The following is a 57,671-nucleotide window of genomic DNA, read 5'->3' as shown; positions in this document are numbered from 1 at the left end:
GTTTCGTACTGGATTTCCCGACGGTAAAAGTCCAGCCGTTCCTTGGGCGAGCCGAACAGCTTGGCGTTGTGCTCGGTGAGTTCTTCTTCCGGGGTCTGGCGGGTAAGGATTCTGGGCATTGCGCAAGTTGTCCCTCGGCGTGGTAGAGGGCCATTAGAAGGGAGCGCCGCGAGGCAAGTTCAAGCGGATGGACCAAAGGTCCAAGGAAACGCTACGGCGCCGTTGGGGTCTTTAAAGGCAACGAGGGCAAGAGGAAAAACCGCGTGGATTATCTGGGATGGGTCCAATGGCCCGCGATGGGGGTAACGGTGCTGGCCGCATGGCTGATCGGCTCACGCCAGCCGCGCCGGCGGGTGGCGGGATTCAGCTGTTTTATCGTCAGCAATATTTTGTGGGTGGTGTGGGGCCTGCATACCAGCGCTTACGCGCTGGTCGTCTTGCAGTTCTGCCTGTGTGCGATGAATTTGCGGGGGTTCAAGAAAAATACACAATAGTTCAAGTGCGTGGCGCCCATGGATTCATGGGGTCGCTACGCAACCCAGCGGGAGCAAGCTCCCTCGCCACATTGGAGCTACGCAGAGTGTTCATTTCATCGTCTGTCCAATGATCTGCACCAGGTCGATCTGCTTGAATGGCTTGGTCAGCCGTGGCAGCTCGGTGGCGAAGCCTTCCAGGCGTTCGGCATAACCGGTCGCGAGGATGATCGGCAGGTTCGGCTGGCGCATACGCAGCAACCTTGCCAGCTGCGCGCCATCCATTTGTGGCATGGCCATGTCGGTGATTACCAGGTCGATATCCTGGTTGCGCTCATACACCTCCAGCGCCTGGGCGCCCGACGGTGCGCAGAGAACCCGATGGCCCAGGTCTTCGATCATCAGGCGAGTGCTGGTCAGCACCAGGCTGTCATCGTCCACCACCAGCACGCGCAACTCCTGGACCGGGGGCGCCGGCGCCTGCGTCGCAGGCGGCGTCTGCGCTACCGAATCATCAGCCACCGGCAGCCAAAGCTCGGCGGTGGTGCCGACACCTTTTTCGCTCCTGAGTATCAGCCTGCCGCCCAACTGCCCGGCGAGACCATGCACCATGGACAAGCCCAGGCCGGTGCCCTTGCCCACGCCCTTGGTGGTGAAAAACGGATCCACCGCAGAGGCCAGCGTCACCTCATCCATGCCCTCGCCCTCGTCCGTGATCGCCAGGCAAATGTATCGCCCGGGGGCCAAGGGCTTGTCCAGTCCCGTGACCTCGGTCGCCAACCGCTCCTGCGCCTGGATGAGTATCCTGCCGCCGTGTGGCATGGCGTCCCGGGCGTTGGTCGCCAGGTTGAGGATCGCCAGTTCGAGTTGATTGACATCGGCCATCACCGGCGCCAACGCCTCGGCGAACTGGGCCTGGATATGAATCGAAGGGCCCATGGAGCTTTGCAGCAGACCGCTGATGCCCTGCACCAACGCCGACAGCTCCACCGATTCGGAGGTGAGCTTCTGCCGGCGGGCAAACGCAAGCATGCGCTGGGTCAGCGACACGCCGCGAAGTGCGCCTTGGGTCGCGTTATCCAACAGCTGGCTGAGCTTCGGATCGCTGGGCATACGCTTGCGCACGATCTCCAGGTTGCCGAGTATCACCGTCAACAGATTGTTGAAATCATGGGCGATGCCGCCGGTGAGCTGCCCGATGGCTTGCAGTTTCTGGGATTGGAACAGTGCCTCGCGGGCCTGTTCGAGTGCCTGCTGAGCCTGGGTGGCATCGGTGATGTCGCGGGTGATCTTGGCAAAGCCCAGCAGCGTTCCGGTATCGCTGCGAATCGCATCGATGACCACGTGCGCCATGAATCGCGTGCCATCCCTGCACACGCGCCAACCCTTCTTTTCGAACCGGCCCTCACTGGCGGCTATGCTCAGGGCACGCTGTGGCTCACCGGCTTCGCGGTCTTCGGGCGTATAGAACATCGAAAAATGCTGACCGATGGCTTGCGCCGGCAAGTACCCCTTGATCCGCTGCGCGCCCTGGTTCCAGTTAGTCACCTGGCCATCCGGGTCGAGCATGTAGATGGCGTAGTCGGTGACGCTCTGCACCAACAGACGAAACTGTTGCTCGCTTTGCTTGAGGGTTTCTTCGGCCATCTTGCGATCGGTCAGGTCGCGGGTGATCTTGGCGAAGCCGAGCAATGCTCCGCTCTGGCTGTCGATGATCGGATCAATGACCACATGGGACCAGAACAGCGTGCCGTCCTTGCGCACCCGCCAGCCCTCGCCTTCGAAGCGCCCTTCGCTCACGGCCGTGTCCAGCGCCCGCTGCGGCACGCCGGCGGCACGGTCCTGGTCGGTATAGAAACGGGAAAAATGCTCGCCGAGGATTTCGGATTCTTCATAGCCCTTGAAACGTCGGGCGCCGGAGTTCCAACTGGTGATGATGCCCGACGGGTCAGTCATGTAGATCGCATAGTCGACCACCGCGTCGATGAGCAGTCGAAAGCGCTGGTCTTCATTGATGACGGGGACGGTCTTTGGGTCGTTCTCAAGCATGGTGGCCGAGGAATCCTTGGGGATTTTCGTGGAGTATGAAACAAGTCCCGCGAGAGGAAAAACCTGATTTATGTGGGGTTATGGTGATGTTTGTCGGGAGATTGGGCTTGTTCCGGCCTGACCGACCACCATTGCGGTAGCAGCCGTTGCACCTTGGCCTCGCCAAACCGGTCGTCGATGAGCATGACGACGCCTTGATCCTGCTGGGTGCGGATGACCCGACCCGCCGCTTGCACGACCTTTTGCAGGCCGGGGTACAAGTAGGTGTAATCGTAGCCATCGCCAAAAATGGCCGCCATGCGCTGCTTGATCTGTTCGTTGACCGGGTTGAACTGCGCCAAGCCCAAGGTGGCAATGAAGGCGCCGATCAGTCGCGAACCCGGCAGGTCGATCCCCTCCCCGAACGCACCGCCCAGCACCGCGAAGCCGACGCCCTGGCTGTGTTCCATGAATCGTTCGAGGAACGCCTGTCGAGGCGCCTCGCCCATGCCGCGCGATTGCGTCCAGGTGCCAATGTGCGGGTGTCGTTCGGCGAACAGTTCGGCCACTTGCTGCAAATAATCGAAACTGCTGAAGAACGCAAGGTAATTGCCAGGACGTTCGTCGAACTGGCGCGCCATCAGCGCGACGATAGGCTCCAGGGATGCCTGGCGATGGGCAAACCGGGTGGAAATCCGGCTGATCACCTGCACATCCAGCTGTTGCGCCTGGAACGGCGACTCGACGTCGATCCATACAGTGTCGGCCGGCGTTCCCAGCAGGTCCGCGTAATACTGGCGCGGGCTCAGGGTCGCGGAAAACAGCACGCTGCTGCGCGATGCCGTGAACCTGGGCCGCAGGAAACCGGCCGGCACGACGTTGCGCAGGCACAACGAGGAGAGGCTGCGCTGGCGACCGGACTCGCGTTTGTGGATGTCGAACAGGAAATGCTCGTCGAACGACTCCGCCACGCGGCCGAATTGCAACGCGTCGAAGTAGAAAGCTTGCAGCGCGCTGTCGAGTCCCTGGGGATGGTCGTTGAGGTAATCACCGATGGCCGTGACGCAGGATCCCAGCGCCTGGAGCAGCTTTTCCGGGGGCTTTCCATAGGCTTGGTAAGCGGCGATTTGTGGCTCATGCAAGGCGTTCCACTGCCGATTGACCTTCTGCAGCGCCTTCTTCACGGGCGCGGGCGCGGTTTTCAGCACCGCCGCGAGTGCGGACTGATCAAGGGTCGCGCTATACATCTGGCGGCCTCGCTCGACCAGATTGTGCGCTTCGTCCACCAAGGTCGCGACCGTCCAGGCATTGGCCTGGGCAAGGCCGAAGAGCAAGGCGCTGAAGTCGAAGTAATAGTTGTAGTCGGCCACCACCACATCCGCCCAGCGGGCCATTTCCTGGCTCAAGTAGTACGGACAGACCTCATGGGCCAGCGCGATGTCACGCAACGCAGCCTGATCGAGCAACGTGATCTGGCTCGCCGCCTCGCGAGCCTGCGGCAGCCGATCGTAAAACCCGCGGGCCAGTGGGCACGACTCGCCATGGCAGGCTTTGTCCGGATGCTCGCAGGCCTTGTCCCGGGCGATCATTTCCAATACCCGCAGCGGCATCGCGGGGTCGCTTTGGGTGATCAGCCGAGCCGCGTCCAGCGCCAGCTTGCGTCCCGGGGTTTTTGCGGTGAGGAAAAACACCTTGTCCAGGCGCTGCGGCGCGAGAGCCTTGAGCATCGGAAACAAGGTGCCAACGGTCTTGCCGATCCCCGTGGGCGCCTGGGCCATCAGGCAACGACCGGTGCTCACGGCCTTGAACACCGACTCGGCCAGGTGCCGTTGCCCGGGCCTGAAACCGGCGTGGGGAAATGCCAGGGCCTGGGCTCCCAGGTTGCGTGCCAGGCGATGGCGCATCTCCTGTTCGGCCCAGGCCAGGAATAGCGCGCACTGCTGCTCGAAAAAAGCCTGGAGTTGCAGCGCGTCGAAGCCTTGCGCCAGGCAGGTCTCCTTTTCACTGACAATGTCGAAGTACACCAAGGCCACGTCGATGCGCGGCAGTTGCAGCTTCTGGCACATCAGCCAGCCGTAGATCTTCGCCTGGGCCCAATGCAACTGGCGATGGTTGTCGGGTTGTTTGCCCAGGTCGCCCCGGTACGTCTTCACCTCTTCAAGGCAGTTGCGAACCGGATCGTAGCCGTCCGCCCTGCCCTTGACCTTCAGCGCGTGATAGACGCCCTCCAGGCTCACTTCGGCCTGATAGCCCTCACTGCGCCGCGATGCCACGGTCCGGTGGCCGACAATGCCTTCCAGCGCCGTGGGCGACGGGGTGAAACGCAGGTCCAGGTCGCCGACCTTGGCAGTGAATTCACATAACGTCCGGACCGCGATGCTGTAGCTCGGCGCCTCGGTCATGCGCCCTGCTCCGCCCATTGCACGTAACAGACTGCAACGGGCATCCGGTGCTCATGGCAGAACTCCAACCAGCGCAATTGGTTGTCTTGCAGGCGGTCACCCGGGCCTTTGACCTCAATCATGCGGTAGGTCTTGTGCTGCGGCCAGAACTGGATCAGGTCGGGCATGCCGGCGCGATTGGCCTTGATATCCAACAGCAGGCGGTTGAACCAGTGCCTGAGGTGTTCAGCCGGCAAGCAATCGAGCGCTTGGTCCAGCAGTTCCTCGGACAGCGCGCCCCAGAAAACGAAAGGCGATTGCACGCCCGACTTTTCCGCGTAGCGGCGGCGGATGGTGTGCCGATAGCGACCGTCCTCCAACTCGGCGAAACACGCCGCGAACAGCTCGGCGCGGCGGTCATGGAAATCTTCATGGAGCAGGTCCACCGGGCCGCGTTGGAACGGGTGGAAAAACGCTCCTGGCAGCGGCGCGAAGATCGCCGGCCAGCACAACAGGCCGAACAGCGAGTTGACCAGACTGTTCTCGACGTAATGTACCGGCGCGGCCTCATCATGCAGATGCGCCTGGACGCAATACTCCACCGACAGCGCCGGGTCGACGCGGGGCAAATGCAGGTCCAGCCGCTCCACCGCCCGAGCCATCGCCCGTGGCACCGGTGGCCCACCCAGTTTGCGCCGCAATCGAGGCACTATCCTCAGCAAGGCCTGATGTTCGGCGGCATTTTGCGGCGACTGGGCTGCTGCTTCGCCCAGCTCGAGGGCCAACGCATATTCGCCGATCCGCTCCAGCACGCGGATCATCCGCAGCCGCGCGCCGGGGTACGTGCAATCGCGATAAATGCGCAGGGCCAGGGCAAAATCGCCGATCCGCTCGCCGTGCTGGCCGATCTGGAACAACAATTTGCCTCGGCGGCGCTCCAGCCAAGGGTTGTCCAGAACCAGGCTGTCGACCTGGGTGACGATCGATTCGAGCGGCTCGCCAGCCTCGAAAGCTTGCTGGCATTGATGCAGGAAAAAACACGCATCGATGTCCTGTCGGCTGCGCAATCCCCGCGATTCGACGCTGAACTCGACCGTTTCATAAGTGAAGATGCCCAGGTCCGCCAGCACGAACTCCGACCAGTCCTGGTAAAGATTGCCAAAAAACATCAGTCGCAAGCGGTCGCATAGCGCCATGACCGTGACGCTGAACAGCCGATCCTCGAGCTGAGGGCACCAATCGCGAAACGGCTTCGGTTGGCTGCAATGATCGCTCAATGCTTGCAGCCATTGGGTCTTATTCGCCTTGGGGTGCTCGATCAAATGACCCAGGCAGAGGAGGACTTCCTGTTTGAGCAACACGTCAAACAGCTCGACCAGAGTAAGACTGGCGTGCTCCTCGACCCAGCCCAACGCCAACAACGGCGCCACGGCCAGGTCGATCTCGCCGATTTCGGCGTAGTGCAGTTTATTGCGGCGAAAGTGCAGGCCCTTGCGCATCACCAACCGTACCAGCAACCCCTGGGACGAGCGCGGCAATGCCGAGAAACCCTCGATGAAGCTCACTTCTTCGCTGCCGAGCACATCGGCGTAACGTTGCGTCAGCCATGCGAGTACTCGCTGGAAGTTGTTCAGATAGTAAAAGGGATCGTCGAGGGGGTTGGCTGTCACGGAAAAGCGCCACGCATGCTGGAAGTACTGGTTATGCGTACAGATATCAGCTACTCGCAGCCCAAGCAACTGCAAAAGATGAGCGGTCTTCTATATTTAAAGGTGAAATCCTTCAAGCGGCGATGAACTTTCCTACGGCAAGCGAGACCAATGGCGGTTAACTCAGTGATGGCCCGGTCGAATCAGCCGGGCTCGCGTCTTTTTGACTAGAGGTTATGGACTATGAACATCAGGTTTCTCGGGCTGCCCTTGGTCGCCGTGACATTCCTGGCGCTGGCCGGCTGTTCGACACCGACCGTAGTGACCTTGCAGAACGGTACGCAGTATTTGACCGAGGACACCCCCAATACCCGTACCGCCGATGGCTTCTACGAGTTTGAAGACATTTCGGGCAAGAAAGTCCGGGTGCGCGCCGATGAGGTGGCGACGATACGCAAGGAAGATTGATTGTAATCGAGCCCTCTCCGTGAGGGCTGGCCTCTTCTGGTCCGGCAAATCGGCCCTAGCCTGTCGGCATCACGAACATACCTCCCGCAAACAGCCCCTTAGCCAACGGTGCACAGGATCGGCATCCATCCGCGGGTGCCAAAGCATGGCAATGGTGAATTCGGGCACCGCCACTGGCAGCACGAAACTGTGCATGCCAATCCGCAAACGGGCGGTGTAGCGCTCCGGCACGCTGGCGATCAGGTCGCTGGACCGGGCGAGGCCCAGCGCGGTGGAAAAGCCCGGTACGGTGGTAATGATTTCGCGAGTCAAATCCATCGAGCCCAGGGCCTTGTCGATCAGGCCATGCTCAAGGCCACGCATGGAAACTCCGATGTGCTGGCCCGCCGCATAGTCGGCAACGTTCACCTCGCCCCGACTCAGCGGATGCCCCGCCCGCACCACACCCATCAGGCGGTCGGTGAACAGCGCTTGCGTGCGCAATTCCGGGCGGGTGTCCTCGCCCACCACGGCGGTCTCCAGATCCACGCTGCCTTCGCGTAGCGCCGTGCTGTCGCGGTCCGCCTTGTCGACAAAACGCAGCCTTATTCCAGGTGCTTGCCCGCCAATGTGGGCAAGCAGCTCGACGGCGAAGTTTTCCACGAACCCTTGGCGGGTGCGCAGCGTGAAGGTGCGGTTGATTCGTCGCAGATCCGCGGCCTGCACCGGGCGCAGCGCCGCCTGGACGTCCTGTAGCAGTTGACCGACCTGCTCGCGCAACTCCTGCGCCCGTGGCGTCGGAACCAGCCCACGCCCCGCCCGTACCAATAATGGATCGCCGGTGGCCTGCCGCAGACGCGCCAGCGCTCGGCTCATGGCCGAGGGGCTCAATCGCAGCCGTCGGGCCGCACCGGCCACGCTGCCTTCGGACAGCAAGGCGTCAAGGGTAACGAGCAGGTTGAGGTCAGGTGTGGACATCGTCGGCCCCGGTTCTGATAGATGGCGTTTTACGCAGCTATAACATGCAACTCGTGCGTCTTCCGCCATGTTATGCCTCGGCGTACTGTTCCGACAGCTCCAATGCGAGAGCAGCAGACAGAGGAAACATGATGAAGCCAGCCGATACAGAGCAACGCTTGCCATCGGGCGCATTTCGACATGAGCGTGTTTCTACGCGCTGGGCCCTGGCCAGCCTGGCGCTTTCCACGCTGCTCGCCTCCTTTGGCGCCAGCGTAGCCACCGTGGCCTTGCCGGTACTGGCCCAGGCATTCGATGCATCTTTCGCGCAGGTGCAATGGGTGGTGCTGGCTTACCTGCTGGCGATCACCACGCTGATCGTCAGCATGGGACGCCTGGGAGACCTGATGGGCCGCCGCACGCTTCTACTGATGGGCATTGCGTTGTTTACGCTAGCGTCAGCCCTGTGTGGCTTGGCGCCCTCGTTGTGGATGCTGATTGCCGCCCGGGCGCTGCAAGGCCTGGGGGCGGCCATCATGATGACCCTGACGATGGCGCTGGTTGGCGAAACGGTCGAAAAAGCCAAGACCGGTGTCGCGATGGGACTGCTGGCCACGCTGTCGGCGGTGGGCACCGCCCTGGGCCCGTCGGTAGGTGGCCTGTTGATCAGCGGGTTCGGTTGGCATGCGGTGTTCCTGATCAACGTGCCACTCGGGCTGCTGACGCTGTTGCTGGCTTGGCGATCCCTTCCGGCCGGAGCCACGGCAACAGCCGGGCGGGTGCGCTTCGATGGCCTCGGCACATTGCTCCTGGCAACGACGCTGGGCGCTTATGCCTTGGCGATGACCCTTGGGCGCGGGAGCTTCGGTGCGTTGAATGCCGGATTGCTGCTGGCAGCAATCCTCAGCGGTGGGTTATTCGTCCGGGTGCAGCGTCGGCTGGCGTCGCCACTGATCCCCTTGGCGATGCTTGGCGACCGTTTGCTGGTGTCAGGCCTGGCGACGAATGCGCTGGTCGCAACGGTGATGATGGCGACCTTGCTCGTCGGGCCGTTTTATCTGTCCATCACGCTCGGCCTGCCTTCGGCCCTCGTCGGGCTGGTATTGGCAGCGGGACCGTGCGTCGCCGCCCTTTCCGGGGTTCCCGCCGGGCGCCTGGCTGACCGATTCGGCGCGCGCCCCATGCGGCTGGCCGGGTTGGCGACAATGGTCCTTGGCACCTCACTGTTGTCATTGCTCTCCCCGGCGCTTGGCATCGGTGGCTATGTCGCTGCGATCGTAGTGACGACCCTTGGCTACGCGATGTTCCAGACGGCCAACAACACGGCGGTGATGGCACCCGTCGTCGATAACCAGCGCGGCGTCGTCTCGGGCCTGCTGAACCTGTCCCGCAACCTGGGCTTTTTTACCGGTGCCTCGGTGCTCGGCGCGGTTTTCGCGGCCACGCTTCCGACCAACGGTATCTCTACAGCCAGCCCCGACGACGTTGCAAACGGCTTGCACGTGACCTTCGGCGTAGCGCTGGCGTTGACGACCCTGGGATGGCTTATCGCCTTTAAACACCGCGTCCCAGAGCCATCGGAGGCCTATCAGGAAAGCGCAGGTGAACGATGATGGCACTCTGGACATTTGCCGTTAGGTCATGACGCAGATCAAAAAAACTGAACCAATCGCCAAACGGACTGAAAAAATCCACGTGACGTTCATTTTCAGGTGCTATTTTTAGTTCTCATTGGTAGAGCCATGATGGCTCTTCCTTCCTGACATGAGCAAAAGGAAGCGCTTGATGAAGAAGGCGGGCCGCAAATGAATAAAGGATCTTTCAGCAAGGTAACGTTCCCCAATGCCTGCCAATTGATGCGCTGGCATTTTCATCCCATGGGCTTCGAAGCCAGCATGGACGCGCCAGGCAGCATGGTCGCCAGGTTGTTCGACCGCGCCAGCGGCGAAACCATGATCGCGATTGCAGGCATTCCCTGTGCAACCGTGATGAACGCCCCCGACGTCGAGCGAATCATCGAAGCGGTGGAAGCCGAGCTTGAAGCCTTCGTACCGCCAGTTGGCTTGCAACGATTCGCCTCCTGACGCGTCCTGGCAATACAAAGCCCACAATTGATGTGGGCTTTTTTATAGGCTTCAATTCAGCCTGATCTCAACCTTGGGCACGGCGACGGTCGAGGAAGAACGGCTTGCCTGCGCCGATCCGGTCCGAAGCCTTCGGGGCATTGACCGCCTGGCCTTCCTGGGAGTCGACATACCAGTAGCAATGCTGGACCGCCCGGGTGATGCCCACGTAGGCCAGGCGCAGGATCTCATCTTTCTGCGCCGTGTCGTACGGTTCGAGGTCACCTTCGTGGCCCAACCCGGCCATCCGGTAAACCTGATTCTTATAGGGCGAACGGGTGAGGTGCTGGCAATCCCCTAGCAGGAACACCGCATCGGCTTGAAGGCCTTTGGCACTGTGATAGGTCATCTGCCTGAGCCGCCGCTGCGGATAAGGCAAACTAGAATCCACATTAACTGTTCGACTAATATTCTTTTCTATCAATGCCTTATCGCTGCTTTTTCGATACAACATCAAGATCGAATCACCGTTGCGGTAATGTTCTTCGAGTCGCCGCGCCAACCCTTCGTCGTCCCGGTCAAGCACCGTGACCGGACTTGGCGCACGGGCCCTGCCGCTTGCCTTGGCTTTTTTACCGGGAATGGATTGCGCCGAGCGAACGATGTGCTCGGCCGCATCAATGATGTATTGGTGGCTACGGTAGTTTTCAGTGAGCATCACCCGAGTTGTCGCCGGTGACGGGAACTGCTGGTCGAAGCCCATGAAGAAACTCGGCGAACTGCCGCGCCAACCGTAGATTGACTGCCAATCATCGCCCACGCACAGCAAGGACGAACGCTGCGCACCGCGCCCGACGTGCATGGCGGGCCCGCGACTGCGCACCTCGCCCAGACTCGCCCGTATCCAGGAGACGATTTGTGGAGAAACGTCCTGGAACTCGTCGATCATCAGATGCGAAAGCGGCCTCAGTAACGTGTCGTCGAGCAGCTTGAGATTTTCTGGCGAATGCTCGCTGAACAGCGCAAACATTCGGTTGTAGGTCATCACTGGTGGCGATTGGTCGAGCAAATGGTCTTCAAATGCCCGCCAGAATCGACTCAAGGCTTCAAAAAAATACCGATCCGGATCGTCTTGGGCAAAACACATTTTGCCAACCGCATCCGGAACGTCCAGGCCAAGGTTTTCGATAAAGCCTGCCGCCGAGACGAAACAATCCAGCAACGGCGCTGAACTCAGTTCGCCCTTGACCCGGTAATCGAACCCGGGCCCCGAGCTGGTGTTCCCCGCCAGCGAAGTCATGACGCGCCTGGAATCTTCATAACTATCTAGCCAAATCAAAGGCTTACGCGAGAAAGCTTGAAACAAGGTTCGCTTTACAGCCCATTCGGCGCGCAGGCTCAGCTTGGCACCGGGTCGGCTCAGTTGGGAATTTTCACGGGGATCGAATCCCAACATCACCCAAGCATCGAGCGACTGGCTATAGCCATGGCAATAGAACCGCGACCCGTTGATCTCGAACACCTGGCGCTTGGGCTCAATGCCTTTGATCGGCCAGGCACCCGCGCGAAACCATAAGTCTTCAATCGCATCGCACAACGCTTCATCGCGCTGAGCCGCCAGCTCAGTCACTGCCACACGCTTTTGCACATCCGGGTGGTCACGCTCCAGCGCCTTGAGTTGCAGCGCGTGGAGGGAAAGCGGCTTGATCAGCTCGCGGAAACGCTCGTCGCGTTGGTAGAGGTTGTGATAACAGGTATTGAGTTGCTGGCGCTGGGCATCGTTGATACGTAAATCGAACGGATTGCCCTGGGTGTCCTCCTCATCCGCCCCGGTGCGGTGGCTCAGCGTCTCGAACGCCTGCAGCCGCTCAAACCCCGGCAGGCTACGGACCATAGGCAGGAGACGGGAATGGAAGGTGCGCACCAGGTCGCGCGCCTCCTTGAGGCTGATGGTGCGCCCCCAAAGCGCAAACACCGCGACCAGCTTTTCGATGAAGTCCTTGCGCGACTCACGGGTGAACGTCACCACGGTCATCGAATCCAGCTCGAAACCCAAGTACTGGGAGAGCAGCACAACCCGCAGCACCAACGTCGTGGACTTGCCCGCACCCGCGCCGGCTATGACCGAAGTCGTGGGCGTGTCGCTGAAAATCATTTTCCATTGCGCATTGCTGGGCTGCTCATCCGCCGGTAAACGTCGCGCAACGTCGGCCTTGACGCGCTTCTTCAGTTCGGCGGTGACGGGCAGGCGCCAATCGTCGAATAACAAATCATCGACCTTGGGGGGTGGGTGCTCGTTACTTCGTGAGTCACGGATCAACAGAACCTGACGACCCTCCTCCAGTCCTTCGGCTTTGCCTTCGCCGAAACCGTAGTCGAATCCGGCGGCATGACCGCTGCGAAAACCATCAGCCTGACCGTGCAGCCAGGATGCGCGATGCTGGGCGCGCAGACGGGTCAGGCCGTGGCCGAAAAATCGCGCGGCCAGGCGTTTTAACCAAGGCATCTGAGCCAGGGGTAAAAGTTCGGGGGGAAGATCGGGGCTGTGTTGCGACACGCTGGAAACTCCGGTGTTCAGAACCATGGCGACTATGGTGTCTGGATTTGCCAGCGGATTCCAGCCAAAAGCTTTTAATTCAGGGATTTAGGCGATGAAATGAAAGTGTCGTATCAGGATGTCGACTGCTCGATTACAAACAGCCTCGCCCCCATGAAAGGATCTGCATCGTTGCAAATCGATCATGAGGGCGAGGCTGTTTGTCGTTGGAGAGCTGTTTATTACCGTCCGCAAATGGCCCCGTCTACCAGTGCCTGGGCCTCGACCACCAGTTGTTTCAGGTGCTCGTCGCCGATGAAGCTTTCGGCGTAGATCTTGTAGATGTCTTCGGTACCGGATGGTCGCGCCGCGAACCAGCCGTTTTCGGTCATCACCTTCAAGCCGCCGATGGCCTGGTCGTTGCCTGGCGCATGGCTGAGGATGCTCTGGATCGCCTCCCCGGCCAGCTCGGTGGACTGGACCTGGTCCGGCGACAGCTTACTCAGCAGTGCTTTCTGTTGCGGGCTGGCCTTGGCGTCGACACGCACCGAGAACGGTTCGCCCAGCTCATCCGTCAGGGCACGGTAGGCCTGGCTTGGGTCACGACCGGTGCGAGCGGTCATTTCAGCAGCCAACAGCGCCGGGATCAGGCCGTCCTTGTCGGTACTCCAGACGCCGCCGTCCTTGCGCAGGAACGAAGCACCAGCACTTTCCTCGCCACCAAAACCCAGGGAGCCATCGAACAGACCGTCGGCAAACCACTTGAAGCCCACCGGCACCTCATAGAGGCGTCGCCCCAGGCTCTTGGCCACGCGATCGATCAGGCCGCTGCTGACCACGGTCTTGCCGATGGCGGCATCGGCCCGCCATTGCGGACGATTCTGGAACAGGTAATCGATGGACACCGCCAGGTAGTTGTTCGGAGCGAGCAGGCCGCCACTCGGTGTCACGATACCGTGGCGATCGTGATCCGGATCGCAGGCAAAAGCCACGTCGAAGCGTTCTTTAAGGCCAATCAGGCCTTGCATGGCGTGACTCGAAGAAGGGTCCATGCGGATTTGCCCATCCCAGTCGACCGTCATGAAGCGGAAGGTCGAATCCACGTTGGTATTGACCACTTCAAGATCCAGCCGGTAGTGCTCGGCAATGGCAGGCCAGTAGCGTACGCCCGCGCCGCCCAGCGGGTCGACGCCCAGGCGCAACCCGGCACCACGGATGGCATCGAAATCGATGACATTGACCAGGTCAGCCACGTAGGTATTGAGGAAATCGTGGCGGTGGGTGGTCTCGGCCTTGAGCGCCTGCTCATAGCTGATGCGCTTGACGCCAGCCAACTGATTGGCCAGCAGCTCATTGGCCTTGGCTTCGATCCATTTGGTGATGTGGGTATCTGCCGGACCGCCATTGGTGGGGTTGTATTTATAGCCACCACTCTGCGGCGGATTATGGGACGGCGTGATGACGATGCCGTCAGCCAGGCCGGTGGTACGGCCACGGTTGTAGCAAAGGATAGCGTGGGAAATCGCCGGCGTGGGCGTGTACTCGTCTCCTTCGGCGATCATGACGGTTACGCCGTTGGCGGCCAGCACTTCCAACGCGCTGGCGCCCGCCGGGGTCGACAACGCATGGGTGTCGATACCGACGAACAACGGCCCATTGATGCCCTGCGCTTCACGGTACAGGCAAATCGCCTGGCTGATGGCCAATACGTGCCATTCATTGAAGCCCAGGTCGAACGAGCTTCCCCGGTGGCCCGAAGTGCCAAAAGCCACGCGCTGGGTCGAAACCGAAGCATCGGGCCGGCCAGTGTAGTAGGCCGTCACCAGTCGCGGGATATCGATCAACAACTCTGCCGGTGCCGGCTTGCCCGCAAATGGACTGACTGTCATGCAAAACCTCGGAATGGAGTGGCTCGAAAAATGAAAGCAGTTTACTGACAGTTCGACCATCAAGCGATGGGTTCGATCCATCGCCCTGCCATCATGATTGTTCGGCCCTCAACGCATCGGCCAACGCATGGAAGGCTGCGTCTGAGTCCTCGGTCCCGCTGACGACGTGGGCCAAACGCAAATGTTGGTCGTATAGTCCCTGGATGCTGAACAACTCCCCCGGCGCGATAACGATTCGCTGGGCAAGCAGGCGCTGGAAAACTCGCCGCAGATCAGCTTGGCGCGATGAGCGCACCCAGATCGTCGCGCCACCTTCAGGCTCCACCCATTGCAGGCAATCCCCTAGCCGCTCGCCTATCCAATGCGTCGTCGAAACGGCACTTTCACGCAGCAAGCGCCGCAGCACCTGCAAGTGCTGGTCGATCCGACCGTTGCTGTACAGGCGAGCAATCGCCTTCTGGCGAATTGGCGACAGACGAAACGCGCGCAACAGGAAATGCCGCTGCAGCGACAGCGTCAATTGCCGCGACAGCAGATAACCGTAGGGCGCTTCGGCACCGATGGTTTTTTCGAAAGTGGAGTAGACAATCAGCCGGTCCGGGTCAAGCAAATCTCGATAAGGCGTCCCTCCCGGCTCGAATATCAGGTCGGTATAGCTGTCGTTTTCCAGTACCCATGTGCCGTACAAATCCAGCAGCCGCGCCACCGCGTAGCGATTGCCTTCACTTGCCTGGGTACCCATGGGCATGCTCAGGACCGAGGACAGCACCACCAGCCTTACCGTTTCGCTCGCCAGCAATCGGGCCAGTTGATCGACATCGATTTCGCCCCCCTCCAGCAACGACAGTTCGATGACCTGGACGTCGGCCGCTTGCAACAAGCGCAGGATCGTCCAGTCGCAGGGCGATTCGATCAACACCGTTGCGCCCTTGAGGGCCAGCACGGCAATCAGGATTTCCAGGACACCTCTCAGGTCGGCCCCGATATACACGTCGTCGGCATTCCAGCATCTTGCCGGCGACGAGGTGTAACGCGCCGCCAGCGCCATGCGCAATTCCTGCTCGCCCCAAGGCTGCGAAGGCAGCTGCGAAGCGCGCGGATACTGGCGTAGCAACTCGCGCTCAAGCAACAGCAGCGGACTGTCCAGCGACTGCAAGGACGCCGGTTCATCGTCGCTCAGCGCTAGCATGCCTGGCCGGCGTGCGTTGACATACAAGGTTTCAAGCAAATCGTCGCCACCGCCCAGGGTAGCAACACAGGGCACCGGCAACGCGTAATAACCGGACTTGGCGATCGAATACACGCGCCCTTCTTTCTCCAGCAAGGAATAAGCGTACTGGATGGTCGAAATGGATACGTTCAAGCGCTCGGATAATTGCCGCAACGACGGCAGGCGCACCCGGGCGTCGGTGCCCAACTCATTGATCAGGCTCGTCAGGTATCGATAGACCGCCTGGTAAGCAAAATCGGTTTCACGGCCACCCTTCATGAAGAAGGGCCAACAAAATGAGTCATGACCGGACAGGATCGGATGATGGAGCAGAAATCGTTCAAGCGGTGCTCCTCAACGCCAAGCCGATCGTCCACACAGGCCGTCGCCCTCCTGCTCGTCGTCCTCCGTAGCAGCGCTTTCGACAGCCGATCGCAGGTCGCTCGTCAAGACGCTTTCCGTTTCCGCTGGGCTAATACGCGTCCGGTACAACTTGCCCAGCATGGGAATGGGCAGGCCGCTGACATCGACCATCCATTGCGCAACCTGATCGGGTACGGCCCCGCCCCGCATGGCCTTGTGCAAATCTGGCATCGCCACCAGCATGCCGGGATGGCAACAACGCAGGAAATGCTCCAGGCCGGCGCCGTTTTCCACGAAGGGCGCGAACAGCATGCAAACCAGTTGCGTTTCGTTAAGGCCCAGCGAGTTTTGCGCTTCGACAGCCGCCTGGGCGCGGCGCTCAGGAATGGCCGCCGGTGTGCCGAACAATTCCTGTACCTGTTGGCAGACGTGCATGGGCAGTTGCTTGCGATGCATGATCATGATGGTTCGCTGTACATAGTCGCTGTAGCCCGTTTCATAACCGCGCCCTTGCAGGTAGCAAGCCTGCAAGCCATACAAGTGGGCGGATAAATACGGACTGAGGTACTCATGTTCAAGCGTTGGCACGATGAATCCGTCGGAGCGCACCCCAAGGAACTCGCTGAACAACGGCCAGTTGTTTTCTTCCGACCGGTCGACAATCAGGTCCTCGATGCTGATATGTCCTATCCGCCGACGGGCCTCGAACTGCCCCTCGGGCTGCCACGGCCCCAGGCATTCCTGTCCGTAGAACCCCCGGAAGAGCTCACCGCCCAAGGTATCGAGCTGAGTGAAAAGGCCGTCATAGCCGCAACCTGCATCAATGGCCCGGCCCATCTTGTGCATCGAGCGTTGGAGGCCCGTCATGAACTGCTTTTGCTGGCGTGGCGTGTCACAGGTGACCCAAGAGTCCACGCCCGACTCCCAGCGCGCCATGTGCCTGTAGAATTCCGCCATCGCCAGGTAGCCGTCGTCGCCCATGCCCAAGAGGCTGTCATTCGACCGCAGGTGCCCCAAGACCAGCGTATCCAAGCGATTGGCCTCGTGCCCCGCAGTCGACAACGCTTTGTTGTGGTTGAACGGCACCACTTCACGATTGTCCGCCATCAGCAGCTCCACACGCGGATCATCGTAGACAAACAGCGCGCTATAGCAGCGATGGATATTTTCCAGGCTGGCCTGCGTGGTCTCGCCCAGGCGAGGCGTGGCGACGCGCAGATCGAACGTCGTCGGATGCCGGCCAGCAATGCTCAACTGCGCGGCGCGCAAGGCCGTGAGAACGTAGAATCCTTCCCGGCTTCCGTCCTGGACGGTCAACACGCGGTATTCGCCTATGCGGTCGATGCCTCCGGCTGCGACGATCAAGCGTTGAATCAAAAGCTGCAATGCAGTCCGTTCCGCACGAGAATAAAAATTCAGCAAGCGCTGCAGTACTTGCTGATATACGTAAGTCATCGCCTGCTCATGAATTGCACTCATAACCATTTACCTGCAAATTCGATTATCGGCGTCGCGCCCGCTTGATTTACACGACGTGTTGGTCTGGAGGATTGTTTTGCTATTGCCCGAAGTATTGGCGATAGGCTTGAATGCTGTCCTGCGTAATTATTTGACACATACGAACAGTGCCACCCCTTCTCTGCCAATGACGCCGGCAGAACCCCCGGAAACATGGGGCATCGCCAAACCCTTAAAGCGTCCTAGGAGATTTCTTACAACTTCCCACAGACAAGGGATACAACAAATAAGGAACATGCCGAGCGGCGACCTACCTGCTGCCCCAGCCACTCTTCCCCTTTGTCGACGCACAGCCATGAAGGAAATAACGCGGAAGTCACTTTGAACATGCGCAGAAGATTCGAAATCAGTGCAAAGTCTGTATCGCGCCACGACTTCTTCCTTGAGTTGGAAACGAGCGCTCAATTATCAGGACTTAAATAATGATTAGAAGATACAGATTAACGGCAAAAACCAGTTCAGTTGCCGTTCTTGCGGCGTGAGCCTTCAACGCACCGTAGTGAAACGGCGGTACGTCGCCCGTGCCAGGCGCAGGTGCGCACCTTCCGGCGGACACGATGGATTACGAACGAGGAAGAAAATGATCGGTACGACCAGGACATGCGCAAGAGTCGTAGCCCGTGACTCTTGCGCAAGGGGGATAATCAGGCGGGATCGACTACCTGAAGGGCAACACGTTCACGGCAAGGGCATTCGCCCATGTAGCGGTGAGCCTCGACAAACTCGGAGAACGGAAACACCCGAGTCTTGAGCGGCAGCAGCACGCGATCGGCAGTCAGCTGATTGATATCGCGCAACGCCCGCTGCAACGCCACCTGGTCCTGGACAATGCCCAGCTCCGGCTTACCGGTGAAATTGCCGATGCAGTGCACAAAGAACTGAATGTTCTTCTGGAACGCTGCGCAGGCTGGAAATGGTGTCTGGTTACCGCCCTGCAAGCCATATAGCACCAGGCTGCCACGGGGGGCCAGCACGTCGCCGAGAAGCGACATCTGCGGCCCGCCAAGACCATCGAACACGACATCGACGCCGCGACCATCAGTGAGCTTGTTGATTTGCATCAGCAAGTCCTGTTCTTCGGTGACGATGACCTTTTCAGCGCCAAGCGACAGGAGATACTCGCGTTCGTCGCAAGTCTTGGTCGCCGCAATCACCCGTACGCCCAAGGCCTTGCCCAGTTGCACAAAGGATGGGCCGGCGCAATGGCTGGCGTCGGTCACCAAGGCAAATTGCCCGGGCTTCACCCGCGCCAGATCCATATAGGCAAAGTAGGCGATCAGCAGCGGCGTGTAATGCACTGCGGCTTCGATTGGGCTGAGCACGTCGGGGTAACGGGTCAACGCCGTACGGGGCAGCACGATGATTTCACCGTACACCGGATAATCGTTCGGGCTTTCGGCGGGGAAGCTGGCGACCTTGTCGCCAACGGCCAGATCATCGACACCCTCGCCGACCGCCGTCACCACCCCGGCCATCTCATGACCCAGCCCGGAAGGCAGGCGGGCCTGGGACGACGCCAGGTTCTGGCGCCAGAGGGTGTCATACCAACTGATGCCGATCGCTTCGACGCGGACCTGCACTTCTCCTGGCGCAGGAAGAGCCGCCGCATGCTCTTCGCATTTGAGCACCTCGGCACCACCAAACTTGTGAAAACGGATCGTGCGGGACATCGCAAACCTCGTCAAAGTTACCTCTAATGCCATGAACTCTATCCGGGCTTTGTAGCCAAGACCATCAGTGGCTATTAATAGTCGACATGCCTGTCATTGATTCCGCGTAGGAAAACCGAACCAGTCCGGTGGGATTTATCCCTAAAAATTGCAATTAGCCGATGCAGAGTACCAGCCTTTCCCCGTAAGATTCACGCCGGCCATTGTTCTCATATGGCCGCCCACGTCAAGCTTGCCGAATCTGCCAGGACCCCAGATGAATCGTAATGACCTGCGTCGTGTCGACCTGAACCTGTTGATCGTGTTTGAAACATTGATGCATGAACGCAGTGTGACCCGCGCCGCCGAGAAGCTGTTTCTCGGCCAGCCGGCCATCAGTGCTGCGCTGTCGCGCCTGCGCAGCCTGTTCGATGATCCGTTGTTCGTGCGCACCGGTCGCAGCATGGAGCCCACGGCCCGGGCGATCGAGATTTTCGCCCTGCTGTCCCCAGCCCTGGATTCGATTTCCACAGCCGTCAGCCGGGCAGCGGAATTCGATCCGGCCACCAGCACGTCGGTGTTTCGCATCGGCCTCTCGGATGACGCCGAGTTCGCCCTGCTGCCGATGCTGCTCAAGCGCCTGCGAGCGGAAGCGCCAGGCATCGTGCTGGTGGTGCGGCGAGTCAACTACATCTTGATGCCAGGTCTGCTCGCCTCAGGTGAAATCTCCATTGGTGTCAGCTACACCGACGACCTCCCGGCGAACGCCAAGCGCAAGGTATTGCGCCGCAGCTTACCCAAAGTGTTGCGCGCCGACACCGCGCCGGGACGATTGACCCTGGACGAGTTCTGCGCCCGCCCCCATGCATTGGTCTCCTTTGCCGGCGACTTGAGCGGCTTCATCGATGAAGAGTTGGAAAAACTCGACCGCAAGCGCCACGTGGTGCTGGCCGTGCCGCAGTTCAATGGTTTGAGCACGTTGCTGGCGGGCACCGATATCGTGGCTACCGTGCCCGACTACACGGCCGACGCGCTGACCGCCGCTGGCGGCGTGCGCGCCGAAGACCCGCCGATTCCGGTGCGCAGCTTCGAGCTGCACATGGCCTGGCGCGGATCCCAGGACAACGACCCGGGCGAACGCTGGCTGCGCTCGCGGATTCAGATGTTTTTTGGCGACCCTGAGAGTCTATAGCTGCGAGCATCTACCGACGACAAATGAACAACTCGTAAAGGAAAATGCGTTGCCCTACTAGACCCTATCTTCAACCTTGCCTAAGTTTTTCATTGAGCACTTGCTCACTTTTCGAAAGTACCGCTTTTTGGCAACAAACTTCAACGGTGACCGCTGCCCGCGTGACCGTGGTGTAACCGAGCTACGTTCTGATCGATGCGGCCTTGGATCGTGCGCAAGGTGTCTCGGGTAATAACCTGTGGGCATAGGTTCTCGGCGATGCTTGCGAACCGGCTCGCTACATCACAAATGCCGTCAATCACTCTGCCTGCAGCGTCCGGGGACACCTCGGCTTCCTCGGCAAGCCGAAGCATTTGCGCGCGGGAAATCGCCAGCGCTTCTCCCATCACATCCATCTGGTGGTATCCACTTGGCCCCTCGCAGAATGTCACGTCGTAAGCCGGCGACAGTCTCCACTGACCGTCTTGAGACATGATGTAGGCGAAGTTCTTGGGATGATCGTCTCTGTTGTTGAACGCAACGTTGAAGACTGCACGTTCGAACGCCCGCGCCATCCCTCGCACGTCGTTGGTACACATCTGTGTTGCCCGCATGAAATTGACGTAGTCCAACACCCCCGGAGACCGGTAATTTGCCCCCGTAAACGCCGCGAGGCTTTGCATGGGTACGCGCAGACCATCCCGGCGGTCAAATCGCTTACTGGCAAACGCTGCCAACCCATTAGGCAGACTGAAGTACTGCGTGTCAGGGGTCTCGATACCGCACATGCGCAGGCATTCGGCATAGACCATTTCGATAGCGCACACCTCCGCATGTTCTTCTTTGGCCGGGAACTTAATCAACCATGCTTCAAAGCCCGGCGTGACGGCAGTGGTAAACCCTCCAGTTTCTGGATCGCGATAGACGAGGGCTTTAGGCCTTGCACCTTGAGGCGAGCCGCCCACCAGCAACAACGTCTGCAGGAACTCGCCACCGTCTCCACGGAGCACTTCCTGCACTTCGGCGGCAAGCTGTTCCAGCGGAATGTGGACTTCAGATTCCTGCCCTTCGGGTGCCACGGGCTCAAACGTCATGGCACCCATCGCATTGCTACCGATGTAGGCCAGCCGTTCCAGTGAGCCAATGCGCGCCGTGGTGAGCCCGCGCCGCCTGAACATGCGGTCCATCAGCAACATGCCCCACCCATCCGGCAACGAGTCGTAAACAGGCCCTGGCAAGTACAGTTGATGGTCTGGAAAATCTCGGCGCAACTGAGCCCCCTCCAACGGCAGCGTGTAGGAGGATAGTTCCAAGCCCCTTTGCCTGGCTTCATTGCTGTACTCGAACGCGATCAGCGGGCGACCGGTCAGGGCGGTTGTGGAGACCAGCGTGCCCCATTGCCATCGCTCACCCCAGCCCTCGTAGAAGACGTTCACCTGCTCAAGCATTGCCGGACTTCCTCTTTGTACGAAGACGATTGGCGCTGTTTTCGTAGCGCCGAATATCCTCGATGCTGTCCAGCTTTGGCAGGAACAGGCCTTCGAGTTCCTTGGTTCGGCCAAGAGCTATCGCCACCCGAACGACGTTCTCGAACCCGACATTGCGCCCGGCTTCAAGATTGGACACGGTGTTGGTGCCGATGCCTGCACGCCCGGCCAAGTCGGCTTGTGTCATGTCCAGCGCCAAGCGCTCTGTGCGCAAGCGATTGCAGAGGCGCTTGACGACCTCGCTCGGCTTGCTGAAGCTTAAATCCAACATAGTGTGTACCTAGCCCATCTTGTGCCAGTTAGTTCCCAAAATTATAGAATTAACGTCCAACCCTATCAAGCGACTTAATTCCCTTAATCTGTGCCTTATCGCTTGATTTATAGCTTTAGCCACAGTTTACTGGATTTATATACCCTAAAGCCAAAGGGCAGGAAGAACTATTGGGTCCGTTCAGAATCGTACTGGGTGAAGGCTTGCCTTCCGCCCGAACCCAGTGAGCGTTGGGGCAAAAATGGGGCAAGCAAAAACTTTTCGACCTGAAACCACCGTCCCAGAGCCTGAGCAAAATGTTTTTTGGGGATCCTGAGAGTCTCTAGCTGCGGGCAGCTTCAACGACGTCCACGCCGTGAGTACGCAAGAGTTGCCGGCGCGTATCGCTGTTGCCGTGGAAGCGGCATGTATGACTCCTCAGTTCGAAATGGCCACGAGAAACGTAGGTCACGCGTTCACATCGACGACCGTGCGCCCCCGGACTTTTCCTTCCAGCACCTGACTGGCGACCGCTGGAACCTGTGCCAAACCCACCACCTGAGTGGTTCGGGCCAGCTTGCTCAAGTCGAGGTCTCGCGCAAGTCGCGACCATGCCTGCAACCGGACGTCTTGAGGTGCATTGACAGAATCGATACCGGCCAGGGTCACGTTACGCAAGATGAAGGGCAATACCGATCCGGGCAGGTCTGCCCCCTGGGCCAGGCCGAAAGCAGCGACAACGCCACGGTATTGAGTCTGCGCCAAGGCGTTGGCCAAGGTATGGCTGCCGACCGAATCGATGACGCCCGCCCAACGCTCCTTGGCAATGGGTGCGCCCGGCTCTGACAAGGTGTGGCGATCGATGACGTGTGTCGCACCCAGGTCACTCAGGTAACCGGCTTCCTCTTGACGCCCGGTCGAGGCCACCACGCGATAGCCAAGGCCCGAGAGCAGCGCGATGGCCACCGAGCCGGCGCCGCCGCTGGCGCCCGTGACCAGGATATCGCCGCGCTCCGGGGTCAATCCGCCATGCTCCAGCGCCAAGACGCTGAGCATCGCGGTATAACCTGCCGTGCCGATCGCCATCGCTTCCCGGGTCGAAAATGCCTTGGGGACTTTGACCAGCCAATCGCCACTCACCCGTGCCTTCTGGGCAAAACCGCCGTGATGGGTCTGGCTCAGCCCCCAACCGTTGGCCAGCACCCGGTCGCCAGCCTGGAAACCGGCGTGGCTGGAGCTTTCGACGATGCCGGCGAAGTCGATGCCTGGAATCAATGGAAACTGGCGGATCACCGGCGTGCGGCCACTGAGGGCCATGGCGTCCTTGTAGTTCACGGTGGAATATTCGATCGCGACAGTGACGTCTCCGGACATCAAGTCCTCGTCTTTGAAGTCGACAAGGTTGGTGGAAATCACATCGCCAGTTTTATTGGAAAGCAGCGCTTTGAAGGTCATTGTTTTTTTCCTGTCCGTTTGAGCGAATTCGGGCCAGCGCGTGTGCTCCAGAGCGCTGGACAGCGTAGGCGATTCAGGCCAATTGCATGGCCTTGCGAATGCCTGAATCCAGCACGCCTGCCGGAGCGAAGCGGCGCATGAATTGCAACTGGGCGGCGGCCTTGCCAGCGGTATAGCGCAATTTCGGCCGATCGGCACGAGCGGCCTTGAGCACCACGTCGGCGACCACATCGGGCCCCTCGGCAGACGCCATTGCCTGATTGACGACTTTGGTTACCTTTTCCCGAATATCCTCATACAGGTCCAGCTTGGCGTCGGCCTGGAAGCTGTTGCTCTCGAATGCCGTTTTCGTATAGCCGGGCTCGATGACCACAACCCGGATGCCATGGGTACGCAGTTCGTGATCCAGCGCCTGGGAATAGCCATCCACCGCATGTTTGCTGGCCACATAGAGCGCCACATAAGGCACGGGGACGACGCCGAGTATCGAACCGATGTTGATGATTCGACCGACACCTTGGCGCCGCATGTGAGGCACGACGGCGCGGGTCATTCGCACGACACCGAGGAAATTGGTATCGAAGAGCGCCTTGGCTTGCTCGATCGAGCTCTCTTCCGCTGCGGCCGGGGCGAGTCCAAAGCCCGCGTTGTTGATCAACAAATCGATGCGCCCTTCCAACCGCAACAGTTCTGCGACGGCGCCTTCGACGCTGGCATCGTCAGTCACATCCAGGGCCAGCATCGCAAACGCCTGGCGTTCCGCCCGAGTTCCTCGTCGACTGGTGCCATACACACGGTAGCCGGCGGCCACGAGTTTGTTGGCAACGGCTTCTCCGATGCCAGACGAAGCGCCAGTCACCAACGCTACGGGTTTAGGGGTTGTCATAGGAAATCCTCGGCTGGGTCGGTCCCGGCATCGGAGCGTGTCGGGCGAGGCTATGATGATGGTCATAATCTTCGCCGTCAACGACTTTGATTTCGATCGACATCTAACTGTCGACTCGAATTTCCGCGCTCCCTGCCGCCGCCCCGTTGTCAGGCAGCTTTTACTGGCTGTTCCGGCCGCTTTGATCCCCTGTGCTGCGCTTACCGCTTGAATAACTCAGTGCACATGAAATCAATGAACACCCGCAACTTGGGCGCCAGATGCTTGCTGGAAGGCCAAAGCATGCGGAACATGTTCTGGTGCTGATTGAAGTCATCCAGAACGGTGACCAATTCCCCAGCGGCGAGCGCATCGCGTACGGTGAAGTCCGGTACGCAGGCAATCCCCAGTGCATCGCGTACAACGTGTAGCAGCGCTTCGGTGGTGTTGCAGATCAGAGCCGCCGGGAGAGTGAGATCCGCCTCCCCTTCCCCGGTGACTGGCCAAACCTGCAATCTGCCGGAGCTCGGAAATCTGTACAGCAGACAGGCATGCTGCAACAAATCCGCCGGGACCTGCGGCCTGCCATGTTCGGCGAAGTACCGGGGTGAACCGACCACCAGCAGTTTAAACGTGCCCAACGGCCTGGACATCAGTCGGGAATCGTTCGGTTCGCCGGTACGAATAACCGCGTCAAAACCTTCCTCGACGATGTCTACCAATCGATCAGAAAAATCCAGGTCCAGCTCAATACTCGGATAACGGCGCATAAAAGCAATCAGCGTCGGCATGACCAGCCCCGCCACCAAAGGCAGGCTCACTCGCAATCGCCCGCGCGGCGCTTTGCGGGTTTCGGACAACTCGAGTTCCGCCGCTTCGATTTCGCACAGGATGCGCCGGCAGCGTTCCAGGAAAAGCGCGCCCTCCGCCGTCAGCGTGATACTTCGCGTGCTGCGATGGAACAGACGCACGCCCAATCTTTCTTCCAGCCGGGCCACGCTTTTGCCCACCGCCGACGAGGAGACCCCGAGTACCCGGCCCGCCTCTGAAAAGCTTCGAGCCTCGGCGGCCCGAACAAAAAAATCTATCCCGCTTAACGATTCCATGGCAGATCCACTAGAGACAATTTGTCCGTTGTGTTCCGAACCTTAGCATTATTGTCTTCACTCTGAAGCGCACCTACCGTAGCCGCCAGATATTCATCCTTGAGGGACGGAATCATCCAGTCCACCAGCGGCTTACAGGAAGGTGAAACATGACGATTGCCAATACCCGGATCGGCGCAGATCGAAACGACGGCGAAGATGCCGCACCACTCCCCCTCGGATCGCTGTTTGCCCTGGCACTGGCAGCGTTCGTCACTATCCTCACCGAAGCACTTCCCGCGGGCTTGTTGCCCCAGATCAGCGAAGGGCTGGCGGTCTCGGAAGCCTTCGCAGGCCAACTCGTTACCGTCTATGCGCTCGGCTCGTTGCTCGCAGCCATCCCGTTGACGGCAGCCACCCAAGGCATGCGCAGAAGGCCCCTGTTGTTATTGGCCATCGCCGGCTTCGCCATCGCCAATACCGTCACGACACTGTCCACCAGCTATGGTTTGACGATCATCGCTCGGTTGCTCGGTGGTGTTTCAGCCGGGCTGCTCTGGGCGTTGCTGGCCGGTTATGCCGCCCGCCTGGTGCCAGAACGCCAAAAAGGCCGGGCGATAGCGATTGCGATGGTTGGAGCGCCGCTGGCGCTGTCCCTGGGCGTGCCGGCAGGCACTCTGCTTGGCAACCTGATTGGCTGGCGGATGAGCTTCGCCATCATGAGCGTGTTTGCGATTGCCTTGATGGTCTGGGTACGTCTCAAGGTGCCTGATTTCGGTGGGCAACCACAGACAAAGCGGCTTGAATTAGGTCGGGTGTTTGCCCTGCCCGGTGTCCGCAGCGTGTTGTTCGTGGTGCTGACCTTCGTATTGGCGCACAACATCCTCTACACCTACATCGCGCCCTTCCTGGCAGCGTCCGGGTTGGCCGAACGAACGGACCTTGTATTGCTGGTGTTTGGCGTCGCCTCGCTACTCGGCATCTGGATCGTCGGCGTATTGATTGATCGACACCTTCGGGCCCTGACGCTCGCCAGCACAGTCCTGTTTGCCATCGCCGCGTTGACGCTAGGGATGATGAGCGACATGCCGGTGGCGATCTATGTCGCGATGGCAGCGTGGGGAATCGCTTTCGGTGGGGCCGGCACGCTGTTCCAGACCGCCATTGTCAAGACGGCGGCACAAGCAGCGGATCTCGCCCAGTCCATGCTGGTCACCGCGTGGAACGTTGCGATTGCCGGCGGTGGAATCATCGGAGGCGCCTTGTTGAATCACCTGGGGGTCGTTGCGTTTGCGCCGGCGCTGACGGTCCTGCTGCTTTTGGCACTGGCGGTAGCGTGGTCGTCGCAACATGGCTTTGCGGCACACGCCAGGCGTGACGCCGCTGCCGCTGCGGGGAGCTGATATCCGCCCTAGGCGAAGCCTTCAAATCGCTCAGCCCCTCCTCATCGAAGGCAGGCTGAGCGATTGATCAAGCAACCAGATCGTTGGCACTGAACGTATTGACACCGAGCAACTGAATCTCGAAATCTGCGTTCAGGTCGCCGTTGACGTTGCCATACAGCACATGGTCAATGAAGCGCAGTTGCCCTGCTCCGGTGAAATCGTTCGCGTCGATAAAGCTGAACTTATTGAACAGCGGTGTCAGGGCATTGGCATCCAATTTCGACAGATCGATCTTGTCGCCCTGCAGGCGGCTGAAATCGAGGATGACGTCACCGGTACCGTCCTTGCCCAGCTCACTCAAGGTGCTGAAGACGAAACAGTCAGCTCCGGCGCCACCGATCAAGGTATCGGTGCCAACACCGCCCATCAGCGTGTCGTTGCCGGCTCCGCCATCGAGGCGATCATTGCCTGCACTGCCGTTGAACACATTGTTGCCGGCATTGCCGATCATGACGTTATCCAGCGCGTTGCCGCTGCCGTTGATGTGAGCCACGCCCGTCAGCGTGAGGTTTTCCAGATTGGCGCCCAGGCTCCAGCTTATAGAGGAGCGCACGGTGTCGATCTCGCCGTCCAACGTACTGGTTTCGCTGACGACGTCCTTGAGGTTGTCGACTACGTAGGTGTCGTTGCCGGTGCCACCGATCAAGGTGTCGATGCCGGCACCGCCGTCCAGGAAGTCCGCGCCATCCAGGCCATTGAGCACGTTGGCCGCGGCGTTGCCGATCAAACTGTTGTTCGAGGCGTTGCCGGTGAGGTTGAGCGCGGCAACGCCGAGCAGTTGGGCGTCCTCGACGTTGGCCGACAAGACATGACTGACCGAAGTGCGGACCACGTCGCGGCCTTCATCGGCGAGTTCGACAACGCTGTCGCCAACGTTATCGAGCATATACGTGTCGTTGCCCGCACCGCCGATCAGCGTATCGCGTCCGGCCAGGCCATTGAGTACGTTGTTGCCGGCATTGCCGGTCAATACGTTGTTCAAGGCGTTGCCGCTGCCGTTGATAGGGGCAATGCCAGTCAGCGTGAGGTTTTCCAGGTTGGCACCAAGGGTCCAGCTCAGGGAAGAACGAACCGTATCGATTTCGCTGGTCAGGACACTGGTTTCGCTGATGACGTCCCGCAGGTTATCGACCACATATGTGTCGTTGCCGGTGCCGCCGACCAGCGTGTCGATACCGATCCCGCCGTCCAGCACGTTCGCCCCGGTGTTGCCGGTGATGCGGTTGTTCAGGGCGTTGCCGGTGCCGTTGAGGCTGGCGGCGCCGAGCAGCGTCAGGTTCTCGAAGTTGGTGCCCAGGTTGTAGCTGATGCTTGAAAAGACGCTGTCAATTTCAATCAGCGACGCGCCCCGTTCAATCACTGTGTCGCCTAGATTGTCGACGTAATACGTGTCGTTGCCCGCACCACCGTCCAGTTGGTCGACGCCTGCGCCACCATTCAACACGTTATTGCCGGCATTGCCGATCATGACGTTATCCAGCGCGTTGCCGCTGCCGTTGATGTGAGCCACGCCCGTCAGCGTCAGGTTTTCCAGATTGGCGCCCAGGCTCCAGCTTATAGAGGAACGCACGGTGTCGATCTCGCCGTCCAACGTACTGGTTTCGCTGACGACATCCTTGAGGTTGTCGACTACATAAGTGTCGTTGCCAGTGCCACCGATCAAGGTGTCGATGCCGGCACCGCCGTCCAGGAAGTCCGCGCCATCCAGGCCATTGAGCACGTTGGCCGCGGCGTTGCCGATCAAACTGTTGTTCGAGGCGTTGCCGGTGAGGTTGAGCGCGGCAACGCCGAGCAGTTGGGCGTCCTCGACGTTGGCCGACAAGACATGACTGACCGAAGTGCGGACCACGTCGCGGCCTTCATCGGCGAGTTCGACAACGCTGTCGCCAACGTTATCGAGCATATATGTGTCGTTGCCCGCACCGCCGATCAACGTATCGCGTCCGGCCAGGCCATTGAGTAGGTTGTTGCCGGCATTGCCGGTCAATACGTTGTTCAAGGCGTTGCCACTGCCGTTGATAGGGGCAATGCCAGTCAGCGTGAGGTTTTCCAGGTTGGCGCCAAGGGTCCAGCTCAGGGAAGAACGAACCGTATCGATTTCGCTGGCCAGGACACTGGTTTCGCTGATGACGTCCCGCAGGTTATCGACCACATATGTGTCGTTGCCGGTGCCGCCGACCAGCGTGTCGATACCGATCCCGCCGTCCAGCACGTTCGCCCCGGTGTTACCGGTGATGCGGTTGTTCAGGGCGTTGCCGGTGCCGTTGAGGCTGGCGGCGCCGAGCAGCGTCAGGTTCTCGAGATTGGTGACCAAGGTGTAGTTGACGGACGAAATAACGCTGTCGATTTCAACCAGCGAAGCGCCTCGCTCGATGACCGTATCGCCGAGATTATCCACGTAGTAGGTATCGTTGCCGGCGCCGCCGTCCAGGGTGTCCGCACCGCCCAGACCATTAAGCACGTTGGCGGCGCCGTTGCCGACCAGGCTGTTGTTCAAGGCGTTACCGACGAGGTTGAGGGCCGCGACGCCGAGCAGCTGGGCGTTTTCGACGTTGGCCGACAGGGTGTGACTGACTGCGGTGCGGACCAGGTCGATGCCGCCATCGGCAAGCTCGACGACGGTATCGCCGATATTGTCGAGCGTATAAGTATCATTTCCCGCGCCGCCAATCAGCGTATCGCGCCCGGTCAGGCCGTTCAGCAGGTTGTCGCCGGCATTGCCCGCCAGCACGTTGTTCAGGGCGTTGCCAGTACCATTGAGGTTGGCCACGCCAGTCAGCGTGAGGTTCTCCAGATTGGCGCCCAGGCTCCAGTTCAAGGACGCACGCACGGTGTCGATTTCGCTGGCCAGGACGCTGGTTTCACTAATGATGTCCAGCAGGTTGTCGACGACGTAAGTATCGTTGCCGGTGCCACCTGTCATGACGTCCTTGCCAGCGCCGCCATTCAGGAGGTTGCCGAGCGCATTGCCAATCAACGTATCGTCATTGACCGAGCCGACTGCGTTCTCGATTTTAGCGCCATAGGCTATTGCCAGCCCTTCGTTGAAGGCTGCGCCGGTTTTTTGGTTCAGGAAGCTCTGGCCGATCTTGCTGAACTGTCCTTCATTCAGGTTGATACGGACTGCTCCGGCTTGACTGCTCGCATCGATGGTATCGACGCCGCCAGCGTCCCAGATCGTCTCGAAAACCGATTGGCCGGTCGCCCAGCTATAAGTGGTGTTACCGGTCTGCCATTGGTTATTTGCGCCGTAGAGGCTCTGGATAGCCGCGATATCCAGCAACATCGGCGTCGTCGGTTCGTAGGAGTACGCGCTGTTGTAGCTCATGATCGTGTAGCGCACGTCATCGAACTGCGCAGAAAGAATCGTGGGGTTCGACAGGCTTTTGGAGAACGGGTGCTTGAGGCCCAACGCGTGACCGATCTCATGCATGAAGACCAGGTAGTCGTAGGAGCCCTCGTCGGGCGTCGGATCGTTGGTCACTGGCCCCAGCCAGACATCCCCGGCGCTGGGAGTCCTGCCGGGGTAATAGCCCCATGCAGCCGTGTCATCGTCCATCCACAGATAGCCGCCAAATCGCAGATCACCCACGTTGGTAGCAGACTCGTCGACTTGGGTGAAATGGATATTGGCAACCGAACCCCAGCTTCCGATGGCGTTGACGATGCCGTCCTGTTGCGCCGATGTTACGGCGTAGCCGCGCACGTATTCGTTTTCGCTGCTGTAGTTACTGGCGAAATAGGAATCTGCCGTCATGAAGCTGTACGTCAAGGACGTGCCCGCCGTCGCACTACCGGCCCAATAAGTACCGACCAGCAAACTGTTGACCTGGACATTGCTGGTCAGCTTTGCAAACGAAATCGAGGAATAACCAAGTGGACTGGGCATACGAGCTTCCTATGGGCGATCTGCGGCCTTTCCCGGATGCGGCCGCTACAAGTGGTTCATTTTGCCCGAAAAATGGCGTCAATAATATTACTTAGCCATCATTTTTTTTGACCGTATATCCGATGAGACGGGGGCAACCAGCCATTCGTTGGCTTTGCGGATATCCCCCTCCCCCAACCTTCCGCTCCAGCGGTGCAGGACCAGCAGGCTGGTGACGAAGCGGTACTGGGATTGAAGGAAATCACGCCGCGCGCGAAACTCCTCCTTGATGCTATCGAGCACATCCACGGCGTTCTTGACGCCGTATGTGAAGGCTTTTTCAGTGGCGACCCGGGATTTTTCAGCGGAATCCAGGGCGCGGCGTGTCGCCTTGATACGACTCAGCTCGGCGCTCATGCCCAGGTAGGCCGTACGGGTTTCCTTGATGACCTGGCGTCGCAAGGCTTCCAGCTCTTGCTGGGCAATTTCCTTGTCGCTTTCGGAACTTGAGACTCGGGCACGGGTGGAGCCGCCGCTGTAGAGCGGCACCTGCAAGTCGAGGGACGCGACGAGGTTGTCCGAACGAGGCGCCAACGCGCCTTCATAGCCGATGTCGCTGCGTTGCGCCATCAGGTTGAGGCCCAATCGGGGCAGATGCCCGGCCCTGGCTTCGCCAATAGCCGCCTCGGCGGCACGAATACTGTGTTCGCGCGCATGCAACGCCGGGTTGCTGTCCAGCGCGGTCTGCACCCAATAATCCTGCGCTTGTGCCGGCAAGCTGAACGCCGGGTTATCGGCGATGCGCTTGAACGGCTCGGTGACGGCGCGCCCCACCAGTTCGGACACTGCTTCGCGGCTGACCTCGACTTTGTTGCTGGCCTCGATCTCATCAGCCTTGAGCGCATCCACGCGCGCCTCGAGGTCCAACGTATCGGTCACCATCGCCATCTGGCGCGCATACAGGGCGTTGACACGTTTGAGGTTGCGCTCGGTCGCGCCGAGCTCGCTGCGCACCAGGGCAAGTTCGTCTTCCGCTGCGAGCACCGCAAAATACCGCTCGGACAGGTCAATGCTGGCCTGCACCTGGGTATCGTCGGATTCGTACTCGCTTTGCCGGGCCAGCTCCACGTACCGCTGGTAACTGCGCCAGACCTGCGGGTCGTAGATCACCTGATTGAGCATCACCGCCATGCGCTTGCCGTTGTACTGGATACGGCTCAGATCATCGTCGCGCCGGCTGCGGTTGACGCTACCGCTGCCGTTGAGCTGCGGCAACAACTGACCGAAGGCCGCTCGCTCGTTGCCCTCGCCGCTGCGAATCAGGGCTTGTGCCCGAAGGATGCGCGGATCCGCACCCTGCGCCTCTTGATGCAATTGCCAGAGGTCCAGGTAAGCGCCATTGTCAGCCAGGGCGCTGAACGGCATGAGCGCCAGGCACAGCATGACCAGAGGCTTCATATCAATCCTCGATCAGCGAGCGGGCGAACGCATTGCTGGCAGGCTGCATCAAGTACTCCAGCAGTGTCCGCGCGCCGGTATTGATCAGCACTTCGACCGGCATGCCCGGCACCAAGGCGAGGTCGCCCAACGCCAGGCGCCCGTTGTCGGTCAACGCCACCCGCGCCAGGTAATAAGGCGCGCCGGTGTCCTTGTTTACCAGGCGATCGGCGGATACCTGCACCAGTTGGCCCTCCATGACGGGGGTGGTGCCGCTTTTGAACGCGCTGAAGCGAATACCCGCCAGTTTGCCGACCTTGATCCGGTCAATGTCCATTGGCGAAACCTGCGCCTCGACGATCAATTCCTCATTGGCCGGGACAATGTCCAACAGCGCGGTGCCAGGGCTGACCACGGCGCCCAGGGTGTGCACCGTCATGCCCATGATCCGGCCAGATTCTGGCGCAAGGATATCGGTGCGCTGGTCGCGATCCTGCAAGGTGGCCAGTCGTTCACGCAGCTCGTAGACCTTGGTCCGCGCGTCTCCGAGCAAACCCGCGACTTCGGTAGCGAAGGTTTTTTTCAGCTGAAGTATCTTCAGCCGCGCTTCGTCGACATGAACCCCGGCTCGCGCGCTTTCGGACTGGCTCTCGGCAATTTCGGCCTGCAGGCGTGCAAGGCTGCGCTCCTGCTCGCGAAGGCGTTGCTTGTCGACGTAGCCTTCAGCCAACAACGCCCGCAAATCGGCAATTTCTTCCTGATAGGACACCGCGAGCAATTGTTTGCTGGCGACGATGGCCTTGTAGCCACGAATCTGTTCTTCGATCTGCCCGATGGACTTCTCCAGCAAGGCGATCTCACCGAGCAACGAAGTGCGGCGGGTCTGGAAAATCCGCGCTTCGCTGTCGCGGGCCTCGCGTACGCGCGGGTCGGCAGGATCCAGGGTCGGGACGGCTAACGGCTCGGGCAACGCGTCACGCTCAGCCACCAGCCGGGCTTCGAGTTCGAGGGCGGCAATCAGCTGGCTGCGCATCGCCTCCATCTCCGAACGTGCCTGGGTGTTGTCGAGCACCAGCAGCACATCGCCCGACTTCACCAAGTCGCCGTCATGCACGCGCAGTTCACGGACGATGCCGCCTTCCAAATGCTGCACGGTCTTGCGATAGCTTTTGACCGTGACCACGCCCGGCGCAAGCGCCGCACTGTTGAGCGGCGCCAGGGTCGCCCAGCCGCCGAACAGGCCAAAGGTCACCAGCAGCATCAGATAACCCACGCGGCGCACCGGTTTGTCGTCGATAGGCAAGCCGACCCTGTCGAGGGGTGAGGGACTACTGTTTTGCATAAAGCTGCTCACCGGTTTTCTGCGAATCAACCGCGGCGACCTGCTGGGTGGCTGGGGCTGCGCCCTGCAACCGCGCCAGCACCTTGTCTCGTGGACCGAACAGGCTCAGCTCGCCTTGATTGAGGACCAAGAGTTTGTCGACCTGCGCCAGCACCCCGGAACGATGGGTGATGACGAACACCGTGGCCCCACTCTGCTTGAGCTTTTTCAGCGCCTCGGTGAGCATCTTCTCTCCGGCGTCGTCCAGGTTGGAGTTCGGTTCATCCAGCACCACCAGGCGCGGCTCGCCGTAAAGGGCGCGGGCCAAACCGATGCGCTGGCGCTGGCCACCGGACAATCCACCACCATTGGCGCCGATCACGGTGTCGTAGCCATCGGGCAGTTGCAGCACCAGCTCGTGGACCCCGGCCATGCGTGCGGCAGCGACCACCGCAGGCGCGTCCACCGGGCCGAAGCGTGAGATGTTCTGGCTGATCGTGCCCTCGAACAGCTCGATGTCTTGCGGCAGATAACCGATGTACGGCCCCAATTCGTCCCGGCGCCATTGGCTGATGTCCGCGCCGTCCAGGCGCACCGTGCCGGACTGGCTAGGCCAGATCCCGAGCAGCGCTCTGGCTAGGGTCGATTTACCGGCGCCGCTGGGACCAATGATCCCCACCACCTCTCCCGCCGGCACTTCGAAACTGAGGCTACGAATGATCGCCTGGCGGCTGTTCGGCGATCCGACACAGAGCCCTTCGACGCGGATCGCTCCTTCGGGTGCTGGCAACGACATGCGTTCCGGTTCGGCGGCGATCTTGAGCAGCAGTTCATGCAGCCTGGCGTATTGCCCCCGAGCGCTCAAAAAGCCTTTCCAGACGCCGATCAACTGATCGATGGGGGCCAGGGCGCGGCCGAGCAAAATCGAACCGGCAATCATCAGCCCCGGCGAAATCTCCTGATTGATCGTCAGGTATGCCCCCAGGCCCAGCACCAGCGATTGGACAATCTGGCGGAACGTCCTGGACACCGCGGCAACGGTCGTTGCGCGGTCACTGGCCAGGCTTTGCAAAGACAGGATCTTGTGGGTTTGCCCATCCCAGCGCTGGCGCAGACTGCCCAGCATGCCCATGGATTCAACCACCTCGGCGTTGCGCAGGCTTTTGTTGGTAAATGCGGTGGCCGCCATCTGTTCACGGCTGGCGGCTTGCAACGGCGCGTGGGTCAGCTTCTCGTTGACGAAGGCCAGCGCCCCTAGCAATAACGCGCTCAACAGCCCCATCCAGCCGTACCAGGGATGGAAAATGAACATGACGGTGAGGTAGATCGGAATCCACGGCGTGTCGAAGAACGCGAACAGACCATTGCCAGTCAGGAACTGGCGCAACGCATTCAAGTCATTCAGGGGTTGGGCCGTGGCGTTCATGCCACAGGAGTTGAGTGCCTGCTTGAAACTCGCATCGAACAGGCGCCGCCCAAGCAGCGTGTCCAGGCGTGTGCTGATCCGCACCATGATCCGCGAGCGAACCCATTCCAGGCCGCCCATCGTAGTCATCATCAGCAGCATGATCAGCGTCAACATCAATAACGTCGACAGGCTGGTGCTGGCGACTGCGCGGTCGTAGACCTGCAGCATGTAGAACGAGGGAACCAGCATCAGCAAGTTGACGAAAAAGCTAAAAAAGGCAACGGAAAGAAAACTGCCTTTGCATTCGGCAAGGGCGCCTTCCAATTCGGTCCTGGGATGGGCTGACATGGTTCTTTCCCTGAGGTCCGCTTATGTTCATACCTGCGAGGATCGTAGGGAGTACAAGTACACGAACGCCTTGATTTTTCTGGCTGGAGCGCTCGAAAGCGACCGCACAGTAGAAGTTATGTGCGCTGTATCGGCATGGGCGCGCGGTTCTGAAGGGGCGCTGCTTTTACAAGGTTCGATGGAGTGCGCCCGGGTTTTTATCGTCGGGATGATCTATACCTTCAGGAACACGCAATCAGGCCGGATGACAAACGCTGATATGTCCAGACAAGAACGCGCCGTGTATGCAAGCGCGTCCCCATGACACAGCGGCCTGCAAGACGATGTGACTGGCGCCCGGCATGCGTAGAATGGCGCCCCGCCCTTTCAATGCCTGAAGTATCGATCATGAGCCGGATCAGCCGCGTATTGAATGGCCGTACCCAAGCATTATGCCTGCTCTGCCTGTTGCTGCTGGTAGTCGGTCGTGCCCGCAGCGAGTCCCAGGAGCTTGAACTGCACATTCTCGACGCGCCCCCGCTGACCTTCGTCGACGACCCCAGGGGGCACGGGATCGTCGGCGACGTCGCGGTGCAAGCCATGACCCGGGCCGGGTACACCGCGAAGATCCATCTGCTTCCCTGGGCCAGGGCACAGAAACACGTCAGCGAAGAACGCGATTACTTGATAACGCCTCTGTCCCGCATTCCGGGGCGAGAAGATCGCTTCACCTGGATTGCCCGGATCATGCCCATGGAGCGAGCCTTCTTCAGCCTCGACCGGCAGGTGGACAGCTTCGCCCAAGCGAAAGAAACCTTCCGCAAGATAGGCGTCGGCCTGGGCAGCGCCCAAGAGGAGATCCTGCGCACCGAGGGCTTCCGGGACGACCAGATCTACCCCCTGGCCATCGGCGACAACCCCGCCCAGATGCTCCTGATGGGGCGTATCGATGCCTGGTTCAACGGCGTCCCGGAAAGTCGCTACATCTGGCCCAAAGTGTCCAAGCGCAAGCTGCTGATGAGTTCGCTCGGCAGCAGCGCCGAGCTTTACCTGGCATGCTCCCGGCGTTGCTCGGCGAAGATTGTCGAGGACTTGCGTGAGGCGGTGGAGGCGTTGCGCAAGGAGGGCGAGATCAAACGTATCCATGACGTTTATCTGCCATAAGATGCGCCCAGAACATCAGTGCAAATGATAGCCACCTAACGAAAGCCCCGCCCCAAAGGGCTCATCGATGGCTTATATCATTCCGAATGATAGTTACCTTTGTTTCATTCGATTCGTTCCTCTGCACCTCGCCACGCATCATCCGCCCATCTCAATACACTTGGCGGATGCTATCCATGGAACATTCACTTTCTAAACTGCGCTTTCCCCTCGCACTGTTGGCAGTGCTGGTGATCAGCGCTTGCGGCAAGACTCCCGACACGGCTGCTTCCATGCCGGCGGCCAAAGTCAGCGTGGCCAAGGTGCTGGAGCAGCCCGTCAACGAATGGGATGAATTCACCGGACGCCTCGAAGCGCCAGAAACCGTCGAGATTCGCCCGCGTGTTTCCGGGCAGATCGATGAAGTGGCCTTTACCGAAGGCGCGCTGGTCAAGAAAGGCGACCTGCTGTTCCAGATCGACCCGCGCCCCTTCCAGGCAGAAGTGCGTCGTCTCGAAGCTCAGTTGGCCCAGGCTCGCGCCACTGCAACCCGCAGCGAGAACGAAGCCCAGCGTGGCGAACGCCTGCGCTTGAGCAACGCAATTTCCGCTGAGTTGGCCGACTCGCGCACCACCGCGGCCCAGGAAGCTCGCGCCGCCGTAGCGGGCATCCAGGCACAGTTGGACCTGGCCAAGCTGAACCTGAGCTTTACCCGAGTCACCTCGCCCATCAGCGGCCGCGTCAGCCGTGCGGAGATCACCGCTGGCAACCTGGTGACCGCCGACGTCACGCCGCTGACCAGCGTCGTTTCCACCGACAAGGTCTACGCCTATTTCGATGCCGACGAACGCGTCTTCCTCAAATACACCCAACTCGCCCGCCAGGGCCAGCGCGGCCAGACCACACCGGTCTACATGGGCCTGTCCAACGAAGACGGCAACCCGCACCAAGGCCAGATGAACTTCGTCGATAACCAGGTCAACCCGCAGACCGGCACCATTCGTGGTCGCGCGGTATTCGATAACAAGGACGGTGCCTTCACGCCGGGCCTCTACACCCGCCTGAAGCTGGTGGGCAGCGGCACCTATTCCGCCGTGCTGATCAACGACGAAGCCGTGGGCACCGACCTGGGCAAGAAATTCGTGCTGGTGATGGACGCCGAGAACAAGCCTGCGTACCGCGCCGTCGAGCTGGGACCAAAGATCGAAGGCCTGCGCATCGTGCGCAACGGCTTGAGCAAGGACGACACCATCATCGTCAAGGGGCTGCAACGGGCCCGTCCGGGTTCGCCGGTTACGCCTGAAACCGTGCCGATGGCCAGCGAAGCCACCCTCGCCGCCCTGGCACAACAACGCAAAGCGCTCGAAGCCAGCAACTTGCCTCAGGTCGCGCCCGCCAAGGCGCCGTCCGGATCGGCAGGCAAACTGGCCTCTGCGTCCCCACGCGGTTAAGGGACTGAACTCAAGATGAAATTTTCCCAGTTCTTCATTTCACGGCCGATCTTTGCAGCGGTGCTTTCGCTGCTGATCCTGATCGCCGGCGCCATCTCGCTGTTCCAGCTACCGATCAGCGAATACCCGGAAGTCGTGCCACCGACCGTGGTCGTGCGCGCCAACTTCCCAGGCGCCAACCCCAAGGTGATCGGCGAAACCGTTGCCGCGCCCTTGGAGCAAGCCATCACCGGTGTCGAGAACATGCTGTACATGTCCTCGCAGTCCACCGCTGACGGCAAGATCACCCTGACCATCACCTTTGCCCTGGGCACCGACCTGGACAACGCGCAGGTGCAGGTACAAAACCGCGTCACCCGTACCGAGCCCAAGTTGCCGGAGGAAGTGACCCGCATCGGTATCACGGTGGACAAGGCGTCGCCCGACCTGACGATGGTCGTGCACTTGACCTCGCCGGACAAACGCTACGACATGCTCTACCTGTCCAACTACGCCTTGCTCAACATCAAGGACGAGCTGGCGCGCCTCGGTGGCGTTGGTGATGTGCAGCTGTTCGGCATGGGCGATTATTCCCTGCGAGTCTGGCTGGATCCGAACAAGACCGCTTCGCGCAACCTGACCGCCACCGACGTGGTCACGGCGATCCGTGAACAGAACCGCCAGGTTGCCGCCGGTGCCCTGGGCGCCCCTCCAGCACCGAATGCCCAAGCGTTTCAACTCTCGGTCAACACCCAGGGTCGCCTGGTGAGCGAAGAAGAATTCGAGAACATCATCATCCGTTCTGGCGCCGATGGTGAAATCACTCGCCTGAAAGACATTGCACGGGTTGAGCTGGGTTCCAGCCAATACGCCCTGCGCTCGTTGCTCGACAACCAGCCGGCGGTAGCGATCCCGATCTTCCAGCGCCCAGGCTCCAACGCCATCCAGATTTCCAACGATGTGCGCGAAAAGATGGAGGAGCTAAAGAAAGGCTTCCCGGCTGGCATGGACTACAGCATCGTCTATGACCCGACGATCTTCGTGCGCGGCTCCATCGAAGCGGTGGTCCACACCCTGTTCGAAGCGCTGATTCTCGTGGTGCTGGTCGTCATCCTGTTCCTGCAGACCTGGCGCGCCTCGATCATCCCGCTGGTGGCGGTGCCGGTGTCGCTGATCGGTACGTTCGCGGTCATGCACCTGTTCGGCTTCTCACTCAACGCGCTATCGCTGTTCGGGCTGGTATTGGCCATCGGTATCGTCGTGGACGACGCCATCGTGGTGGTGGAAAACGTCGAACGGAATATCGGCCTAGGGCTCACGCCGGTCGAAGCCACCAAGCGCGCCATGGGCGAAGTGACCGGGCCCATCATTGCCACGGCACTGGTGCTCTGCGCGGTGTTCGTTCCTGCCGCCTTCATCAGCGGCTTGACCGGGCAGTTCTATAAGCAGTTTGCCTTGACCATTGCCATCTCGACGGTGATCTCGGCGTTCAACTCGCTGACCCTGTCGCCGGCGCTGGCCGCGGTATTGCTCAAGAGCCATGACGCGCCAAAGGACCGTTTCTCGCGGTTCCTCGACAAGATCTTCGGCGGCTGGCTGTTCCGACCGTTCAACCGCTTCTTCGACCGCGCCAGCCACAGCTATGTGGGCGCCGTCGGCCGCGTAATCCGCAGCAGCGGCATTGCCCTGATCCTTTACGCAGGCTTGATGGTGCTGACCTTCTTCGGTTTCTCCAGCACGCCAACCGGTTTCGTACCCGGCCAGGACAAGCAATACCTGGTGGCCTTCGCGCAACTGCCGGACGCCGCGAGCCTGGACCGCACCGAAGACGTGATCAAGCGCATGTCCGAGATGGCGCTCAAGCAGCCGGGCGTTGAAAGCGCGGTGGCCTTCCCGGGCCTGTCGATCAACGGGTTCACCAACAGCCCGAACGCCGGTATCGTCTTCGTGACCCTCAAGCCCTTTGATGAGCGCAAGGACCCGAGCATGTCGGCTGGCGCCATCGCCGGCGCCTTGAACGGCCAGTACTCGGAAATCCAGGAAGCCTACATGGCGATCTTCCCGCCACCGCCGGTACAAGGCCTTGGCACTATTGGTGGTTTCCGCCTGCAAATCGAAGACCGGGGCAACCTGGGCTACGACGAGCTGTACAAAGAAACCATGAACATCATCACCAAGAGCCACAACGTGCCGGAACTGGCTGGATTGTTCACCAGCTACACCGTGAACGTGCCCCAGGTCGATGCCGCCATCGACCGTGAAAAAGCCAAGACCCATGGCGTGGCCGTCAGCGACATCTTCGACACCCTGCAGATCTACTTGGGTTCGCTGTATGCCAACGACTTCAACCGCTTCGGCCGCACCTATCAGGTCAATGTCCAGGCCGAGCAGCAGTTCCGCCTCGAGTCGGACCAGATCGGCCAGCTCAAGGTACGTAACAACCGTGGCGAGATGATCCCGCTGGCGACCTTTATCAAGGTCAGCGACACCTCGGGGCCGGACCGCGTGATGCACTACAACGGCTTCATCACCGCTGAAATCAACGGTGCCGCCGCCCCGGGCTACAGCTCCGGCCAGGCTGAAAAAGCCATCGAGAAACTGCTCAAGGACGAACTGCCCAACGGCATGACCTACGAGTGGACCGACCTGACGTACCAGCAGATCCTCTCGGGCAACACCGCGCTGTTCGTGTTCCCGCTCTGCGTCCTGCTGGCGTTCCTGGTACTCGCGGCACAGTACGAAAGCTGGAGCCTGCCGTTGGCGGTGATCCTGATCGTACCGATGACCCTGCTGTCGGCCATCACCGGCGTGATTCTGTCGGGCGGTGACAACAACATCTTCACCCAGATCGGCTTGATCGTACTGGTGGGACTTGCCTGTAAGAACGCGATCCTGATCGTCGAGTTCGCCAAGGATAAGCAGCTCGAAGGCATGACTCCGCTGGCTGCGGTACTGGAAGCTTGCCGCCTGCGTCTGCGGCCGATCCTGATGACCTCCTTCGCCTTCATCATGGGCGTGGTGCCCCTGGTGTTCTCCAGCGGCGCCGGTGCGGAAATGCGCCATGCCATGGGTGTCGCGGTGTTCTCGGGGATGCTCGGCGTGACGTTCTTCGGTCTGCTGCTGACGCCCGTGTTCTATGTATTGATCCGCAACTTTGTCGAGCGCAGCGAGGCCCGCAAAGCGGCCCGGGCCTTGAAACTGGAGGCGCAACAATGAGTTTGAAAGTGTTCATGCCGAGCTTGCTGGTCCTGGCACTGAGTGCCTGCGCCGTGGGCCCGGACTACAAGGCGCCAGAAACGGAGGCGGCGAATATCACCACCGCCACCGACGGCGCCGCCGGCCAGAAGAACTTCGATCGCGCGCGCTTCGAAGGCATCTGGTGGCAGCAGTTCGACGACCCGACCCTCAACGCGTTGGTGACCCGCTCCCTGGAAGGCAACCGCGAGTTGCGTGTGGCCTTCGCCCGTCTGCGGGCCGCCCGTGCGATTCGCGATGACGCCAGCAATGACGCCATGCCGACGATCACCAGCCGTGCCAGCAGCGAGTTGGGCAAGGGGCAGAACCCGATGGGCCAGACCGATGATCGGGTCAACAGCGAGCGCTACGACCTGGGCCTGGATATGGCCTGGGAGCTGGACTTGTTCGGCCGCATCCGGCGTAACCTGGAGGCCACCGACGCCGACCAGCAGGCCACCGAAGCCGACCTCTATCAGTTGCAGGTGACGATGATCGCCGAACTGGTGGATGCCTACGGCCAGCTGCGCGGCGCCCAACTTCGGGAGAAGATTGCCCTGGCGAACCTGGACAATCAGCAGGCGTCACGCAAGATCACCGAAAGCCTGCGCGATGCCGGCGTCGGCGATCAGCTCGACGTGGTCCGTGCCGATGCTCGGCTGGCCGCAGTGGAAGCCAGCGTGCCGCAACTGCAAGCCGAACAGGCCCGCCAGCGCAACCGCATCGCGACATTGCTCGGCGAGCGTCCGGACAAGCTGAGCGTGGACCTGAGCCCCAAACAGTTACCGGCCATTGCCAAGGCCCTGCCGATTGGCAACCCCGGTCAACTGCTGCAACGCCGCCCGGACGTGCTTAGCGCCGAGCGTCAGTTGGCAGCCGCCACGGCACGCATTGGTGTGGCCAAGGCCGACCTGTTCCCACGGGTCAGCCTCAGCGGCTTCCTCGGCTTTACCGCTGGCCGCGGTTCGCAGATCGGCTCTTCGGCGGCCAATGCCTGGGCGCTGGGCCCGAGCATTACCTGGGCAGCTTTCGACTTGGGCAGCGTGCGGGCTCGCCTGCGCGGTGCCAGCGCCGAGGCGGATGGCGCCCTGGCGAACTACGAGCAACAAGTGCTGCTGGCCCTGGAAGAATCGGAAAACGCTTTCAGCGACTACGGCAAACGCCAACAGCGCCTGATCTCGCTGATCCGCCAGAGCGAATCGAGCCGCGCGGCCGCCAACCTCGCCGAAATTCGCTACCGCGAAGGCACGGAGGATTTCCTCGTGCTCCTCGACGCCCAGCGAGAGCGCCTGGCCGCTGAAGATAGCCAGGCCCAGGCCGAAGTCGACCTGTATCGCGGCATCGTCGCGATCTACAAGGCCCTCGGCGGCGGTTGGCAACCGGAAACCGTCGCCAGCAACTGACCCCTTCCCAACCGAGCTCCTTTGGTTGGCCGCAACCAGCCAAATTTTTGCCCCGCGTTTCATTTGGACGCGGGGCTTTTTTTGCTCGATCGCCCATACGTTTCGTGCGCGGATAGCCACAAGGTTTGACTCAAGTCGCGGCCTGGCCGAAGCTTGCGACATTTCACGCTCCTGGTTATGGATTACCTGTATGTCCTCGCCTCGCCGCTACCTGCTTCTCAGTCTTGCCGTTGTGTTGGCGATCGGTCTTGTCGCGATGTGGCAGCGCAGTACGACGCCGCAGATTCCCGAGGCTATCAAGCGCGGTTACAGCGAAGCCCTGGAACAAGCGCGCAATGGCCAGCCTGGCGCCGCGCGGATGTTGTATCAGCAATTGGGACGTCCGGACCTGTCGCCCAAGCGTCGGGTATGGCTGCACGCCGAACTGCCCAACTACCCCAGCCCTCAAGCCCTGAAACTGGCACAGACGGACCTGCAAAGCGAAGCGCCAGACGTGCGGCGAGCCGCCATCGGCAGTATCGTCGGGCTGGTGCCGAACGCCCATCGCAGCCTGTTGCTCGGCCCGCTGCTGGATGACAACGAGCCAAGCGTCCGATTCGCTGCCGTGGATGCGCTGCTGGGGTCTTCGCCGGATGAACTGGGCCTGTATTTCGCAGCGATGCAGATCGCTGTCGATACCTGGAAGCAGGTGTTGAACGACGGGCCACCCACTACCGAATCGCTCTATCAACTCGCCCGCCTGTATTTGCACAACGCCGAGCTGAAAAAAGCCCAGCAGGCACTTGAACAGGCCCTGCGCCTGCAACCGGACAACCTGCCGGCGCTGGTCATGCAGGTCGACGTGCTGGACAAGCAAGGCCAGGGTGACGCCGCACGACAATTGCTCGCCCGCCAGTTGCAAACCCAGCCGGCATCAGCTTATCTGCAACATGCGCTGGGCATGTGGCTGCTGCAACACGGCCAGAGCGAATACGCGGTGCTCGGCCTGGCAAAAGCCGTGGAGCTGGAGCCTGAGAACAGGCATTACCGTTATGACTTGGCAACTACGTTGCACGCCGAGCAGGAAGTGGAAGCCGCGCAGAAACAGCTGCAGGAAATCGTTCAGCGCTACCCCGCCGACCGCAAGGCACGTGTGCTGCTGATCAACTATTGGAAGGAGACCGGACAGTTGCAGAATGTCCAGATCCTGCTGGCCCAATTGGAACAACTGAACCCCGACGACCCGGCGCTGCAACAAGGTCTCTAGGCCAATCGACGCGAGCCGAAAGTTGTGCAGCAGTGCGCGTTTTGTCAAAGGAAGCGGAACCGCCATCACTGCCAAAGGTCAAGAGTTCAGGCAGTTCATTTCAGGCGATACCCCGCCTGCTGCCCACTCCCCTAGTCATGAGAGGGTTATTTTTGATTACATCTAACGAGTCGATCAGCGCAAAAGCCGCCACCGGTATCGAGGGACTGGACGACGTCCTTTCCGGTGGTCTGTCCCGGGGTCACGTGTTCCTCCTGGAGGGAGAACCGGGCACCGGTAAAACCACGGTCGCGTTGCATTTCCTGATGGCCGGCGCCAAGGCCGGCGAGCGCTCGTTGTACATCACGCTATCGGAAACCGAGCGTGAATTGCGCCAGGGCGCAGCCTCACATGGGTGGACGCTGGATGAAAACATCCACATTTTCGAGCTGACCCCGCCCGAGAGCCTGCTCAACGCCGATCAGCAGCAGAGCCTGCTGTATTCCTCGGATCTGGAGCTGGGGGAAGCGACCCGGCAAATCTTCGAGGTGGTGGAGCGCATCAAGCCGACCCGAGTCGTGTTGGACAGCCTTTCGGAGATCCGCCTGCTGGCGCAAAGCTCCCTGCGTTATCGTCGCCAGATTCTCGCGATCAAACACTATTTCGTGCGTTATGACGCTACCGTCCTGCTCCTTGATGACCTCACCACCGAGTCCCTGGACAAGACCGTGCACAGCGTGGCCCACGGCGTCATCCGCCTCGAGGAATTGACCCCCAGCTACGGCGCAGAGCGGCGCCGGCTTCGGGTGGTCAAGTATCGCGGGCAGAAGTACCGAGGCGGTTACCACGACTTCACCATCATGAGCGACGGCTTGCATGTCTTCCCTCGCCTGGTGGCGGCCGAGCACCGTGGCCAGTACCTGCGCCAGCAACTGTCCAGCGGCATCGCGGAAATGGACGCCCTGCTGGGCGGTGGCATCGAGACCGGCTCCAGCACGCTGATCCTTGGCCCGGCCGGTACCGGTAAATCCCTGATTGCGCTGATCTTCGCGGCAGCCGCCGTGCGACGTGGCGAAAAAGCTGCGCTGTTCATCTTCGATGAAGAAATGGGCTTGCTGTTCGAACGCATGAGACACATCGGGATTGATTTGAATGCGCTGCAAGAAACCGGGAATCTGTTGATCGAACAGGTGGACGCTGCGGAACTGTCGCCCGGCGAGTTCTCCCACCGCGTGCGTCGCTGCGTCGACGAGGGCGACATCAAGACGGTCGTTATCGATAGCATCAACGGTTACCAGGCCGCCATGCCGGAAGAAAACGCCTTGGTCCTGCACATGCATGAACTGTTGCTCTACCTCAATCGCAAGGGCGCGGCAACGTTCATGACCGTCGCACAACACGGTCTGGTGGGCGACATGCAGGCGCCGGTGGACATCACCTACCTGGCCGACACCGTTATCCTGTTGCGTTATTTCGAGGCCCTGGGCAAGGTTCGCCGAGCGGTATCCATTATCAAGAAACGCACCGGCAGCCATGAATCCACTATCCGTGAGTTCCGCATCAGCAAGCGGAGCATGACCATTGGCCAACCACTGGAGGCGTTCCAGGGCGTGCTGCGTGGCGTACCGACTTATATGGGGGCGGACAACCCGCTGCTCGAGGATGACCCCCAGTGACTTCGGCGACGCCGCTGTCCGAGCGGGCGCTGATTCTCGCGCCGCTGGGACGGGACAGCCAGATCGCCCTGATGATTCTCAACGAAGCCGGTTTCGGCGGAGTCGTTTGCAGCCATTTGGGTGATCTGTGCGAAGAACTGGAGCATGGGGCGGGCGTGCTCGTAGTGTCCTCCGAAGCTCTGGTGGGGCCGGATATGGAAACCCTGTTCCAGCATATCGAACAGCAACCCGCCTGGTCCGACCTGCCCATCGTCCTGCTGACTCATCACGGTGGCCCCGAGCACAACCCGGTCGCTCGCATCGGCGCACAATTGGGCAACGTCACGTTCCTGGAGCGTCCGTTCCACCCGGTGACGCTGGTCAGCCTGGTGACCACCGCCCTGCGCGGGCGTCGAAGGCAATATGAGGCACGGGACCGTCTGATCGACCTCAGCAACAGCGAGCTGCGCCTGCAAACCACCCTCGAAACCCTTGAGCAACAGGTCGAGGAACGCACCGCCCAACTGCGCCATAACGAAGAGGCCCTGCGCCAATCGCAGAAAATGGAAGCTGTCGGCCAGTTGACCGGCGGCATCGCCCATGACTTCAACAACATGCTTACCGGCATCATCGGCAGTCTCGAACTGCTGCGCCGACGCCTGGCCCGCGGCCGTACCGAAGACCTCGACAGCCTGATCGACCTGGGGGTGACGTCGGCCAATCGGGCGGCAGGCCTGACACATCGACTGCTGGCCTTTTCCCGGCGCCAATCTCTGGACTCCAAGGCCGTGCAAATGAACACCCTGGTGCTGTCCATGGGCGAGTTGCTGCAACGCAGCCTCAACGAGAGTATCCGCCTGGACATGCAGCTGGACGATCAGCTCTGGATCGCCGAAGCCGACCCCAACCAACTGGAAAGCGCCCTGCTCAACCTGGTGCTCAACGCCCGCGATGCAATGCCAGATGGCGGCAAACTGGTGGTGCAGACCTTCAATCAATACCTGGACACCGGCTTCACCGACGCCTACACCAACCTGCAGCCCGGCGACTACGTGGTGCTGAGCGTGCAAGACAGTGGTTGTGGGATGCCTGAAGCGGTGATCAACCGAGCGTTCGACCCCTTCTTCACCACCAAACCCATCGGCCAGGGCACCGGCCTGGGTCTCTCGATGATTTATGGATTCAGTAAGCAGTCGCGAGGCCATGTGACCATCGACAGCGAGGTCGGCAAAGGCACCACGGTAAATCTTTACCTGCCGCGCTTCGTGGGCGAGGAAATACACGAACCTACGGTTGCCACCCAACAGGCGCCTTATGCCCAAGATGGCGAAACCGTGCTGATCGTCGAAGATGATCCGGCGGTACGGGTATTGGTCAGCGCCGTGTTGAGCGAGTTGGGCTACGCCTTCGTCGAGGCCGGGGACGCCAACGGCGCGATGCCGATCCTGCAATCGAACCAACGCATCGACTTGTTGATCAGCGACGTGGGCCTTCCTGGGATGAACGGGCGGCAACTGGCGGAAATCGGCCGGCAGATCCGCCCGGAACTCAAGGTACTATTCATCACCGGATACGCCGAGCACGCAGCGGTGCGCGGTGGTTTCCTGGACCCTGGCATGCAAATGATCACCAAGCCGTTCACGTTTGATCTGTTGACGGCGAAGGTGCGGGAGATGATCAAGGTTTGATGGGCTGGGTCGGTTGGCCCAGGTGTCCATGTGGCGAGAGAGCTTGCTCCTCGCCACATGAGTCGTCCGGGTTGGCCTAGGACAACATCCGCTGCATGATTTTCTGCAGCACATCCAGGTCAAACGGTTTGTCCAGGATCGGCGCCTTGCGGGTGATCGGGCTGTCGGTCTCGCGCACTTCCTGGGCGTAACCGCTGATGAAGATGACCTTCAGGTCCGGACGCAACCTCACCGCGGGCTCGGCGATCTGCACGCCGGAAATTCCGCCGGGCAGGCGGAAGTCGGTAATCATCATGTCCAGATGAGGCTTGCTCGCGAGAATCTCGAAAGCCTGCTCACCGTTTTCGGCCTGCAGCACGCGATAGCCTTCGCCGGACAGGTAAGCCGACAGCACCATCAGGATCGAGGGGTCATCCTCGACGATCAGAACAACGTCTTGCGCATCTTCACTCATGAGAAGCCTTTGTTGGATCAATAGCTGCTGATACGACCCTGGGGTCACTCAGAGGTTGCGTCCGTTCGCCAGTTTTCTGTAAAGGCAGACAAACGCGAAACAACGCCCCTTCGTTGAGGCGGCTATCGACCGTGATGCTGCCGCCATGGGCGGTAACAATCTGTTCGGATATGAACAAGCCCAACCCAAGGCCCGCAGTGGCGGCCTTGGAGGAAACCCGTTCGAACTGCTGGAAGATACGCTTCTGATTCTCTTCGCTGATGCCGATGCCCTGGTCCTGGACTTCGACGCAAGCATGGTCGGGCGTCTTGTAGACGCGCACATCAATTGGACTCTTGCTGCCATAGCGCAGTGCATTCGTCAGCAGATTCGACACCACCTGCTCGATGCGGAACTCATCCCAGTGCCCTTCTACCAACGGTTCAGCCGTGCAGCTCAGCGTGCATTCGGCGGCGGCGATCTGCGGCTGGAAGTTGCGGACCAGGTTTTGCACCAATGCCGTCAAGTTGAAGCGGGTCGGACGAATGGACAGCTTGCCGGTTCGAATGCGAGAGACGTCCAGCATGTCCTCGATCAAGCGGATCAGGCTTTTGATCTGGCGTTCATCGCGCTCCACCATCGCCTTCACCTTATCCAAAGTGAACGCCGCTGCGTTGTCCCGCGCCAGATGCATCTTGCGCAGCTGCGTTTCGAGGATCAGGCCATTGAGTGGCGTACGCACCTCATGGGCGACGATCGACATGAAGTCGTCACGCATGCGCACCGCCTGCTCAAGCTCGCTGCGGGTAGCTTGCAACTCCTCGAGCAACTGCTCCTGCTCCCGACGGCTCTGCTCGAGGGCAATCACTTGCTCCTTCATTGCCTTGCGCTGTCGATAAAGCTCGACGAAGACGTTGACCTTGCTTTTGACCGCGTGGGTGTCCAGCGGCTTGTGCAGGAAATCCACCGCGCCATTTTCATAACCGGTGAACGCGTAGTTGCGCTCGCGGCCGGCGGCGCTGACGAAAATAATGGGAATGCTGCGGGTCTTTTCCGTACCGCGCATCAGTTCGGCCAGTTCGAAGCCGTTCATGCCCGGCATCTGCACATCGATGATTGCCAAGGCAAAGTCATGCTGCAAAAGCAGGGACAGCGCTTCATCGGCCGATAACGCCTTGAAGACTTGGCGATCGTCGCGCTTGATCAGCGCTTCCAGGGCCAACAGATTCTCAGGCAGATCGTCGACGATCAGCAGTTTGGCTTGAATATCTCTTGGCATGTGGTTCATTCCAGCCCGGCCAGTAACTGGCCGATGCCCTGCAAAGTTAGGATGTGGTCGGGCTCATGCAAGCTGAGCGCCGCTTCGGGCATGGTGGAAATCTGCGCCTCCTCCGGGTCCTGGACAATCGTAAGGCCGCCCTGCGCCTTGACCTCGGCCAGGCCACGGGCCCCGTCGCTGTTCGCGCCGGTCAGTACCACCGCCAGCAGGTCGGGACCGTAGACATCGGCCGCCGACTCGAACAACACATCGATTGACGGTCGCGAATGGTGTACCGGGTCCTCCAGGCTTAACGACAGGCTGCGGTCAGCTTCGACCGACAAATGATAACCAGGCGTCGCGACATACAAGGTTCCCGGGCTGATGTCCTGCTTGTCCTGAGCTTCCTCCACCGGTACCGCAAGGCGATGACGCAATACCTGGGCCAGCTGGCTATTGCGCTCATCGGGCAAATGCAACACCACCAGGATGGGCACGCGAAAGCCCCTGCGCAGCGGGCTGAAGATTTTAAGCAGCGCTTCGACGCCCCCGGCGGATGCGCCGACGACGATGGCCTCGATCAGGGGCCTGGATCTGTCCGTCACTGGATTCATAACTTGCGATAGATCCGTTCCTGTTTGACCAACGGTTCGAACTGCTTGCCGAATGCCGAAAAGTCGAGTGTTTCCTTGCTCCCCAGTACCAGGAAGCCACGATGGCAGAGGGACTCGTGAAAAAGGCCAAAGGCGCGATCTTGCAGCTTTTTGTTGAAATAGATCAATACGTTACGACATGAAATCAACTGCGTTTCGGAAAACACACTGTCCGTCGCAAGGCTGTGATCGGCGAAGGTCACGTTCTGGCGCAGGGTTTTATCGAACATGGCGTAATCGTAGGCCGCCGTGTAGTAATCGGCAAACGAACGCCGTCCTCCGGCAAGCTGGTAATTCTGGGTGTAGGCCCTGACGTTCTCCAGGGAAAAAATGCCCTGCTTGGCTTTTTCCAAAGAGCGCGGATTGATGTCCGTGGCGTAAATGAGCGTGCGGTCCAGCAGGCCCTCTTCGCGCAGCAGGATCGCCATGGAATAGACCTCTTCACCGGTGCTGCAACCGGCGATCCAGATCTTGATCGACGGGTAGGTCTTGAGCAGTGGCACGACTTCTTCGCGTATCGCCAGGAAGTGCCCGGGATCGCGAAACATCTCGCTGACGGGAATCGTCAGCAGTTGCAGCAACTGCATGAACGCGCCGGGGTCGTGCAGCACCCGCTCTTGCAAGGCAGAGATGGTCTTGCAATCGAACTGGCTCAACGCATGCAAGACCCGGCGCTTGATCGAAGCGCCAGAGTAATCGCGAAAATCATAGCTGTACTTCAGGTAGATCGCTTCGATCAATAAACGAAGTTCAATGTCGGTGTTACGTTCCACTAAATTCTTTCCATATTGGGTAACCACACGCGAATCAGTGAAAACAGGCGATCCAGGTCGATCGGCTTGGCCAGGTAGTCGTTGGAGCCGGCCGCCAGGCAGCGTTCCTGGTCATCCTTCATGGCCTTGGCCGTCACGGCGATGATCGGCAGTTTGCGCCAGCGTGGATCCTTGCGGATCAGCGCGGTAGCTTCAAAGCCATCCATCTCGGGCATCATCACGTCCATCAGTACCAAGTCGATGTCTTCTACCTCGTTCAGGCGCTCGATCGCCTCGTATCCGTTACGGCCAATGACGACGACCGCTCCTTTGGCCTCGAGGGCGCTGGTCAGGGCGAAAATGTTGCGCACGTCGTCATCCACCAGTAGCACTTTGCGGCCTTCGAACACCTTGTCCCGGCTGCGGGCTGTCTGGAGCATGCGCTGCCTTTCATGGGACAACCGGGATTCGACTTTGTGCAGAAAGAGTGTGACCTCGTCCAGCAGGCGCTCCGGCGAGCGTGCGCCCTTGATGATGATCGAGCGCGAATATTTGCGCAGCTCGGCTTCTTCATCGCGGGTCAAGTTGCGCCCGGTGTAGACAATCACCGGCGGGAACGAACAGATCTCCTCGCTGGACATGCGCTTGAGCAGGTCGTTGCCGAGCATGTCCGGCAACTTGAGGTCGATGATCATGCAGTCGTAGACATTGGTGCGCAGCAGTTCCAGGGCTTGCTGCGCCAGGCCGACGGCGGTGATTTCGATGTCATCGTCGCCGATCAGGCGGGTAATGCTCTCGCGCTGCAGGTCATCGTCTTCCACCAGCAGCACCCGCTTGACCTTCTGGGTCAGCTTGGCTTCCAGACGGGCGAAAACATCCTTGAGCTCTTCCCGGGTCGTCGGCTTGACGGCATAACCGATGGCGCCCATGTGCATGGCCGCTTCGACGCGGTCTTCAACGGAGATGATGTGCACCGGAATGTGCCGGGTCTGGGCTTGTTCCTTGAGGCGCTGCAACACGGTCAACCCGGAGTGATCCGGCAGGCGCATGTCCAACAGGATCGCGTCGGGACTCAGTTGCAGGGCCAGGTCAAATCCCTCGTCGGCGCCATGGGCCACCAGGCATTGGTAACCGAGCTCGTGGGCGAGGTCGAACAGGATCCGGGCGAACTTGGGTTCGTCTTCAATGACCAGGATGCAGCGAGTCTCGAAAGGCGCCTTGTCGCGGTCGTCCGCGAATTGCGGGACTGGCGGGTCCACTTCAGCGACCAACACGGGGGTCGGCACATGGGCTGGCGCTGGCGCGGTCGTCGCTGGGGCGAACATCCTTGGCTCCACGGGGGCCTCGCCGGGCTCGACATAACGCTCGGGCAATACCAGTGTGAATACGCTGCCCTGCCCCGGCTCGCTGACAACCGAGATCGAACCGCCAAGCAAGGCTGCCAGGTCCCGGGAAATCGACAGGCCCAACCCGGTGCCACCATAGCGGCGATTGGTGGTGCCATCTGCCTGGCGGAACGCCTCGAAAATACTCTGCTGCTGATCGGCCGCAATGCCAATTCCCGAATCACGGACCATGAACGCGATACCCGAACCTGGCTGGCCGGTCACCGAAAGCATGACAGAGCCGTGCTCGGTGAACTTCACCGCGTTGGACAGCAGGTTCTTGAGCACTTGCTCAAGACGCTGGCGATCGGTGTACAGCATCGGCGGCGCGTCCGGCATTACCTGCACTTCAAACGCCAGGCCCTTTTCAGCCGTCAGCGGCTTGAACATATCCTGGAGCCCTTCCACCAGGCGCGGCACGCTGGTGTTCTCCGGGCGCACTTCGAGTTTCCCGGCCTCGACCTTGGAAATATCGAGGATGTCGTTGATCAGGTTCAGCAGGTCATTGCCAGCGGAATAGATCGATTCGGCGAACTTGACCTGTTCCTCACTGAGGTTGTTGTGCGGGTTCTCCGCCAGCAGTTTGGAGAGGATCAGCGAACTGTTGAGCGGCGTGCGCAGCTCATGGGACATGTTGGCCAGGAATTCGGATTTGTACTTGCTTGAACGTTGCAGTTCCTCGGCGCGCTCCTGCAACTGGATCTGCGCCAGGTTCAACTCGCTGTTTTTCTGGTCCATGGCGTCGCGCTGCTCGGCCAATTGCTCGTTGGTCTGCTCCAGCTCCTGTTGCTGGGCTTCCAGGTGAGCCTGGGATTCCTTGAGGATACGTGACTGCTCCTCGAGCTCCTCGTTGGCGGTCTTGAGCTCTTCCTGCTGCACTTGCAGCTCTTCGTTCAATTGCTGTGTCTCGGCCAGCACTTCCTGTAGGCGCTGGCGATAACGGGCCGCTTCGATGGACGTGCCGATGTTGCCGGCAATCAGTTCCAGCAGTTCAAGATCGCGCTCGGTCAGCGACCGCAGGAAACCCAGCTCAATGACCCCATTGATCCGATCGTCGTCACGGGTAGGCATCACCAACACGCTATTGGGCAAACCTTGGCCGAGCCCGGAGCTGACCTTGAGATAGTCGTTCGGCACTTCATCCAGGCGGATCAGACGGCCTTGGCGCACGGCCTGTCCGACGATGCCTTCGCCATCGAAGATCATTTGCTCCTGTTCGTCGTCCTCCCGGGACATGCCGTAGGTGGCAATGCGCCTGAGAGTGCCGTTTTCTTCCCGAGCATAAAGCGCCGCAACCACCGTGCCCATGTATTGGGCGCAGAACTGCAGGATGTTGCGCCCCAACAGATTCAAGCTCAGCTGGCCAAGGACCTGCTCGGCCAACTGCGTCTGGCCGTTGCGCAACCAGGCCTGTTTCTCCAGGCGCAAGGCACTTTGCTGCTGGACTTTCAGGCTTGCGCTGTAATTCCCGGACAAGGTCAGCAGGTCGCGGCGGCCGACATAGGCCAGCAGCCCACTGATAGCGGCGACAAACAGCAGATACAGGGCAATGCTCCAGATCGTGGTGGTGCGCACCTGGTCGTTGCGTTCGGCGCGCAATTGCTGCTCGGTTTCGACGACGTCCTCGAACGTCTTGCGTATCTCATCCGTCAGCCGCTTGCCACGCCCGGCCTTGACCGCGCCCCGGTAATCGCCACTGCTGCGCTGCAGGTCGATCATGCTCTGGGCGTAATTGGCCCACTCCACTTGCAGCGCTTGGATCCTGTGCAAACGATCGGTCTGCACTGGGTTGTCGGCTGTCAATTCCAACAATGTATCCAGCGCCACGGCGATCCTTGGCTTGGCAACTTCATAAGGATCGAGAAAATGCTCGTCGCCGCTCAACAGGTAGCCGCGCATGCCGGTTTCCAGGTCGACACTCAGTTTGAGCGCTTCATTGGCGTTATTGATCACCCGATCGGTGTGCCCGACCCACTGGATCACCGATAGCAGATAAGTGATCAGCACAATGAAAAACACGGCGCTGAGTGCGCCCATGCCTAAAGGCAGGCTGATGTTGCGGGCCAGGAGCTTGCGAAAACTTTGCTCGTCAACCGAAGACGAAGGAGTCATGGAAAAAGGCCTTGGTGGACAGTTGAAAGTCATGGAGTGTGCCCAAAAACCTGGGCTGGATCCACATTTCTGACAACTCAAGGACGCAAATTCCATGGCGACAGACCAGGGGTGTAAGGATGCGACTATCCTTGTCAGCTCTTGTACTATAGATCCTTTCTTGTACAGCTTCGGGAACTTGTGGCGTCTCGAAACTTACTCATGCATACGGCTGCTTTTTGCCGCGCCCCTACCGATTCCATCTTCCGAGAAGTCTATTATGCCCGTCCCCGCTTCTGACACCCCCTCCACCATCCTGGTAGTCGAAGACGACGACATCGTGCGCATGTTGATTGTCGATGTGCTGGAAGAACTGGAATACAAGGTTTTGGAAGCTGACGGCTGCGAGCAGGCGCTTGAGTTTCTGCGCGATGAAGCCAAGTCCATCGCCCTGATGATGACGGACGTCGGCCTGCCGGTCATGGACGGCCGCGAATTGGCGAAACAGGCCCGCATCCTGCGTCCCGAGCTACCGATCCTGTTCGCCAGCGGTTACGCCGAGAGCATCGATGTGCCTGAAGGCATGTCGGTGATCGGCAAGCCCTTCTCCATTGACCAGTTGCGCGACAAGGTCAAAAGCGTTCTTTCTTGAGCCCGGGCGCGTTCTTGGTCACTATCGGCGCCCCGCGCGCCGACTGCGCCTGATCCGCACCAAGGAATGCCCGTCATGTCTCACCCCATCGCCACCAAGGTCCTGGTCATCGGCTATGTCTGGCCCGAGCCACGCTCATCGGCGGCCGGCGGACATGTCATGCAGCTACTGGAAGCGTTTCTCGGCGAAGGCTGGGAGATTACTTTCAGCAGCCCGGCCAAGCCCGGCGAAAACCGCGCCGATCTGCTCGCCTTGGGCATTCGCGAAGTGCCGATCGAACTCAATAACAGCAGCTTTGATACTTTCATAACCGAGTGCGCGCCGGACATCGTCCTGTTCGACCAGTTCATGATGGAAGAACAGTTCGGCTGGAGGGTCGAAAAACACTGCCCGGACGCCCTGCGTGTCTTGGAAACGTCCGACCTGCAAAGCCTGCGTCACGCCCGGCATCAACGCTTGAAGGATCGCTTGAAAGCCGACGAGTCGTCCCAGGATTTCAGCGACCTGTTCGCTCCGGCGCTGCGCGAGGAATTCGAGCTGATGGCCGACACCGACCTGGCCAAGCGGGAAATCGCCGCCCTGTATCGTTGCGACCTGAACCTGATGGTGTCTGAGGTCGAGATCGAACTGTTGGTAGAACACTTCAAGGTGCCCCGCCAATTGTTGCTCTGGTGCCCGTTGATGCTGGATCTGCCCGACACCCCCTGCGCACCCTTCGAAGACCGGGCGCATTTCCTCAGCATTGGCAACTTCCGCCATGCGCCGAACTGGGACGCCGTGCTCTGGATGAAACATGCCGTCTGGCCGCTGATTCGCCAGCGATTGCCCGGCGCGCAACTGCATCTCTATGGCGCCTATACCCCGCCCAAGGCGGCGGCACTGCATAATCCGGCGCAGGGATTCCACATCATGAACTGGGCGGAAGATGCCTTGCAGGTAATGTCGGCGGCACGCATCTGCCTGGCGCCATTGCGTTTCGGCGCAGGCATCAAGGGCAAACTGATCGAAGCCATGCTGTGCGGAACGCCCAGCGTTACCACCCCCATCGGCGCCGAGGCCATGCACGGCGGCATGCCTTGGCCCGGGGACATTGCGCAAAGTGCCGCAGACATCGCCAATGCCGCCGTGCAGTTGTACAGCGACCCGACGCGTTGGGCCGCTTCCCAGGTTGCGGGACAGGCCTTGCTCGCGGAGCGTTTTCGCAGAGACATCCACGGCCCGGCGTTGATTGACAGCATCAAGGCCTGCCGCGCCGATCTTACGCGGCGGCGCCGGGACAACTTCACCGGCAGCATGCTCCGCCATCATCAACACAAGAGCACCCAGTACATGGCCCAGTGGATCGAGGAAAAAAACCGCAACAGTTGATCGCCGGCGGCTTCAAGCAACCGGCGACGGGGCTGGAACCTGCCGGGCTTAGGGGGCATTATCAGCGGCGATAACAACAAAAGCGCCAGGCCCATGACCCGAACAGCGAGAGTCACCGATCCCTCCTACGAGTTGATGGACGACCACAACGGGCTGTCCATCATCTATCGCCAGCACGGTTTCCCCTGCCCGCTGGTGCGCTGGCATTTCCACAAGGAATACGAGCTGCACCTGATCGTTGCCAGTTCGGGCAAGGTCTTCATCGGCGACTACATCGGCAATTTTTCCCCGCAGTCCCTGTTCCTCACCGGCCCCAACCTGCCCCATAACTGGATCAGCCAGGTGGCCGAGGACGAAGTGGTGCCCAAGCGCGACATGCTGGTGAACTTCACCGATGAGCTGTTCGAAAGCGGCAATCAGGTGTTTGCCGAGCTGAAAACCCTTGCCCCGCTGCTCGAGCGTGCCCAGCACGGCATCGAGTTTCGCTGCAAGCGCACCATCCGCCAGGCCATGACCTTGATGCAACGCATCGCCGACGCCCACGGCATGAGCCGACTGGGCTATTTTTTCATCCTGATGGAGTTGCTGGCGGCCTGCGATGATTACCAATTGCTGTCCGGCGCCACCACGCCACAGGCGGCGGACGAACACAGCATCGACCGTACCAACCGGGCGGTGGATTACATCTTTGCCCACTACGCCCGAGAATTGCCCCTGGAAGAAGTCGCCGAGCACCTGGGCATGAAACCCACCTATTTCAGCCGAGTCTTCAAGCAAGCCACCGGCCGCTGCTTCATCGAATTCGTCAATCGACTGCGTATCAGCAAATCCTGCGAACTGCTGGCCGACGGCGACAAACCGGTGACCGATGTGTGTTTCGAGTCGGGCTTCAACAATATTTCCAACTTCAACCGACGCTTCCAGCAACTCAAGGGCATGACCCCCTCCCACTACCGGCGCCTGGCGGTGCAGCGGTTGACCGAGCAGAACCAGGGCTGAGATCTTTTTCGTGATCCAGTGCAAAAAAGTATCAGTAAAAGTGCGACGGATGATTTGTCACGCCGTCCATAGAGGGCTGTAATCAGCGCACATTCTTCCTCTCATCCGGAAGACACAAAAACAATAACTGTCCTTCTGCAGCCCGTGGGCGCGGAAAAGGAGTGCGCGATGAAACCTTCGGTAAAAGCTCTGCTTGTATCCACCTGCATGACCCTCAGCAGCGTCAGTTTCGGCGCGCAAACCCTGACCATTGCCACCGTCAACAACAGCGACATGATCCGCATGCAAAAGCTCTCGAAAACCTTCGAGGCCGAACACCCGGACATCACGCTGAACTGGGTGGTGCTTGAAGAAAACGTGCTGCGTCAACGCCTGACCACCGACATCGCCACCCAGGGCGGACAGTTCGACGTGCTGACGATCGGCATGTACGAAGCTGCACTCTGGGGCGCCAAGGGCTGGCTGGAACCGATGAAGGATTTGCCGGCCTCCTACGACCTGGACGACGTTTTCCCTTCGGTGCGCGATGGCTTGTCCGTCAAGGGTTCGCTGTACGCCCTGCCGTTCTACGCTGAAAGCTCGATCACCTATTACCGCACCGACCTGTTCAAGAACGCCGGGCTGACCATGCCCGAACACCCAACATGGACCCAGATCGGTGAGTTCGCAGGAAAGCTCACCGACAAATCCAAGGAACAATATGGCCTATGCCTGCGGGGCAAAGCCGGTTGGGGCGAGAACATGGCGCTCATTACCACCCTGGCCAACGGTTATGGCGCGCGCTGGTTCGATGAGAAGTGGCAGCCCGAATTCAATGGGCCAGAGTGGAAAGACGCACTGAACTTCTACGTCGACAACATGAAGAAATCCGGCCCGCCGGGCGCCTCCAGCAACGGTTTCAATGAAAACCTGGCGCTGTTCAACAGCGGCAAATGCGCGATCTGGGTCGATGCCAGCGTCGCCGGTTCGTTCGTCACCGACAAGACCCAGAGCAAGGTTGCCGACAACGTTGGATTCACC

Annotated in this window: 41 protein-coding genes (2 of these 41 running past the window's edge); 17 read left to right on the top strand and 24 right to left on the bottom strand. The window is 60.2% G+C overall.

Annotated features, from left to right (window positions below; all coding sequences use genetic code 11):
• Positions 1-119, bottom strand: the start of a protein-coding gene (locus HU806_RS04785; protein ID WP_186610280.1) for a hypothetical protein. 418 nt of this gene lie to the left of the window's left edge; 119 of the gene's 537 nt are visible here — the first part of the coding sequence; the start codon lies at positions 117-119; its stop codon lies beyond the left edge, outside the window.
• Positions 120-263: 144 nt separating this feature from the next.
• On the opposite strand from HU806_RS04785, the gene HU806_RS04780 reads away from it, so the two are divergent.
• The gene (locus tag HU806_RS04780; protein WP_186610279.1) at positions 264-494 is read left to right on the top strand and encodes a hypothetical protein; all 231 of its coding nucleotides are present in this window, start codon (positions 264-266) and stop codon (positions 492-494) included.
• Positions 495-584: 90 nt separating this feature from the next.
• On the opposite strand, the gene HU806_RS04775 is transcribed toward HU806_RS04780, so the two are convergent.
• The 3 genes from HU806_RS04775 to HU806_RS04765 form a co-directional block, all read right to left on the bottom strand.
• Positions 585-2,522, bottom strand: a complete 1,938-nt coding sequence (locus HU806_RS04775) for a hybrid sensor histidine kinase/response regulator (protein WP_186610278.1) — start codon at positions 2,520-2,522, stop codon at positions 585-587.
• A gap of 68 nt (positions 2,523-2,590) precedes the next feature.
• Positions 2,591-4,903 (bottom strand): ATP-dependent DNA helicase, encoded by a 2,313-nt coding sequence (locus HU806_RS04770; protein ID WP_186610277.1) that lies wholly within the window; start codon positions 4,901-4,903, stop codon positions 2,591-2,593.
• Positions 4,900-6,552 (bottom strand): VRR-NUC domain-containing protein, encoded by a 1,653-nt coding sequence (locus HU806_RS04765; protein ID WP_186610276.1) that lies wholly within the window; start codon positions 6,550-6,552, stop codon positions 4,900-4,902. Before HU806_RS04765 ends, HU806_RS04770 begins: the two co-directional genes overlap by 4 nt.
• 222 nt (positions 6,553-6,774) lie before the next feature.
• Here HU806_RS04765 and HU806_RS04760 point away from each other — a divergent pair, with 222 nt between their 5' ends.
• A complete protein-coding gene (locus HU806_RS04760; protein WP_186610275.1) occupies positions 6,775-6,999 on the top strand; it encodes a YgdI/YgdR family lipoprotein in 225 nt (74 codons plus the stop codon).
• 69 nt (positions 7,000-7,068) lie between these two features.
• Here HU806_RS04760 and HU806_RS04755 read toward each other — a convergent pair whose 3' ends face one another.
• Positions 7,069-7,956 (bottom strand): LysR family transcriptional regulator, encoded by an 888-nt coding sequence (locus HU806_RS04755; protein ID WP_186610274.1) that lies wholly within the window; start codon positions 7,954-7,956, stop codon positions 7,069-7,071.
• Positions 7,957-8,087: 131 nt separating this feature from the next.
• On the opposite strand from HU806_RS04755, the gene HU806_RS04750 reads away from it, so the two are divergent.
• Positions 8,088-9,548, top strand: coding sequence for an MFS transporter (locus HU806_RS04750; RefSeq protein WP_186610336.1), 1,461 nt, complete (start codon positions 8,088-8,090; stop codon positions 9,546-9,548).
• Positions 9,549-9,740: 192 nt separating this feature from the next.
• Entirely contained in the window at positions 9,741-10,019 is a 279-nt protein-coding gene (locus HU806_RS04745) for a DUF1652 domain-containing protein (RefSeq protein ID WP_186610273.1), read from the top strand.
• A gap of 67 nt (positions 10,020-10,086) precedes the next feature.
• On the opposite strand, the gene HU806_RS04740 is transcribed toward HU806_RS04745, so the two are convergent.
• The 5 genes from HU806_RS04740 to HU806_RS04720 form a co-directional block, all read right to left on the bottom strand.
• Positions 10,087-12,555, bottom strand: a complete 2,469-nt coding sequence (locus HU806_RS04740) for a UvrD-helicase domain-containing protein (RefSeq protein ID WP_186610272.1) — start codon at positions 12,553-12,555, stop codon at positions 10,087-10,089.
• A 221-nt stretch (positions 12,556-12,776) separates the two neighbouring features.
• Positions 12,777-14,423 (bottom strand): phosphoglucomutase (alpha-D-glucose-1,6-bisphosphate-dependent), encoded by a 1,647-nt coding sequence (gene pgm, locus HU806_RS04735; RefSeq protein ID WP_186610271.1) that lies wholly within the window; start codon positions 14,421-14,423, stop codon positions 12,777-12,779.
• Positions 14,424-14,514: 91 nt separating this feature from the next.
• The gene (locus HU806_RS04730; protein ID WP_186610270.1) at positions 14,515-15,912 is read right to left on the bottom strand and encodes an aminotransferase-like domain-containing protein; all 1,398 of its coding nucleotides are present in this window, start codon (positions 15,910-15,912) and stop codon (positions 14,515-14,517) included.
• 75 nt (positions 15,913-15,987) lie between these two features.
• Positions 15,988-17,475, bottom strand: coding sequence for a hypothetical protein (locus HU806_RS04725; RefSeq protein ID WP_186610269.1), 1,488 nt, complete (start codon positions 17,473-17,475; stop codon positions 15,988-15,990).
• 683 nt (positions 17,476-18,158) lie between these two features.
• Positions 18,159-19,184 carry a zinc-dependent alcohol dehydrogenase family protein gene (locus tag HU806_RS04720; protein WP_186610268.1) on the bottom strand — a complete coding sequence of 342 codons (1,026 nt, stop codon included), beginning with the start codon at positions 19,182-19,184 and terminating at the stop codon, positions 18,159-18,161.
• Between the two features lie 256 nt (positions 19,185-19,440).
• Between HU806_RS04720 and HU806_RS04715 the strand changes: the two genes are divergently transcribed.
• The gene (locus HU806_RS04715; RefSeq protein ID WP_225923569.1) at positions 19,441-20,355 is read left to right on the top strand and encodes a LysR family transcriptional regulator; all 915 of its coding nucleotides are present in this window, start codon (positions 19,441-19,443) and stop codon (positions 20,353-20,355) included.
• Positions 20,356-20,495: 140 nt separating this feature from the next.
• Here the strand turns inward: HU806_RS04715 and HU806_RS04710 are convergent, their stop codons facing one another.
• The 5 genes from HU806_RS04710 to HU806_RS04690 all read right to left on the bottom strand — a co-directional run bounded on the left by HU806_RS04710 (position 20,496) and on the right by HU806_RS04690 (position 25,497).
• Positions 20,496-21,782, bottom strand: a complete 1,287-nt coding sequence (locus tag HU806_RS04710) for a type II toxin-antitoxin system HipA family toxin (protein ID WP_186610267.1) — start codon at positions 21,780-21,782, stop codon at positions 20,496-20,498.
• Positions 21,775-22,092: a helix-turn-helix transcriptional regulator gene (locus tag HU806_RS04705; RefSeq protein ID WP_186610266.1), complete on the bottom strand. Its 318-nt coding sequence runs from the start codon at positions 22,090-22,092 to the stop codon at positions 21,775-21,777. The genes HU806_RS04710 and HU806_RS04705 overlap by 8 nt, the downstream gene beginning before the upstream one ends.
• Before the next feature lie 447 nt (positions 22,093-22,539).
• Positions 22,540-23,526, bottom strand: coding sequence for an acrylyl-CoA reductase (NADPH) (gene acuI / locus HU806_RS04700; RefSeq protein ID WP_186610265.1), 987 nt, complete (start codon positions 23,524-23,526; stop codon positions 22,540-22,542).
• A gap of 73 nt (positions 23,527-23,599) precedes the next feature.
• Complete coding sequence (locus HU806_RS04695; protein ID WP_186610264.1) at positions 23,600-24,412, bottom strand: oxidoreductase; 813 nt, start codon at positions 24,410-24,412, stop codon at positions 23,600-23,602.
• A gap of 200 nt (positions 24,413-24,612) precedes the next feature.
• On the bottom strand, positions 24,613-25,497 hold the full coding sequence (locus HU806_RS04690) for a LysR family transcriptional regulator (RefSeq protein ID WP_186610263.1): 885 nt from the start codon (positions 25,495-25,497) through the stop codon (positions 24,613-24,615).
• A 149-nt stretch (positions 25,498-25,646) separates the two neighbouring features.
• On the opposite strand from HU806_RS04690, the gene HU806_RS04685 reads away from it, so the two are divergent.
• A complete protein-coding gene (locus tag HU806_RS04685; protein ID WP_186610262.1) occupies positions 25,647-26,879 on the top strand; it encodes an MFS transporter in 1,233 nt (410 codons plus the stop codon).
• Between the two features lie 67 nt (positions 26,880-26,946).
• On the opposite strand, the gene HU806_RS04680 is transcribed toward HU806_RS04685, so the two are convergent.
• The 4 genes from HU806_RS04680 to HU806_RS04665 all read right to left on the bottom strand — a co-directional run bounded on the left by HU806_RS04680 (position 26,947) and on the right by HU806_RS04665 (position 35,303).
• On the bottom strand, positions 26,947-30,810 hold the full coding sequence (locus HU806_RS04680) for a M10 family metallopeptidase (RefSeq protein WP_186610261.1): 3,864 nt from the start codon (positions 30,808-30,810) through the stop codon (positions 26,947-26,949).
• Between the two features lie 87 nt (positions 30,811-30,897).
• The gene (locus tag HU806_RS04675; RefSeq protein ID WP_186610260.1) at positions 30,898-32,247 is read right to left on the bottom strand and encodes a TolC family protein; all 1,350 of its coding nucleotides are present in this window, start codon (positions 32,245-32,247) and stop codon (positions 30,898-30,900) included.
• Between the two features lies 1 nt (position 32,248).
• Positions 32,249-33,568: an HlyD family type I secretion periplasmic adaptor subunit gene (locus HU806_RS04670; protein WP_186610259.1), complete on the bottom strand. Its 1,320-nt coding sequence runs from the start codon at positions 33,566-33,568 to the stop codon at positions 32,249-32,251.
• Complete coding sequence (locus tag HU806_RS04665) at positions 33,555-35,303, bottom strand: type I secretion system permease/ATPase (protein WP_186610258.1); 1,749 nt, start codon at positions 35,301-35,303, stop codon at positions 33,555-33,557. The genes HU806_RS04670 and HU806_RS04665 overlap by 14 nt, the downstream gene beginning before the upstream one ends.
• Before the next feature lie 387 nt (positions 35,304-35,690).
• Here HU806_RS04665 and HU806_RS04660 point away from each other — a divergent pair, with 387 nt between their 5' ends.
• The 7 genes from HU806_RS04660 (at position 35,691) to HU806_RS04630 (ending at position 47,060) form a co-directional block, all read left to right on the top strand.
• A complete protein-coding gene (locus tag HU806_RS04660) occupies positions 35,691-36,446 on the top strand; it encodes a substrate-binding periplasmic protein (RefSeq protein WP_186610257.1) in 756 nt (251 codons plus the stop codon).
• 176 nt (positions 36,447-36,622) lie between these two features.
• On the top strand, positions 36,623-37,876 hold the full coding sequence (gene mexE / locus HU806_RS04655) for a multidrug efflux RND transporter periplasmic adaptor subunit MexE (protein ID WP_186610256.1): 1,254 nt from the start codon (positions 36,623-36,625) through the stop codon (positions 37,874-37,876).
• A 15-nt stretch (positions 37,877-37,891) separates the two neighbouring features.
• Entirely contained in the window at positions 37,892-41,071 is a 3,180-nt protein-coding gene (locus HU806_RS04650) for an efflux RND transporter permease subunit (protein WP_186610255.1), read from the top strand.
• A complete protein-coding gene (locus HU806_RS04645; RefSeq protein ID WP_186610254.1) occupies positions 41,068-42,492 on the top strand; it encodes an efflux transporter outer membrane subunit in 1,425 nt (474 codons plus the stop codon). Before HU806_RS04650 ends, HU806_RS04645 begins: the two co-directional genes overlap by 4 nt.
• Before the next feature lie 190 nt (positions 42,493-42,682).
• Entirely contained in the window at positions 42,683-43,738 is a 1,056-nt protein-coding gene (locus HU806_RS04640; protein WP_186610253.1) for a tetratricopeptide repeat protein, read from the top strand.
• Between the two features lie 152 nt (positions 43,739-43,890).
• Positions 43,891-45,393 carry an ATPase domain-containing protein gene (locus tag HU806_RS04635; protein ID WP_186610252.1) on the top strand — a complete coding sequence of 501 codons (1,503 nt, stop codon included), beginning with the start codon at positions 43,891-43,893 and terminating at the stop codon, positions 45,391-45,393.
• Positions 45,390-47,060, top strand: coding sequence for a response regulator (locus HU806_RS04630; RefSeq protein ID WP_186610251.1), 1,671 nt, complete (start codon positions 45,390-45,392; stop codon positions 47,058-47,060). The genes HU806_RS04635 and HU806_RS04630 overlap by 4 nt, the downstream gene beginning before the upstream one ends.
• Before the next feature lie 76 nt (positions 47,061-47,136).
• On the opposite strand, the gene HU806_RS04625 is transcribed toward HU806_RS04630, so the two are convergent.
• Genes HU806_RS04625 through HU806_RS04605 form a run of 5 tightly spaced genes read right to left on the bottom strand, consistent with a single transcriptional unit; the run spans position 47,137 to position 53,653 of the window.
• Entirely contained in the window at positions 47,137-47,514 is a 378-nt protein-coding gene (locus HU806_RS04625) for a response regulator (RefSeq protein WP_186610250.1), read from the bottom strand.
• Positions 47,507-48,772, bottom strand: a complete 1,266-nt coding sequence (locus HU806_RS04620) for a hybrid sensor histidine kinase/response regulator (protein ID WP_186610249.1) — start codon at positions 48,770-48,772, stop codon at positions 47,507-47,509. The genes HU806_RS04625 and HU806_RS04620 overlap by 8 nt, the downstream gene beginning before the upstream one ends.
• 5 nt (positions 48,773-48,777) lie before the next feature.
• Complete coding sequence (locus HU806_RS04615) at positions 48,778-49,365, bottom strand: chemotaxis protein CheB (protein WP_186610248.1); 588 nt, start codon at positions 49,363-49,365, stop codon at positions 48,778-48,780.
• Complete coding sequence (locus HU806_RS04610; RefSeq protein ID WP_186610247.1) at positions 49,362-50,177, bottom strand: CheR family methyltransferase; 816 nt, start codon at positions 50,175-50,177, stop codon at positions 49,362-49,364. Before HU806_RS04610 ends, HU806_RS04615 begins: the two co-directional genes overlap by 4 nt.
• Positions 50,177-53,653 (bottom strand): response regulator, encoded by a 3,477-nt coding sequence (locus HU806_RS04605; RefSeq protein ID WP_186610246.1) that lies wholly within the window; start codon positions 53,651-53,653, stop codon positions 50,177-50,179. The genes HU806_RS04610 and HU806_RS04605 overlap by 1 nt, the downstream gene beginning before the upstream one ends.
• Positions 53,654-53,912: 259 nt before the next feature.
• Between HU806_RS04605 and HU806_RS04600 the strand changes: the two genes are divergently transcribed.
• The 4 genes from HU806_RS04600 to HU806_RS04585 all read left to right on the top strand — a co-directional run.
• Positions 53,913-54,284, top strand: a complete 372-nt coding sequence (locus tag HU806_RS04600; protein ID WP_186610245.1) for a response regulator — start codon at positions 53,913-53,915, stop codon at positions 54,282-54,284.
• A 75-nt stretch (positions 54,285-54,359) separates the two neighbouring features.
• Entirely contained in the window at positions 54,360-55,652 is a 1,293-nt protein-coding gene (locus HU806_RS04595) for a glycosyltransferase (RefSeq protein WP_186610244.1), read from the top strand.
• A gap of 93 nt (positions 55,653-55,745) precedes the next feature.
• Positions 55,746-56,651 (top strand): AraC family transcriptional regulator, encoded by a 906-nt coding sequence (locus HU806_RS04590; RefSeq protein ID WP_186610243.1) that lies wholly within the window; start codon positions 55,746-55,748, stop codon positions 56,649-56,651.
• 168 nt (positions 56,652-56,819) lie between these two features.
• Positions 56,820-57,671 carry the 5' portion of an ABC transporter substrate-binding protein gene (locus HU806_RS04585; RefSeq protein ID WP_186610242.1) on the top strand. It continues 459 nt past the right edge of the window, so 852 of the gene's 1,311 nt are visible here — the first part of the coding sequence; the start codon lies at positions 56,820-56,822; its stop codon lies off the right edge, out of view.

This window comes from Pseudomonas sp. SWRI154 (assembly GCF_014268645.1).
Classification (GTDB): domain Bacteria; phylum Pseudomonadota; class Gammaproteobacteria; order Pseudomonadales; family Pseudomonadaceae; genus Aquipseudomonas; species Aquipseudomonas marvdashtae.
This window is presented reverse-complemented; position numbering and strand designations above follow the sequence as displayed.

What these genes read in the sequence shown, in the direction of transcription:
- HU806_RS04775 (WP_186610278.1), bottom strand. Translation starts at nt 2,522, where the DNA reads ATGCTTGAGAACGACCCAAAGACCGTCCCCGTCATCAATGAAGACCAG.
- HU806_RS04770 (WP_186610277.1), bottom strand. Translation starts at nt 4,903, where the DNA reads ATGACCGAGGCGCCGAGCTACAGCATCGCGGTCCGGACGTTATGTGAA.
- HU806_RS04760 (WP_186610275.1), top strand. Translation starts at nt 6,775, where the DNA reads ATGAACATCAGGTTTCTCGGGCTGCCCTTGGTCGCCGTGACATTCCTG.
- HU806_RS04755 (WP_186610274.1), bottom strand. Translation starts at nt 7,956, where the DNA reads ATGTCCACACCTGACCTCAACCTGCTCGTTACCCTTGACGCCTTGCTG.
- HU806_RS04750 (WP_186610336.1), top strand. Translation starts at nt 8,088, where the DNA reads ATGAAGCCAGCCGATACAGAGCAACGCTTGCCATCGGGCGCATTTCGA.
- HU806_RS04745 (WP_186610273.1), top strand. Translation starts at nt 9,741, where the DNA reads ATGAATAAAGGATCTTTCAGCAAGGTAACGTTCCCCAATGCCTGCCAA.
- pgm (WP_186610271.1), bottom strand. Translation starts at nt 14,423, where the DNA reads ATGACAGTCAGTCCATTTGCGGGCAAGCCGGCACCGGCAGAGTTGTTG.
- HU806_RS04730 (WP_186610270.1), bottom strand. Translation starts at nt 15,912, where the DNA reads ATGAAGGGTGGCCGTGAAACCGATTTTGCTTACCAGGCGGTCTATCGA.
- HU806_RS04725 (WP_186610269.1), bottom strand. Translation starts at nt 17,475, where the DNA reads ATGAGTGCAATTCATGAGCAGGCGATGACTTACGTATATCAGCAAGTA.
- HU806_RS04720 (WP_186610268.1), bottom strand. Translation starts at nt 19,184, where the DNA reads ATGTCCCGCACGATCCGTTTTCACAAGTTTGGTGGTGCCGAGGTGCTC.
- HU806_RS04715 (WP_225923569.1), top strand. Translation starts at nt 19,441, where the DNA reads ATGAATCGTAATGACCTGCGTCGTGTCGACCTGAACCTGTTGATCGTG.
- HU806_RS04710 (WP_186610267.1), bottom strand. Translation starts at nt 21,782, where the DNA reads ATGCTTGAGCAGGTGAACGTCTTCTACGAGGGCTGGGGTGAGCGATGG.
- HU806_RS04705 (WP_186610266.1), bottom strand. Translation starts at nt 22,092, where the DNA reads ATGTTGGATTTAAGCTTCAGCAAGCCGAGCGAGGTCGTCAAGCGCCTC.
- acuI (WP_186610265.1), bottom strand. Translation starts at nt 23,526, where the DNA reads ATGACCTTCAAAGCGCTGCTTTCCAATAAAACTGGCGATGTGATTTCC.
- HU806_RS04695 (WP_186610264.1), bottom strand. Translation starts at nt 24,412, where the DNA reads ATGACAACCCCTAAACCCGTAGCGTTGGTGACTGGCGCTTCGTCTGGC.
- HU806_RS04690 (WP_186610263.1), bottom strand. Translation starts at nt 25,497, where the DNA reads ATGGAATCGTTAAGCGGGATAGATTTTTTTGTTCGGGCCGCCGAGGCT.
- HU806_RS04685 (WP_186610262.1), top strand. Translation starts at nt 25,647, where the DNA reads ATGACGATTGCCAATACCCGGATCGGCGCAGATCGAAACGACGGCGAA.
- HU806_RS04680 (WP_186610261.1), bottom strand. Translation starts at nt 30,810, where the DNA reads ATGCCCAGTCCACTTGGTTATTCCTCGATTTCGTTTGCAAAGCTGACC.
- HU806_RS04675 (WP_186610260.1), bottom strand. Translation starts at nt 32,247, where the DNA reads ATGAAGCCTCTGGTCATGCTGTGCCTGGCGCTCATGCCGTTCAGCGCC.
- HU806_RS04670 (WP_186610259.1), bottom strand. Translation starts at nt 33,568, where the DNA reads ATGCAAAACAGTAGTCCCTCACCCCTCGACAGGGTCGGCTTGCCTATC.
- HU806_RS04665 (WP_186610258.1), bottom strand. Translation starts at nt 35,303, where the DNA reads ATGTCAGCCCATCCCAGGACCGAATTGGAAGGCGCCCTTGCCGAATGC.
- HU806_RS04660 (WP_186610257.1), top strand. Translation starts at nt 35,691, where the DNA reads ATGAGCCGGATCAGCCGCGTATTGAATGGCCGTACCCAAGCATTATGC.
- mexE (WP_186610256.1), top strand. Translation starts at nt 36,623, where the DNA reads ATGGAACATTCACTTTCTAAACTGCGCTTTCCCCTCGCACTGTTGGCA.
- HU806_RS04650 (WP_186610255.1), top strand. Translation starts at nt 37,892, where the DNA reads ATGAAATTTTCCCAGTTCTTCATTTCACGGCCGATCTTTGCAGCGGTG.
- HU806_RS04645 (WP_186610254.1), top strand. Translation starts at nt 41,068, where the DNA reads ATGAGTTTGAAAGTGTTCATGCCGAGCTTGCTGGTCCTGGCACTGAGT.
- HU806_RS04640 (WP_186610253.1), top strand. Translation starts at nt 42,683, where the DNA reads ATGTCCTCGCCTCGCCGCTACCTGCTTCTCAGTCTTGCCGTTGTGTTG.
- HU806_RS04625 (WP_186610250.1), bottom strand. Translation starts at nt 47,514, where the DNA reads ATGAGTGAAGATGCGCAAGACGTTGTTCTGATCGTCGAGGATGACCCC.
- HU806_RS04620 (WP_186610249.1), bottom strand. Translation starts at nt 48,772, where the DNA reads ATGCCAAGAGATATTCAAGCCAAACTGCTGATCGTCGACGATCTGCCT.
- HU806_RS04615 (WP_186610248.1), bottom strand. Translation starts at nt 49,365, where the DNA reads ATGAATCCAGTGACGGACAGATCCAGGCCCCTGATCGAGGCCATCGTC.
- HU806_RS04605 (WP_186610246.1), bottom strand. Translation starts at nt 53,653, where the DNA reads ATGACTCCTTCGTCTTCGGTTGACGAGCAAAGTTTTCGCAAGCTCCTG.
- HU806_RS04600 (WP_186610245.1), top strand. Translation starts at nt 53,913, where the DNA reads ATGCCCGTCCCCGCTTCTGACACCCCCTCCACCATCCTGGTAGTCGAA.
- HU806_RS04595 (WP_186610244.1), top strand. Translation starts at nt 54,360, where the DNA reads ATGTCTCACCCCATCGCCACCAAGGTCCTGGTCATCGGCTATGTCTGG.
- HU806_RS04590 (WP_186610243.1), top strand. Translation starts at nt 55,746, where the DNA reads ATGACCCGAACAGCGAGAGTCACCGATCCCTCCTACGAGTTGATGGAC.